Source organism: Lacticaseibacillus zeae DSM 20178 = KCTC 3804, assembly GCF_000260435.1.
Taxonomy (GTDB): Bacteria; Bacillota; Bacilli; order Lactobacillales; family Lactobacillaceae; genus Lacticaseibacillus; species Lacticaseibacillus zeae.
The window spans coordinates 288,358-331,713 of record NZ_BACQ01000031.1 but is presented as its reverse complement, the minus strand read 5'-3'; the positions used below and the strand labels follow the sequence as shown (position 1 = coordinate 331,713).

42 protein-coding genes and 1 pseudogene (1 of these 43 only partly in view) are annotated in these 43,356 nt (G+C 47.9%); 16 read left to right on the top strand and 27 right to left on the bottom strand.

Annotated elements, in window-relative coordinates; all coding sequences use genetic code 11:
* The first annotated feature begins 897 nt into the window (after positions 1-897).
* Positions 898-1,668, top strand: coding sequence for a DeoR/GlpR family DNA-binding transcription regulator (locus GSO_RS07275; protein ID WP_010490613.1), 771 nt, complete (start codon positions 898-900; stop codon positions 1,666-1,668).
* Between the two features lie 137 nt (positions 1,669-1,805).
* On the opposite strand, the pseudogene GSO_RS07270 reads toward GSO_RS07275, so the two are convergent.
* The 11 genes and pseudogenes from GSO_RS07270 to GSO_RS07215 form a co-directional block, all read right to left on the bottom strand.
* A pseudogene (locus GSO_RS07270) lies at positions 1,806-2,165 on the bottom strand (MFS transporter); the annotation flags it as partial.
* A 477-nt stretch (positions 2,166-2,642) separates the two neighbouring features.
* Positions 2,643-3,428, bottom strand: coding sequence for a serine hydrolase (locus tag GSO_RS07260; protein WP_010490607.1), 786 nt, complete (start codon positions 3,426-3,428; stop codon positions 2,643-2,645).
* A gap of 135 nt (positions 3,429-3,563) precedes the next feature.
* Positions 3,564-4,583, bottom strand: a complete 1,020-nt coding sequence (locus tag GSO_RS07255; RefSeq protein ID WP_010490606.1) for a serine hydrolase domain-containing protein — start codon at positions 4,581-4,583, stop codon at positions 3,564-3,566.
* On the bottom strand, positions 4,567-5,487 hold the full coding sequence (gene murQ / locus GSO_RS07250; RefSeq protein WP_075761279.1) for an N-acetylmuramic acid 6-phosphate etherase: 921 nt from the start codon (positions 5,485-5,487) through the stop codon (positions 4,567-4,569). The genes GSO_RS07255 and murQ overlap by 17 nt, the downstream gene beginning before the upstream one ends.
* Positions 5,414-6,346, bottom strand: coding sequence for a MurR/RpiR family transcriptional regulator (locus GSO_RS07245; protein ID WP_029345550.1), 933 nt, complete (start codon positions 6,344-6,346; stop codon positions 5,414-5,416). Before GSO_RS07245 ends, murQ begins: the two co-directional genes overlap by 74 nt.
* A complete protein-coding gene (locus GSO_RS07240) occupies positions 6,343-6,828 on the bottom strand; it encodes a PTS sugar transporter subunit IIB (protein ID WP_010490599.1) in 486 nt (161 codons plus the stop codon). The genes GSO_RS07245 and GSO_RS07240 overlap by 4 nt, the downstream gene beginning before the upstream one ends.
* Before the next feature lie 28 nt (positions 6,829-6,856).
* On the bottom strand, positions 6,857-7,693 hold the full coding sequence (locus tag GSO_RS07235; protein WP_010490597.1) for a PTS system mannose/fructose/sorbose family transporter subunit IID: 837 nt from the start codon (positions 7,691-7,693) through the stop codon (positions 6,857-6,859).
* On the bottom strand, positions 7,686-8,522 hold the full coding sequence (locus GSO_RS07230; RefSeq protein WP_010490594.1) for a PTS mannose/fructose/sorbose/N-acetylgalactosamine transporter subunit IIC: 837 nt from the start codon (positions 8,520-8,522) through the stop codon (positions 7,686-7,688). The genes GSO_RS07235 and GSO_RS07230 overlap by 8 nt, the downstream gene beginning before the upstream one ends.
* Before the next feature lie 344 nt (positions 8,523-8,866).
* Positions 8,867-9,133, bottom strand: coding sequence for a hypothetical protein (locus tag GSO_RS07225; RefSeq protein WP_010490593.1), 267 nt, complete (start codon positions 9,131-9,133; stop codon positions 8,867-8,869).
* Positions 9,134-9,165: 32 nt separating this feature from the next.
* The gene (locus GSO_RS07220; protein ID WP_010490591.1) at positions 9,166-9,831 is read right to left on the bottom strand and encodes a hypothetical protein; all 666 of its coding nucleotides are present in this window, start codon (positions 9,829-9,831) and stop codon (positions 9,166-9,168) included.
* 460 nt (positions 9,832-10,291) lie between these two features.
* Complete coding sequence (locus GSO_RS07215) at positions 10,292-11,359, bottom strand: endonuclease/exonuclease/phosphatase family protein (protein ID WP_010490589.1); 1,068 nt, start codon at positions 11,357-11,359, stop codon at positions 10,292-10,294.
* A gap of 147 nt (positions 11,360-11,506) precedes the next feature.
* Here GSO_RS07215 and GSO_RS07210 point away from each other — a divergent pair, with 147 nt between their 5' ends.
* Positions 11,507-12,439, top strand: a complete 933-nt coding sequence (locus GSO_RS07210) for a DHH family phosphoesterase (protein ID WP_010490587.1) — start codon at positions 11,507-11,509, stop codon at positions 12,437-12,439.
* A gap of 195 nt (positions 12,440-12,634) precedes the next feature.
* Here GSO_RS07210 and GSO_RS07205 read toward each other — a convergent pair whose 3' ends face one another.
* The 8 genes from GSO_RS07205 to GSO_RS07160 form a co-directional block, all read right to left on the bottom strand.
* Positions 12,635-13,591 (bottom strand): ADP-ribosylglycohydrolase family protein, encoded by a 957-nt coding sequence (locus GSO_RS07205; protein ID WP_010490585.1) that lies wholly within the window; start codon positions 13,589-13,591, stop codon positions 12,635-12,637.
* A gap of 57 nt (positions 13,592-13,648) precedes the next feature.
* On the bottom strand, positions 13,649-13,969 hold the full coding sequence (locus GSO_RS07200; protein ID WP_010490584.1) for a DMT family transporter: 321 nt from the start codon (positions 13,967-13,969) through the stop codon (positions 13,649-13,651).
* A gap of 691 nt (positions 13,970-14,660) precedes the next feature.
* Positions 14,661-15,413, bottom strand: a complete 753-nt coding sequence (locus GSO_RS07190; protein WP_010490580.1) for a hypothetical protein — start codon at positions 15,411-15,413, stop codon at positions 14,661-14,663.
* Positions 15,414-15,745: 332 nt separating this feature from the next.
* Positions 15,746-16,474, bottom strand: a complete 729-nt coding sequence (locus GSO_RS07180; RefSeq protein WP_010490575.1) for a GNAT family N-acetyltransferase — start codon at positions 16,472-16,474, stop codon at positions 15,746-15,748.
* A gap of 12 nt (positions 16,475-16,486) precedes the next feature.
* Positions 16,487-16,984: a GNAT family N-acetyltransferase gene (locus GSO_RS07175; RefSeq protein ID WP_010490573.1), complete on the bottom strand. Its 498-nt coding sequence runs from the start codon at positions 16,982-16,984 to the stop codon at positions 16,487-16,489.
* Positions 16,985-17,007: 23 nt separating this feature from the next.
* On the bottom strand, positions 17,008-17,517 hold the full coding sequence (locus tag GSO_RS07170) for an HAD-IIIA family hydrolase (protein ID WP_010490571.1): 510 nt from the start codon (positions 17,515-17,517) through the stop codon (positions 17,008-17,010).
* Between the two features lie 56 nt (positions 17,518-17,573).
* A complete protein-coding gene (locus tag GSO_RS07165; RefSeq protein ID WP_029345549.1) occupies positions 17,574-18,323 on the bottom strand; it encodes a tyrosine-protein phosphatase in 750 nt (249 codons plus the stop codon).
* Positions 18,324-18,415: 92 nt separating this feature from the next.
* A complete protein-coding gene (locus GSO_RS07160) occupies positions 18,416-19,087 on the bottom strand; it encodes a hypothetical protein (protein ID WP_010490567.1) in 672 nt (223 codons plus the stop codon).
* Positions 19,088-19,283: 196 nt separating this feature from the next.
* On the opposite strand from GSO_RS07160, the gene GSO_RS07155 reads away from it, so the two are divergent.
* The 3 genes from GSO_RS07155 to GSO_RS07140 all read left to right on the top strand — a co-directional run bounded on the left by GSO_RS07155 (position 19,284) and on the right by GSO_RS07140 (position 21,529).
* A complete protein-coding gene (locus GSO_RS07155) occupies positions 19,284-20,111 on the top strand; it encodes a hypothetical protein (protein WP_010490565.1) in 828 nt (275 codons plus the stop codon).
* A 123-nt stretch (positions 20,112-20,234) separates the two neighbouring features.
* Positions 20,235-20,462, top strand: coding sequence for a DUF6290 family protein (locus GSO_RS07150; protein ID WP_010490563.1), 228 nt, complete (start codon positions 20,235-20,237; stop codon positions 20,460-20,462).
* A gap of 257 nt (positions 20,463-20,719) precedes the next feature.
* Positions 20,720-21,529 (top strand): sialate O-acetylesterase, encoded by an 810-nt coding sequence (locus GSO_RS07140; RefSeq protein WP_010490560.1) that lies wholly within the window; start codon positions 20,720-20,722, stop codon positions 21,527-21,529.
* Between the two features lie 82 nt (positions 21,530-21,611).
* On the opposite strand, the gene GSO_RS07135 is transcribed toward GSO_RS07140, so the two are convergent.
* The 3 genes from GSO_RS07135 to rlmH all read right to left on the bottom strand — a co-directional run bounded on the left by GSO_RS07135 (position 21,612) and on the right by rlmH (position 24,234).
* On the bottom strand, positions 21,612-22,058 hold the full coding sequence (locus tag GSO_RS07135) for an ASCH domain-containing protein (protein WP_010490558.1): 447 nt from the start codon (positions 22,056-22,058) through the stop codon (positions 21,612-21,614).
* A 255-nt stretch (positions 22,059-22,313) separates the two neighbouring features.
* Positions 22,314-23,591: a Fic family protein gene (locus tag GSO_RS07130; protein WP_010490556.1), complete on the bottom strand. Its 1,278-nt coding sequence runs from the start codon at positions 23,589-23,591 to the stop codon at positions 22,314-22,316.
* 163 nt (positions 23,592-23,754) lie between these two features.
* A complete protein-coding gene (gene rlmH / locus GSO_RS07125) occupies positions 23,755-24,234 on the bottom strand; it encodes a 23S rRNA (pseudouridine(1915)-N(3))-methyltransferase RlmH (protein WP_010490555.1) in 480 nt (159 codons plus the stop codon).
* 146 nt (positions 24,235-24,380) lie between these two features.
* Here rlmH and GSO_RS07120 point away from each other — a divergent pair, with 146 nt between their 5' ends.
* The 9 genes from GSO_RS07120 (at position 24,381) to GSO_RS07080 (ending at position 32,732) form a co-directional block, all read left to right on the top strand.
* Positions 24,381-25,481 carry an SLC13 family permease gene (locus GSO_RS07120; RefSeq protein WP_010490554.1) on the top strand — a complete coding sequence of 367 codons (1,101 nt, stop codon included), beginning with the start codon at positions 24,381-24,383 and terminating at the stop codon, positions 25,479-25,481.
* A gap of 35 nt (positions 25,482-25,516) precedes the next feature.
* Entirely contained in the window at positions 25,517-26,500 is a 984-nt protein-coding gene (locus tag GSO_RS07115; protein WP_010490553.1) for a LacI family DNA-binding transcriptional regulator, read from the top strand.
* A 445-nt stretch (positions 26,501-26,945) separates the two neighbouring features.
* A complete protein-coding gene (locus GSO_RS07110) occupies positions 26,946-27,707 on the top strand; it encodes a sugar phosphate isomerase/epimerase family protein (RefSeq protein WP_010490552.1) in 762 nt (253 codons plus the stop codon).
* The gene (locus GSO_RS07105; RefSeq protein WP_010490551.1) at positions 27,704-27,955 is read left to right on the top strand and encodes a hypothetical protein; all 252 of its coding nucleotides are present in this window, start codon (positions 27,704-27,706) and stop codon (positions 27,953-27,955) included. Before GSO_RS07110 ends, GSO_RS07105 begins: the two co-directional genes overlap by 4 nt.
* Before the next feature lie 13 nt (positions 27,956-27,968).
* The gene (locus GSO_RS07100; protein WP_010490550.1) at positions 27,969-29,246 is read left to right on the top strand and encodes a hypothetical protein; all 1,278 of its coding nucleotides are present in this window, start codon (positions 27,969-27,971) and stop codon (positions 29,244-29,246) included.
* 150 nt (positions 29,247-29,396) lie between these two features.
* Positions 29,397-30,374 carry a sugar kinase gene (locus GSO_RS07095; RefSeq protein ID WP_010490549.1) on the top strand — a complete coding sequence of 326 codons (978 nt, stop codon included), beginning with the start codon at positions 29,397-29,399 and terminating at the stop codon, positions 30,372-30,374.
* On the top strand, positions 30,371-30,997 hold the full coding sequence (locus GSO_RS07090; RefSeq protein ID WP_010490548.1) for an orotidine 5'-phosphate decarboxylase / HUMPS family protein: 627 nt from the start codon (positions 30,371-30,373) through the stop codon (positions 30,995-30,997). Before GSO_RS07095 ends, GSO_RS07090 begins: the two co-directional genes overlap by 4 nt.
* Positions 30,994-31,536 (top strand): 6-phospho-3-hexuloisomerase, encoded by a 543-nt coding sequence (gene hxlB, locus GSO_RS07085; protein ID WP_010490547.1) that lies wholly within the window; start codon positions 30,994-30,996, stop codon positions 31,534-31,536. The genes GSO_RS07090 and hxlB overlap by 4 nt, the downstream gene beginning before the upstream one ends.
* Positions 31,537-31,892: 356 nt before the next feature.
* Entirely contained in the window at positions 31,893-32,732 is an 840-nt protein-coding gene (locus GSO_RS07080; RefSeq protein ID WP_010490545.1) for a hypothetical protein, read from the top strand.
* 178 nt (positions 32,733-32,910) lie between these two features.
* Here GSO_RS07080 and GSO_RS07070 read toward each other — a convergent pair whose 3' ends face one another.
* Together GSO_RS07070 and GSO_RS07065 are read right to left on the bottom strand one after the other, a co-directional pair.
* On the bottom strand, positions 32,911-34,245 hold the full coding sequence (locus tag GSO_RS07070) for a M20 family metallopeptidase (protein WP_010490543.1): 1,335 nt from the start codon (positions 34,243-34,245) through the stop codon (positions 32,911-32,913).
* A gap of 24 nt (positions 34,246-34,269) precedes the next feature.
* Positions 34,270-35,880, bottom strand: a complete 1,611-nt coding sequence (locus GSO_RS07065) for a peptide ABC transporter substrate-binding protein (protein ID WP_010490541.1) — start codon at positions 35,878-35,880, stop codon at positions 34,270-34,272.
* A 919-nt stretch (positions 35,881-36,799) separates the two neighbouring features.
* On the opposite strand from GSO_RS07065, the gene GSO_RS07050 reads away from it, so the two are divergent.
* Positions 36,800-37,957: a hypothetical protein gene (locus tag GSO_RS07050; RefSeq protein ID WP_010490539.1), complete on the top strand. Its 1,158-nt coding sequence runs from the start codon at positions 36,800-36,802 to the stop codon at positions 37,955-37,957.
* A gap of 198 nt (positions 37,958-38,155) precedes the next feature.
* The gene (locus tag GSO_RS07045) at positions 38,156-40,228 is read left to right on the top strand and encodes a helix-turn-helix domain-containing protein (RefSeq protein ID WP_010490537.1); all 2,073 of its coding nucleotides are present in this window, start codon (positions 38,156-38,158) and stop codon (positions 40,226-40,228) included.
* 87 nt (positions 40,229-40,315) lie between these two features.
* On the opposite strand, the gene GSO_RS07040 is transcribed toward GSO_RS07045, so the two are convergent.
* The 3 genes from GSO_RS07040 to GSO_RS07025 form a co-directional block, all read right to left on the bottom strand.
* Positions 40,316-41,005, bottom strand: a complete 690-nt coding sequence (locus GSO_RS07040) for an SGNH/GDSL hydrolase family protein (protein ID WP_010490536.1) — start codon at positions 41,003-41,005, stop codon at positions 40,316-40,318.
* Between the two features lie 348 nt (positions 41,006-41,353).
* Entirely contained in the window at positions 41,354-42,967 is a 1,614-nt protein-coding gene (locus GSO_RS07030) for an MFS transporter (RefSeq protein ID WP_010490534.1), read from the bottom strand.
* A 30-nt stretch (positions 42,968-42,997) separates the two neighbouring features.
* Positions 42,998-43,356 carry the 3' end of a glycosyl hydrolase 115 family protein gene (locus tag GSO_RS07025; protein WP_010490532.1) on the bottom strand. Its footprint extends 1,687 nt past the window's final position, so 359 of the gene's 2,046 nt are visible here — the last part of the coding sequence; its start codon lies beyond the right edge, outside the window — the gene reads right to left on this strand; it ends in the stop codon at positions 42,998-43,000.

The following is a 43,356-nucleotide window of genomic DNA, read 5'->3' as shown; positions in this document are numbered from 1 at the left end:
GAGCCATTTTTGGCAACTTCTGCCACCTTTTCAAAAAGCTCATCGGTACTTTTAAATGTTTGATTCAAGAAAATTAGTTTGTCATTTAAAAAGTCCGACACTTTAACCGTCTTCTCAGTCAAGATATCAACCTTCCATTCTGTCTCAAAGTTTAAAAACGGTACACAGGTCTTGTAAACGTTTTCAACAGATCCATTCTATCACAAATATTTAGCTTTGCAAGACATTTTCGTTTTATGTTTTTGACAAACATAACATTGCAAATATTTATATTTACGAACAAACGCCAAGTTCTCCCCTCGATACGTTCCGATCTGTATCTCGAAATTTTGGCGAACCCTTAGCCTGTTCCCTATTGACAATTTAAAATGCATCGTTTTTTACGAACTAAATTCATATGTATATTGCTGTAATTCGTTTATACTTCATAACACGACGTTGTATCCGAACTAACTTGGCTAGAAGTCCTCTATCTCATCATAGGTTGCCATGTTTGCAATATAAATATCCAGTTTTCTATTTTCCCGAGTTTTGCAAAGGTCATGGCTTAAAGAACCTTTTATTTGTACGAGTCAAAATATCAATTCGAGTTCCATCACTCATCTTCTTGAACTTTTGTGTTTCCCAGACTGTTTCCGGTCTCTATTTGTTATTTTATTTACCTTTTGCCTTGCTTTTTCTTTCTTGTTAGTTTGCTTATCTGCACTAATGGATATTCGGAATCAGCCCAAAAACGAACCTTCAGAAAAACGGGAGACGTGCGTTCTTTGCAAATATTGCCAAAAAAACTTTTTGCAAATTAAATCCATCTCTATTACAATTACGTAATATATCTCGTCTCGTCTGGCTTTACACCTGCGTTGTTTTCTTGAATTTAGGAAGGTTAGGGTATTCCAAATGGACATAACGGAACGTCAGAAGTGGATCGTTGACAAGCTGAACCGCAATGGAAATGTTAGAATTTCCAAAATAAGCGAAGAACTCGGCATATCGAGAGAAACTATTCGGAAAGACATCTACTCATTGAATCAACGGGGCCTGGTTAATGCTGTTCGTGGCGGAGCAGTCTTGCCCACCAGCGTTAAAGAAACTAAATATGACAAGCGCAAAAAAATGAACGTAGCGGAAAAAAAGGAAATCGCGAATATGGCGTTACACTTCATTCAAGACGGGTTTTCTATTTTTTTAGACTACGGAACAACGAACTACGAAGTCGCTGAGGCCATTAAGAAAGCAAATTTTAAAGACCTCACAGTAGTGACTAATTCGACAAATGTCTTAAAATCTCTTGAATATCAGAAAGGCATTCAGATCATTTTTCTTGGCGGAAACCTACGTCAAAGCGAGGGCGCCGTTTCTGGTCCTTTAACAATCAACAATATTTCTAACATTTATTGTGACATTGGATTTTTTGGCGTTGGCGGAATCACCTTAAAGACCGGAATCACTAACCATTACATCGCCCAGGTTGATGTTTCCAAGAAAATGATGGACCACTGTCGCATAAAGATTGTTCTTGCCGACCACACCAAGTTTGAACTTACTGCTCTTTATAAAACCACAGATGTTCAGAACGTCGATATTGTCATTACAGACCATTTGATCAATGAGGAAGTCGCCCAACAAATGCGTTTGGCTGATATATCTTTTATTGACAATGCTGAATAATCCACGTGAAGTGCATACTTATTTCAAACTTCAATGAGATTTAGGACCCACCTTTAATTTAAAAATCACTTGATTCAGAATCGGCGGAATCAAGTGATTTTTTTGTCCCCCGACCGTTGTTACGTGAAGACTCTTCGAAATAACACAACGGGTATAAGCTTTTGCACTCCGGAAAAGTTAGGCAAGGCCCATGCGAACACCGCCAATCCGACCAACCTAACAAGATTGCTGACGATTAAAATCGACCGGTGCGGGTAGCGATCGACAATGCTTCCCATCGGTACAAACAACAGTAGACTGACAAGCGGTCCGACAATCGTCGAGAGGCCAAAGCTAATGGCCAAATGCGTCTGATTCAGCAACATCAGCCCCATGCCGAACGAAAACATCCCGCCGCTCAATGAGCCGATCAGGTTGCTGGTAAAGTCCTTGGTAATTTGGCGATTCGATTCCCGGTCCGTAATCATGACAGGGTGCGTGGCGTGTGCTGCTTGCATGAACGATCATCGTCTCTTTTCTTGGCTCATCTTTTTCTAACAATATTAACCACTTTATAATATTTGCAATTTTTTTGAAATGGTCAATTTATCATGTGCAGTAAGAGGTGCTCGAAACAAGCGTCAAAATACACAAAGAAAAAGACCGCCATCACGGTCTTCATTATAATTTTTTTGAATTAAATTCTAATATCGTGTGATATGCTAGTTGAAAAATCAGCAGTCAATAATCTGGGAGACAAGACATGAAGCATTTTCGAAAAGCACTTTCAAATAGCTGGGTAACGACCGCTATATTAGTTCTCATATTATGGCCGTTAGCATTAATTCTCGCGAGTAAGTTTGAGCACAATGTAGGATTCAAAATCATACTGGTTATAGGCTTGATTCCAGCACCACTGGGTAATTGGATTTCCAAAAAATTTAGAGTTGAAGATATGTCCATTAAAAAAACGCGAAACTGACTATCATGCCTGCTCACAACAGCCGATCCCGCCGCTGCTGAAAATCGTCCAAGATTAACTGACCTACCTGCTGATTAAAGCACATAGCGTCTTCTCGCCGGTGGTTGTACGTAGTGAGCACCACGGCATACAGCTGCTCGCCTTCTGCCGCAAAACATGCCGCGTCGTGTTCGCAGTTTGACAATTCACCGCTTTTACCGGCCGTCCAGCCTACAAAAGCCCGCATCGTTGGAGCCAGCAACAGTTTCGTACGATTTTGCTGGTGCCGTAATGCCTGCGCGCACCAATCCCCGTCAGCTGACTGGTGGGTCGGCGTTAACAAGTCGTGCAACAGCCGCCAAGCTGCTTCCGCCGTAATCCAGTTATCTGTGTCCGCATGTGACTGCATTAACGCTCGGTTCAATCGAGTGCCGGGAAAATGTTCGGCCAGCCATCGTGAAATGGTCGGCAACCCATATAGTTTCAGCAGCGCATTCGTCGCCAAATTATCAGACACCATTAGCATCAGCGTTACCAAATCCCGCACACACCATGACGGCGACGTCATAAAGCGCAATATCCCGGCACCACCGACAGTTGCTGGTAATTCAACCATTCGATTCCATTGAAAAGGATCCGCTTCAGCACGTTTTTTCACGTAAGCAGCAATGCCGAGTTTAATCAAGCTCGCCGCGGGAAATAACGTGTCGGTCTTTGCGCCATAAAGCAGGTGGTGGTTATCAGCCAGCAAGAGCGCATGCGGCTCGGCAAAGTGGCGGTGCAGTTGGTTAAGTTGTTCAACTAAATGGGCATGCTTCATCTAGACCTATCTCCGATCGCGAACCAAGCGCCAGACAAGCATTAGTTAGACACTCAGCTCAAGTTACTTTCGATCATACACCCATTCGCCGTGCCAATGACCGACGCTAGGAAAAGATAACACAACCACCGCTTGTCACGCATCAGGCCATGAAGTGGCGACTCCGAAAAATCGGGTGAGTAATTGCAGGCGAATCCTCACCCACGCGCGGTTAGTCCGACTGGGATAGATCCGATTCGTCAGGCAAACAAATCCGCGCTGGGTATCGCGATCAAAAGCAATCGAGGTGCCGGTAAAGCCGGTATGCCAATACTGGCGGCGATTGGCCGACCAGCAACGCCATCCCAACGTGCGCCCGCCGACACAAAAGCGATCCAGCAAGGAAAAGGCAGCAGGTGGCAACACCGTTTCGCCATTTGGCACAGGCAACCCTGCCAACAGCCGCGTGAACGTCGTCAAGTCACCCAAGGTCGCAAACAACCCGGCGTGCCCGCTAACGCCATCCAGTAAAAAGGCCTTGTGGTCGTGAACCGTCCCCCGCAATACGCTACCGCGCTCAGGCACCTTTTCCGTTGGGACAAAATCGCGTGCCGCGACGCCATGGGGTTGATAACCCGTAGCCGTCATCCCCAACGACGCAAAAATGTGCTTCTGCAGACTGGCCGCTAACGAACCGTCGATTTTGGCCACCGCCCAGCCCAACAAGATATAATTCAAATCCGAATAAATCGTGGTCGTGTCCGGGGGCGCAACTGCCGTCATTGTTTTTACAGCATTAATCAAGCCGTCGCGATCAAGGTCATGTGCGTTTACCACATCTGCCGGCAGCCCGCTGCGGTGTAACATGAGCTGCTCAATCGTTAGTTGCGGATACCGCAAGCCGCTCACCAGCGAACCGATCGGCTGATCCAGCTGGATTGTTCCTGCCGCCAGCAGCTGCAATAACCGCGTCGTCGTCCCCACCACTTTAGTCAGTGAAGCCAAGTCATAGCGGTCCTGTGGCATTAACGGTAAATGATCGTCGCCGGCACCTTGATAACCCAGAAAATATAACGCATTTTCATCCGGCGCAACCAAACTAAACGAAGCACCAAAGACGGCACCCTCGTGAATGGCTTGGGTGATCGGCGCCACTAAGTCAGGATTGTTGGCCATGTTCAGCCTCCCATGCCGTTAAAACCGCACTCACGACGCCATCATGCGCAGCCAACACTTGGGTTGCGGATGCGGTATCCATGCCGGTTTTAGCCATGACGATTGCTACCGGCACCTTATGCGCTGCTGCCTTCAATAAGGAAGCGGCGTGGGACTTGGTAACGCCAGTAGTTTCAACGATAATCCGCTCGGCCCGATCGACCAGTTTGGCATTGGTGGGCAACACATCGATCATCAAGTTACCAAACACTTTTCCGGCGCGAATCATCACACCCGTCGACAACATGTTCAACACCATTTTCTGGGCGGTGCCGGCCTTCATACGGGTTGAGCCGGTAATCACTTCCGGACCAACCACTGGCGCAATCGCAATGTCGGCGTGGGTGGCCAGCTCACTATCGGCCACACAGGTCACGGAGACGGCCAGTGCATGTGTCTGCTGCGCGTACGTCAACGCGCCAATCGCATAAGGCGTGCGGCCAGACGCAGCGATGCCGATCACCGTGTCATTGGCATTCAGATTTAACTGCTTCAGGTCGTGTTCGGCCAATTCAGCCGAGTCCTCGGCTCCTTCCACAGATTTGAACATGGCCGACATACCACCCGCGATCAAGCCCACGGCCCGCTCTGGCGGAATGCCATAAGTCGGCACCAGCTCGGCCGCATCCAAAACACCCAGGCGCCCGGATGTGCCTGCTCCGGCGTAAATCAGCCGCCCGCCGCGATTGTAACGCTGACTGGCTTCATCAATAGCCGCGGCAATATGGGCCTCTTCCTTGGCGATCTCCGGTGCAATTTTGGCATCTTCATGATTGATCAAAGCCACAATCTCAGGCGTCGTCATCGTGTCGATGTGTATGCTGGCCGGATTTCTTTGTTCGGTTGTTAGATCTGCGATTGCCATTTTCCTCACCTCGAATTTTCAATTCCCCGGTTAATTGTGATGTCGCGCGATAATGCTGCTCGGTGCGCTTAATCTCGCCATGAACCACACCTAAAAATAAAATATTGGCGACATAGGTTTCCGTGAACATTGACGTCACAGCACCGATGCGCAAGAGCGGTTCCGTCGGCGGCAAAGCAATCACGCAACTTGCCACATTCCGCAACGGACTTGGCTCATGACGGGTCACGGCGATCACCGGGGTGTGATTGTGCCGTGCCTGTTGTGCTGCTAAAACGACCTCTTTGGTGATGCCACTGTAGGAAAAGGCAACTACCGCATCAGCCGAAGTCGTATAATACATCCGCTCCAACGCCGTATGCGCATCATGATCAAAAATCGCCAGATAGCCCGCCCGGATCAATTTTAAATACAAGTCCTGCGCCACAAGTGCCGATGCGCTGATACCAACCAGATAAATATGCCGGGCGTGCCGCAGCGTGGTAATCGCCGATTGAACCGCATCTTGATCCAACGCTTCCGGCAAATCCCGCACCGCCGCAATCGCCGTCTGACTGAGTTTGCGCATCATCGTCGGCAAATCATCATCGTCCTGTACCAGCGGATCAAGCGGTTGTGGATCGTCTGCCGTCTTGGCTTCGCGCACCAAAGCCAGCTTAAACGATTGTAAGTCATCAAAATCAAACAGGCGCACAAACCGAATCACCGATGCTGCCGAAACGCCGCTAGCTTGGGCAATCTGCGCCGTTGTCTCGGCGACAAACGCCTCTGGATCGGTGAGTACATGGCGAGCCAAGGCGCGGTTAACCGGGCTCAACTGCGCAAGCCGCGCCTCCACTCTTGTTAAAAGCGGCGTCATTCGGCCTTATCAATAAACGTGGCGATCGACGTTTTGCTTTCATTAGGAACCATTTGCGCAGTAATGGTCACCCCTTGTTTGAGCAAACGCCGAATAATCGCAATATCATCAGGCGACAACGCCACGGATGGCTTGATTTTCTTGGTGCCGGGTTTTTCAGACAAGTTGCCGACATTAAACGACTTAATCGGCACGCCGCCGTCAATCAACTTCGCCATGTCCGGAACATTGCGGGTGATCACAAACACTTGATCCGCGGCAAATTTGCCATTTTGCAAATTTTCGATGGCTTTGGCCACTGAGCTGATGGCCAATTTTTTTCCGGCTGGCCGGGCAATTTTCAGCCCCTGAATCGCCATGTCATCGTGTACAACTTCATCGTTGACAACCATCAGCCGATTAGCGCCGACTGTGTTCGTCCACACCATCGCCACTTGGCCGTGAATCATCCGTTCGTCAACCCGTGCTGCCACAATTGTCACTGGAATCACTCCTTCATAAAAATGCTTTTTATACCAAGCTACCAATCCAACCAAAAATCGCACCGAGATTGCCTAACACCATGCCGATCAAAATCAAGACGAAAATCAGCCGCGTGGAATTCATATGCTTCCGTCCCAGAATCCAGTACGAGAACAAGGCAATCGCCAGCGGAATCAACGCCGGCATAATTTTATCGAGCATGGTTTGAACATTCATCGTGACCTTACCGACTTTATAGGTCAAATCAAGTTTGTAATTAATGACGGCAGGAATCATCGCGCCGACAACCGTTAAGCCAAGAATCGAAGCGCCTTCCGTGAAAATCGCCATGCTGTCAGCGAAGGTCGTTGCCAGCCGCGTGCCTTGCGCCAGCCCGATTTGGAACAACTTCCAACGCACCCATAAAATGGCCAAGCAACCAACCACCGGAATCAATAAGCCGATCGGCTGATTCGATAATGCCATGTAGGCCGTGATGGAGTAAATAATCGCATTATAAATCGCAACGAAAATGGTATCGCCGACGCCGGCAAAAGGCCCCATTAACCCGGTTTTCAATCCGGCAATAGCTTTTTCATTTTCATCGTTCATCCCCAGTTGATCCTGCAAGGCAACATCCGCGCCGACAATCAAATGTGACATTTGCGGGGTGGTATTGAAGAAGCCCATCTCCATGTTCAGCGCTTGTTTCATTTTGGCAGGATCATCTTTATACAGGCGTTTCAACGCAGGCATCACCGAATAAGCATAGCCCAAGCCTTGCATCTTTTCGTAGTTCCAACCCAACTGCAATCCCAAGACGTTTTGAATGAAGATGTGCTTGAGATCTTTTTTGGTTATTTTGTTTAATTTCAAGTCAGACATCGATCTCGACCTCCTCGTCGTCGTTACTGCCGCTGTCGTTACTGCCATTGTCAGGCTTGCTTGGGCCATTGCCGTTGCCGCCATTGTGCTTGCGTTCGTTGGCCTCCATTACGTGAATCGCCGCAAAGACGAAGCCGACCAGCGCCGTGCCCAGCAGGGAGAAGGACTTCGTGAAGTAAGCCATGAGGACAAATCCGAGAATGAAATAAGGGTAATATCGCTTGATCGGCAGGTACCGCATCAGGATCGCAATCCCCATCGCAGGTAAAATAATCCCAGCCGTCTTCAAGCCAACCATCAACCACCCCGGAATCCAGGCATTGATGGCTTTAACAACCGCCGAGCCGAAGAACAAACCCACAAAAACCGGCAACATTCGTGAAACCGTCCACGGAATGATCCCGTAAAGGTTATTCCGTTCGACGCCTTTATAATCACCCTTGAGTGCCAATCGATCAGCATGATGCTGAAAAATCGTGTTCGTCATCCGCGCCAGAATATCCATTTGTGTCAGTAACAAGCCAATCGGAATCGCCAACCCGATCCCATAAGCAGCCCCGCGTCCGGACATAATCGCAAACGCGCTGCCCATAATCGAGCCGGAAAGAAAGTCCGGCACCGTTGCGCCGCCATAAGTCGCGACCCCCAACGTTGCCAACTGCAAAGTCGCACCGACAATTAAGCCGGTTTTGAGATCACCCATGACTAGACCAGTTGCCGCACCACCAAACACCGGTGAAAATAATCCGATCTTCAGTGAGAGTGCATCAAGTTGTGCCAAGCCCACATAGATCGTCAGAAAAATAAGTGCAAAAGCAGATATCGACATGATGTTTCCCCTCCCTAATAAGATTTCATCGATCAACTTGATTATGGCGCCTTATGAAACTGTATTTCAAGTATTTGCGTTATAAAAGTTAACATTGAAATACAGTTTCCTTTAGGACAGGTATCTAACATGTGTACCAATATTAAACGTTGAGGCTAATTTGTGGAGGAAACAGCATCGAAAATCTGTACTTCATTTGCCCTAATTCTTTACCTCATTTACGTCAGAGCCAACAAATATCAAGCGTGTGGAAAAACGCCATAAAAAAAGCAGCCTCTGACGTCAAAGGCCACTCTTTTAACAAAAACTGATCTAGCTCTTTTATTTCTGTGCCATGAGAACTGCTAGTGGCTTCCCTTGGCTCGATTGATCTTTACAATTATGCCGCATATAGCAGCAATAGCCACAGGTATCAACGCAATCCACAAGAGCATTGGGCTCGGTGAGTTTTGATACAAGGTTAAGAAAAGCACAAGCATTAAATACAGAGCTCCGGCAGCATATAACCAGACGCGATATGGTCTAAGCAACTTGGCATTTGGTTTCCAAACCAGACGATTTAATAGCAGCCCAGCCATGACAACAACAAAAGTTAACAGCATCGCATTCATTATCTCACCTTCTCGCAAGGCTGACTAAATTATCAGTCATGCCACACATCACACGTATAGAAAAAGTCTTTGTTGACATCTAGATAGATTTTCTCAGTCGAGTGTAATGACTGAACGGTATTAACATCGGAAGCGACCTTCTCTAAATATGCTGCCGTTATCCCACCAGCAATCTCCATTCCCGGTAATAACGCTACAACACCCGCAGCAATACCAGATGTTTCCAATGTATTAATATACGAATATATTGCTTCATTGGATCTAAAGATATGGCGAACGCCCCACCAATAGTCCCTTATTTCATGCTCGTATATACTGCCATCTGCATACTCAAAGTCATCATCTTGTACGGCATATTGCGGCTGGGTATTAATTTGTTTAGTTGCTGTGTTAATGACGTAGCCTTTGTTCCTGACTAAACTATTGGTTTCAGCTAACTTTTGATTCACAGCCGCTGCAGTTACAGGGTCAATATGACTTGAATCTAAAACAAACTGATTGTTTACAATGGAAACATATTTATCAACTTCATTAATCTGATTTTGATCCAGGGACTTCGATTGGTTTTTCGAAGTTTCCGGAGTCGATGTCGCTGCAGCTTGTACCGTTTGACTGGGCTTAGTGAAGAGAGATGTGGGGAAAGAGAACGATAAAGCCGTTAGTGCCAATAGAGTGGTGAACTTCGCTGCTTTTTTCATTGAAAACACACCTTTTCAAATTTTTTGGTTCACAATTCTGTGAACCTTGGTTTGTACTTTATTTGAAAAGAATAATTATGTCAACGTAATATTTTACTTATAACAAATTTCCTAGCTGTAAAAGAACTTTACCTTTGTTTACAAAACTCTTTTTAAGTAAACTATTGTTTTACAATTGGTTATTCCAAGTCAATTTAGATATGTTTATTGTCATTGCGTATTCTCACGTTTAAACGAACTATAAACGCAGGCCTCGACTCAAAATTTTGAGTATTTGCCATGAGAGCTGATAATCTTTCAATTTGAAGATACGTGCTGTTTTTTAAACTTATATCGACTTTTACTTATTCTTTACAACGTCTCCTATTTTTTATATTTTTATAACATTTGTTTAACTTCGAATCCTTGTTATTGTGTACTCTTCAAAGGAGCCTTTTATGCTTATGCAACAAGGATTCTTTTACTGCAACTGGAACTTCAGCACGACCGGGTTGTGATCGGAATACTGAAAGCCGGTCGACACCACATGCACGCTTTCCGCTTTGATGTTGGGGGACAGAATATAGCCGTCAATTAACGTCACAAAACTTTTTCCGGGTTGATACGGCTGATCAAGGGCGCGGACGGAAGGCACTTTAGCTTCAGCCAAGCCCATGGTCGGGATGTGAAACCCGGCAGGTAATTTCGCCTTAGGGAACAGATGTGTCCAAGTTTCTTCGAGATTCTTGGTGTGGAAAATTTCGGCAGTATTTTTCAATAGCCGGTGGTTATAATCGCCAGCGACCATGACGTAATTGCCTTGCTTGTAGGCATGATCAATATACTTAAACAATTTGGCAAATTGCGCCTGCTGCACCTTCACATTCGGGGTAAAGGCGGACATATGGATGTTGACCATGATGAACTGTTTGCCGTTCGCGACCGTCGTTTTCGTAGCCGTAAAGGCGCGATCCAAGTCAATAATCTTGTTGAAGTCGGTATCAACTGGCAGACTGTAACGGCGGGAATTGTCGACTTTAGCCTTGCTCAGGGTTAAAATCCCCGATTTCGCCTTCCCAATCGGCCGGGTAAATGGATAGAACAAATAGGCGGAATCGTAATTTTGACCGTAAACATTGGCATATTGCTTTTGCGCCTGCGTCACCATGTTCACTTCATTCACGTGGCGGGAACGATCGCCATCCGGATCAATTTCCTGATAAAAGGCAATGTCCGGATTTTGCGCCTGCGTGGTCTTAATGACACCATTGATACTTTTACGCACCGCTTGTTGGCTATAAGCCCGCGAATATTTGCCGCCGTCCATGAAAAAACTATAACTCGGCGGATAAGAGCCATACCCGATGTTATAGGTCATAGCCGTATACGTCTGGCCTGGCTTGAACTGGGCATCTTGCTGATTTTTGACTTTCAACGCCTGATTATCCGGTAATCGATAATAAGTCGTGAAAAGATAAATCAGGTAACCACCTGCGACCAGCAGGACGGCGCCAACAATAATGGCAATCCATTTCAATAAGCGTTTCACCAATATTCCCCCATTAAGTTTGGTTTCAATCATTATAACAGTTGTCTTTTCACCTGAGACCGGTACGATTAAGTATGTGTACACGCCTGCCATTTTCGCAAGCAGGATGCACAACTTTACATAGCTTAGTACTGAAAGGAACCTATTATGTCAGCCGAAATCGAGCGCATTTTAGCCGCTTTTGATCAATTCGATACCATTATTATCCATCGTCATATCAACCCCGATCCAGACGCCATCGGTTCGCAAACCGGGCTGGCGCTGCTGTTGCGGGCAGCTTATCCGCAAAAGACAGTCTACACTGCCGGACCGGCCGCGCCAGACTTGGCTTGGATCGGGCCGCAGCAAGATGTGCCAGCAGCTGCTTATAAGGACGCACTGGTAGTGGTGATCGATACCGCCAATCGCTCGCGCATCGCCGGGACGCATTTTGACCAAGGCGCTATGCTCATTAAAATCGATCACCATCTGAATGAAGATCAACTCGGCGCCATCAGTTGGGTCGACACCAACGCGTCAAGTGCTTCGGAAATGGTTTGGGAGCTGGTCCAGCACAGCAAGCGCCTGATACTCAATCAACCGGCCGCGGCGGCGCTTTACGCGGGGATGATCGGTGACACCGGCCGCTTCCTCTACGACTTAACCACAGCCCGCACGCATCTGGCAGCTGCCGACCTGCTTGCGACCGGCATTGACGCACCGGCGATCGGCCGCCGCGAAGACCAGTTCCCGGAAAACGTCGGTCGGCTCATCGGCTGGGCGTTGGAACATGTTAAAATTACGGCAAACGGTGCCGGATCACTGCTCATCACGCAAAAAGTGTTGCAGCAATTTGGCTTAGCTTACGGCGAAGAGCAGCGCGCAGTCGGCAATATCGGCAAACTCGCCAGCATCGACCGCTGGGTAGTGTTCACGGAACGGCAGGATGGCAAATATCGCGTCGAGCTGCGGGGCAAAACCAAGGAAATCAACACCTTAGCCGTGCGCCATGGCGGTGGGGGCCATCCCTTAGCAAGCGGTGCTGTGGCAGATGACCTTGCTGAAGTGCAGGCAATTACGCAAGAGTTAGCGCAACAATAATTTTCATGGGAGACGAGAAAACTGTAAAAGTACTCGTTAACAAAAAGAATAAGGTGTTTCTCGTCGAGTTGATGAAGCAACCAGTTGTTGAAGCAAATGTTTTAAAAATGTTCCAGCTCGTGTTTGAGGCTAACCCACTTAATAAGAAAAAGAAGGCTTTAAAATCCGAAATTAGATCGGATTTTAAAGCCTTCTTTATTTATTGCCTTCAATTGGCTCAGCCATATTACCAAACTTTTCCGCAAAAGGCGTTATACATGACTCCGCAAGTTCATGATTAACAATAGCTTGCCACCAATCCGGCGGTATCACATCGCGTCCGCTGGCAACCATTAATGAAGCCGCGATGGTCGCAATTGTATCCGTATCCTGGCCTAAGGCAGCAGCGCTCATGATCCCACTTTTCAAATCACGAGCATTGGCCGCCACCCAGACTGCTGCCTCCAGTGTATCAACGACATAACCGCTTGATTTAATCGCTGACACAGGCAGCTTTTTAAAGTTGGTCGCGAACAACCGGTGATAGACCGGTATTTCTGCTTGTTCCGCTGCCGGCAACGCTTCAAACGACAGGTTCACTGCCGCTAGCGCTTGCGATAATGTTTTGCCATGCAGTAACTGCCACAACGTTTCCAGATAAATGATACTGCCAAGCACGGCTCGTGGATGGCGATGCGTCAGTTGGGTGTATGCGCAATACTTTTTAGCCCGCCGATTGAACGCCGGCTCATCATATAACGCAATCGCCAAGGGAGCCAATCGCATCAAGGCACCATTGCCGTTTGCAAATTCAGAGGGATCGCCACACGTTGTCGGTTCAGCCTGCTCAATGACATAAGTGCGAATCGCTTTGGCACAGGTATTGCCAATATCAAACAGCTGCCCGGTTGGCGTATAAGCGCCGCGCTCCATGTACGCCACAAACTTATCCATAAGATCCGCGTAACTGCCGTCTTGAGTCAGATTGTCAATGAGTGCAAGCGTAAAAGCCGTATCATCCGACCACGTACCAGCCGCTTGCTCCCAGAATCCGCCACCGATCATCTCAGCTTCTACGGTATAAGACTCACGCTCCTTAAATTCATATGGCACGCCAAAAGCATCGCCAACAACAGCTGCCTGAAGCACTCGCATGATGCGATCCGGTAACATTCGCACACCTCCTCATTAGTGACTTAAGTTTATCATTTCATAAGATTAATTTGGTGATTAATCGCCACTAGTAACTTTAATGCCGACGATCCCGATCACTAACAATGCGATGAAAAGCCAAGTTGCTGGCTGCAGCTGATCCTTAAACAAAACCACACCAACAATGATCGAGCCAACCGCACCGATCCCGGTCCAGACCGGATATGCCAGACTTAACGGCAGATGCTTGACCGCCAGCGCAAGAAAGCCAAAGCTTAAAATCATCCCTGCCAATGTAGCTAAAGTGAAACCTAATCGGGAAAAACCGTGCGACAACTTCATAAATGTTGCCCATACGACTTCAAAACCGCCTGCTAAAACTAAATAAAACCACTGCATGTTTGTTTCCTCCTGTGATTAAACGCCAGTCGTTAACTACCACAGTTGCCATAACGCGTTCGCCAGCCCAGAAACCTGCGTGTAAGGACCTCGGGCGCAATGGCCAAAGCTCGGCCATCACGCCCGAGACCACTTACACTCCGGTTTCTAACCGGGCTGGCTCACGCTCACAAAAAAGGTGACAGTATCCGCAACCGCTGCATTGACCTAATGCGGTTGCGATACTGTCACCCGGTAGTGACTGGTTATTTAAATTGCTGTTGTTAGGTATCTTTTCACATATTTACGGTGATGTCAAATTAGACGTGCTATCATTCATAGTTTCACGTTCTAAAACATCATCCCTAACTTTTCCATTGTAAATTAGTTATGGTTAAATTATATTTGAATGAACGAAAGCAAAACCTTTTTCTATTAAGCATTTGGAGGAAGACCATGGCTCGGCATCTTCGAATAAATTTAAAATACTGGCTAACAGTTTTGTTGGTTATCATCATCTGTAGTCCAATCGCCTATGTTGTAAGTAGCTGGTTTGGTCAGCTAACTCCTTATTTTCGATTTGGCAGTATCATTTTTATTGCATGGTTAGCTGCGAAAATCGGAGGCAAAGCTTCCCCCCTAAACCAATGAGTACCAGAACAAGTGCAAAACGGGCGCATTTCCATGTAGTGGGGATGCGCCGTTCGTTTACTTAGCGCTTCTTCCGACGTTTCTTATTTTTTCGCTTGCTCCGTTTATAGTCAGACAATGAAATCGTTCTGCCTGTCGTTTTACCTGACTTATACAATATTTCCGCACCCCGCGCAAACATTGCCAGTAACTCATCCCCGTGCTCTCTCTCGATCTTTTTATTGAAAATTAAATACATAAGCAGATGCATCCAACTAGCAATGAGCGCCTGTGATTTGACCAAAGGCTGCGTCTCGATAGTGTCGGTGATGTAACTCAAGAAGTGCTCAGGTTCCCATGTTTGGATCGTTTCCAAGTGTTGAGCATAGAGCGCATCACCCATCGTCAGCACCGCATCAATAACCGCTGATTGAGGATAAGCACCACGCAAGTCTTGACTCTCTTCGTCTGCCCACACCAATCGTATGTACTTCAGCAATTGATTATGAACTTCCTCTGCCGTTACCAATTGCCACTGTTGATCACCGATTTTGTCCACATGTGCCTGGTTGAGATAAGATTCATCAGGCTGATAAATTTCGTCTTGCGACTGATCGGCTATATCGTCTTCTATGAACGCAGCATCTGCATCCTGTTCATCGTCTGATACATTAGGTTCGTCAATTCCAAGGGCAGCATCAGCACGATCAGTAAGACCAGTCTTGATAGGATTCACCACTTGCCAAATGTCAAATTCCCGTAAGTGAAGTGCATTAATTGCCGACAGCCAATCCAAAAAAGTTTCGATAACCCGCAAAGTATTTAGTAGCGTCATTATCTCGTCAAAGTCATCTGTTTTCTCGTTAGCAAAACGCTCAGGGATCGACGAATGTCTCCGATGGTCCACTCAGCCGGTTTTAAGCCAGAAATTTCAGCCATATCACTAAGGTATACCTGGATGACACTTGGTGCATTATCATCGAACCCCAGTGCTGAATCTGAATCCCGATACAACTTGCTGTTTTCGAATCTCGGCCAGTACTGTTTAAACTTGGCCATAACTTGAGGTGAAATCGGCTGATCAGACATGTCATTTTTCCCTTTCAATGACACTACATAAACTCTGGCATTCCCGGCGCTTGCGCATCATATAGTTCCAACACCAGATCAACATTTCCCGATCATTAATTCTGTCCATCCAAGTACAAATCCTGCTCGAATCGCGACATTCATCGACTGAACATGTGAAAACTGTGTGCCATAGACGGGCAAAATATCCGGCCGCCGCCTCTGAATAGTAGCGGTCAGCTGTTTAACCAATTGGACGGCAATGCCGCGATGTCGATATTGCGGATCAAGAATTTCGACGCTGATCTCCCAGCAGGCATCCCCGTTCTGGCTTACTCCGGCTATAGCTTTTAATTCGCTATCAACATGATAAGCAACACCCAATCGATCCGGGCAAAGGCGATCATAGCCGAACGCCATTGTGATTGCCTTATTTGCTCGATAAGTGGGAATTTCATCAGCTTCAATCAGAAGCATCTCCGGGATGAGATTTGGCACAAACCGCTGACTTGGCACGAAAAACGGAGCCATGTTGCTCACCTTTAGCCCAAAACCGCCTAAAATTGTTGTCAATTTAGTTAAATTAGCCATCGACAAAAACCACGCGCCATCCTCTTCACCAAACGCCTGCTTCAAAGCTGTTAAGGCTTCTGGATCTGTCACGCGCACAAACAAGCGATTATCCCGAATCACAATGTCGCCTTCATCGCGTGCCCAAAACCGTGCCGCGGGCTGGGGCGGTTTTGCCATAAAAAGGTTCCGTGAACTTTCCAGTTCTGCCGCCGACAATTGAAAATCAAGTCCTAACTGGGTGGTGATTAATGACATGTTATGACCTCACTAATGATTCTGTTCTTCCCGAATCATCACCAATTCACGAATAGTGCCAAACCTCGTCACATCTTCCAGCACCGTGTTGGTCTTCATAAAACCAAACTTCAGGTAAAACTTTTGAGCCGCAAGATTGTTGTTCAGCACCCGCACATAATTGTTTTCATATGTTTGGCTAAGTCGTTTTAACGCCTGGTCCATCAGCTGACTGCCGACGTGCTGCCGCTGGAATTGCGGTAAAACATACAACGAATATAATTCACCCCAGCCTGCATAATCTGCCGTTCGCGCACGACCAAAGCTGCAAACACCGACAATTTCCTCGGATCCAGCAATTGCCAAAAACGTGTTTTGCCACCGTTTTTCAGGATGCCACGATGTTGGCGTGAGCTGTTTTAAAAAACCCGCTGGAATCAGATGGCGATAAGCCGACTGCCAAGTGTCGTAATAAACCCGGCTGACGGCAGTAAAATCGGTCTTGGGCGTTGCTTTAACAATGCTCACCATGCCTAGTCACCTTCTTTTTCCAGTTAATTATGTCGTAAGATCCAATCTGCCGCAGCGGCTAAATCTGCACATTCAACCCATGTACCGCTAACATCAGCTCGGGCCGCAGCTCCGCGACCGGTTGCAACATGGATACCCAAAATGCCGGCGCGATTGGCACATTGCATATCAGCCCGATAACTGTCACCGATAATTACGGCTTCCTGATTAGAAAAATGATACTTTAAGTGTGCCTGAGTCACGAGTCCGGTTTTCGGTTTGCGGCAATCACAGTTAGCATTTTCAGCGTGCGGGCAGATAAAAGCGTCTGAACAGCCCAGTTCAAGGAGCGAGCGCCGCAATTCAGCCTCGTCCAGCTCACCGGTTGCGATCCGTGTTTGATTGGTCAAGGCAAAAAACCGAAGTCCCGCTGCACGCAACGCATGAATGCCTTCCACACTGCCGGCATACGGCAAAAATTCGGCTATAGGCGTGAAGTGTCCATCCCCGCCAATCGTTCCATCACGATCAACGAAAACAATTTTTATCGGCATTAAGTAGCGCCCCTTCACAAATAGAAACACCGAATAAGAAGCGAAAGATTGGCCTGTTAACCCTGCAAATACAACCCCTGGAACGTATCCACATCCGCATCTGTCAATTGCAACCCCTGCCGCAAATACTGATCAAAGCTGCCAAATTTTGTATCAATCACCTGAAAATAATGCTCCAGATACGCAGCATCCACCTTCAGCGCCACCGCAATGGTTTGCAGTTGCGAGGCCGGAACGCCTTGCTTTTTCAAATCGGCCAGAATCATCTGATTCACGGTCTTGCGCTCTTGATTGGTCAACAAATAATCCGCCATGATCGTTTCATCGGGAACCGCCAACAACTTCAGGATGATCGCGGCGCCGACGCCGGTGCGATCTTTTCCTGCAAAACAGTGAAAAACAGTGGGCTCCGGTGCCGCCAGCAAGTCGCGGATAAACGCGTGGTAGCCCGCCTGCGCTGAGTCGCTCATCGCCAGCTGTTCATAAGTCGCCAGCATATTTTCGCGCACATCACCTTGTTCGGTTATCATGTGACCCAAGCTGGCATCGTTGGTGGTGGCGTCTTTCAAAATATCCAACACCGTGTACGCAGCACCTGGCAGGGTTGTGTCGGGGAACTGTGCGCGTTCGTCTGCGCTCCGCATGTCAATGATGCGCTGGATGCCTACCGTCGCGGTTAGATAACGTTTCTGAGCATCATCCAATTCAAAAAGCTGTCCGGAACGATACAATAACCCTTTTTTGACCATCTGCTTGTTCTTGTTGCGATAACCGCCAAGTTCGCGGAAATTTGTGATTTTTTCCAAGTCAACATCCCCTTGTGCCAAAAACGTCGCTGCCTTGACTCAGACTTTCTTGCTGCATTGCGATCGCCTTTTTCAAAATAAGATGACCGGCATCACGCCTGATCCTGTTGCTGTTCAGTCGATGACCCAACCGCTGGCAAATTCAAATTGCGCCAATTTACTTGCTCATAATCTTCCATAAATTGTGCTATATACTGACCGGCATGTAAGTCCAAAAGCCGCCGACCGCCTTCAGAAAGATAAACTAGCAGCGATTGCTGATTAGAAAAGCTGCCAATCAAATCCGACGCATAAAGCTTGGCAAGCGCATGATTCAGATCCTCCGGCAAGGCATTCATCATCACCTGCTGCCGCCTGCCCAAATGGATAAGCTGGTAAAAAATCATAGCCTGCGATTCTTCGGAAAAGGTCGCATAACTATCATCAATTTGAAACGTTGTCCCATGATGGTGCCCGTATTTAATCAGTGACAGCACAAAGAAATCCTGATAATCAAACGTTAGCCAATTCGCCGTTTTTAAAAATTCAGTCAGTTCTTCTGTCAGCTGTTCCTGTGAACGCAAGAAAAATGTCGGCACTTTTTGAAACCCGCTGAAAGCCCGGTGGTTACTGATTCGGATGGCCAGATATTGGCTCATAGGACGACCAAGAATCACATAGATTGACTGACTTTTCCGCGCACAATAGAAGCTGATGATACAGTCTTCGGCGTCTAAAGCGCCAGCAATGGCCGCTTTGACTTGCAATTCGCGTTTTTCATTCATCCGATTCACCTCGATCCGCCTTCAATATCAGGGTTTGCTACTAATTTAACACAATGAAGCGCGTGTTATACCGCATTTTACTTGCTACCACCAAAAAAATTGGTGTCTATTGGCACAAGATTAGCACTCGTCCACAGACACCGAAAATGGCGATTCAAAATTTTTGTGTTAAAGTCCTATCAAGGAGAGAAAATCGATGAATAACGAAATCTTTAAGCGCGTCACCGCAGCAGAATCAGTCTTTTTGGATCTTCCATACATCTTTGAAATAAATGGTCAGCCATTTTCAAAACAGGATCTTCAAAATTGGCAACTCAAAGAATATAAAAAAACCGCTAAGCTACTAGGTAAACTTTTTGCAAGCAAGCTCAAAATCACTAATGACATGCCGTTTGTCGAGATTAAGGCAGCCGTTGTTGCCGAAAAAATCAGATTGGGCCAGGACACACTAAAGGATGCGCTTCACCGCCAAACAAGATTGGCTAATGCGGGTTCTAAGTTTGGTGTGCGGGCTTCATTCGGGAGAAGAAAAGTATCTGTGGCTGATATTTATATCGACCACAGTGCTGTTCATGCAAAAGAAGCGATGGCCACTTTTTCTAAAATGATGACCATCAACTCACCGGAAAATCAGTTCTATAATTTCAAGGCCAATCCTAATCACTTTTATAGTTCTGGTTCAGACACTGACCAGACCGTGGTTGAAATGACCGGTGGCACACGAATCGCCAATAAATTCACACTATTATATGGTAATGAAGAAGGGTTAGTGACGAAGTATGACCCGAACTTCAAATACCAAACGGCGGGTTCCGGTCAATTGGACGATGGTTTTGTAATCGGAGGCGTTCGTCATCAGATGACAGATGAAGGTGACCGACTTCATGCCAGACTCCAAGTTGAGTTCCCGGCAATCCTTCCCAATGCGATTATTCATGCACACGCGGTTCATTTGTTGGTTGAGTTCAGCAATTGGCTGACCGACATTACTATGCTACTTGACGAAGCGCATAGCAGTAAATGATTCGCTCTGCTGTCGCTTCTTTGTTTTAATATCGTGACGCCATGCACCGAAGATCGGTCTGTGCCACACTTTAATGAATGCCTACAGGTATAATGTTTTTATAAATAAGGAAAGGTGATCAGAATGACCGACACAACCGTAATCTCCTTGCAATTTAAAGACGATCAGTACAAAAAAGTCAAAGAATTGGCTGATTCCCATGGCGTCTCGGTCACTCAGTATATGCGAGATGCTGTTCTTAAACGCGTGGCAGACGAAGAGGATTACGCTGCCGCAATGGCTAACCTAAATGCGAGTCACGGTAAGACTGTTTACCGTACCGAAATCCGTAAGCGTCTCGGGTTAAGTTAAGGACATCGGCGCTGAATACAACCCATCGGTTTAGTTGTGCGCCACTGTTCCCTTGTGGATGCTCAACGATTTGCTATACAGTTCCTTTTGTTGTACTTTAATCGCGGGAGTACTTGCATGGATTTTGTTCGCTCTAAAACCGAATCCATACAAGTGCTCTTTGTTGTCTCGGGCCAAAACAACGCGGCGGCAGTAAAAACTGCTGTATGTATGCAACGACTCGACCACATTCAACTTTTAAGAATGGAGCGATTATTTTGGAAAAAGATCTAGCGCCGATCACCCTTATCTCTGCTGGCCAGTCCAACATGGATGGACGGGTGCCCGTGGCGGAACTGCCTGCCGACATTCAGCTGCCGCTGGCGGATTGCCACTATTGCAGCAACTACACCCCTGATCACGATAAAGGCGTCTTTCAGCCCAGTTTGAAAACCAGCGAACTATCTCAGGAGCGCTGGGGCTTCGACTTAGTGACCTACCACAACATTTTGCAACGGACGCCTTATCAAGGTCTGTACGTCATCAAATGTTCCGAAGGCGGGACATCGATCGACCCAACCGGTGACGGTGATCGCCACTGGACCACGCATTTTGACGAACTCGCTTCGCCTGATGACTCCTTGCTGCTGGCCTTCACCCACCTCATCAAGCAGTGTCTTGCGGCGAGTCGGCAACACCTCGACATCAAAGCCATGCTGTGGCATCAAGGCGAAGCCGACCGCGGATCCTATTCACAAGCTGCCGCCGATCATTACTACGACAATCTCAAGGCCGTCTTCACCTACTGCCGCCAGTTAGTCGACAACGCTACCTTACCGATCATCTGCGGCACCGTCAGCCATCACTCCGAGCAGTACGACCCGCAAGTCGAGAAGAGCATGATTCAACTGGCTTCGGAAGACCCCAACATCCACATGATCGACATGCAAAATGGCACCTTGCTGGACGCTTATCATTTTGACGCCAAAAGCGCCGAGTTCTTTGGTAACCAAGTCTTCAACTGCTTGATTGATCAGAAGATTATCGAAGGCAAAAAGTTAGATCTGCCCGCGGTTAAGATTTATTGACTTACGAATATTTACTTACAGAAAAAGCCTCCCATACCGGAGACTTTTTTGATGATGTCAAAATGTTGTTGCGTACCAATCGTCAAACCGGATACACAACATGAAACGATTCGAGAACGATCCGCGCTGTCGCTGGGTCAAAGGGTTTACCTGCTTCCGCATACTCGGCTTTAAAAAATGCTTCGTGAACCTGTCGCCAATAGGCTAAACTGCGATCTCCCTCACCTTCACGAAACGCATGGTCGGCCGTCACCGCTAAAAATGGCTGGACTTCAACAGCATCCGTGTAGGTCACGCAAACAGGTTCGTTGGATGCATTTAAGATCACATCATACGCGCCCGCTTGTGGCAACGGTTCATCGACAGCATATAGATCTCGTGCACTTGCTGTTGCCGTCTTTTTGCCAGCAAGCACAAGTGCTGCCAATGTATCTGCCTCAGCGCCAAATTGATAGGCACTTTGTAAAGGTGTGGATCCCGGCAGACCCAATGCCTGCTTTGCCTGGGTGAAATAGGTTTCTGGTGTCATTATTTTGCTCCTTGTTTAGATGGTTCAATCGGACGAATACCTGCCGATTTTGGCCAATATATCTCGAAGATTTGAAGAAACAGCCGCCTTAAAAAATATTTCTCTTAGAAATGGCCAAAATTAAGAGAAATATTTTCAAGTAACCTAAAAATTGTGAAGTGATGATCAATCATCTTAAATTCTTTAATCCAAAACATTTATCCACGCAATACCAAAATCAAACTAGCTGTGCGCATTCAATCGCATATAAAGTTGTTACTGCAACTTATGGTTCTCGGTCATATATGCAATAAAACGTTGACTCACCGCATGAATCTTTGGACGATGTTTGACCAGTTCGATCCAGCCGTCTTTCTCAAGCTGGTCAATGCTTTTCTTAATGCTGACTTGACTATAGGTGCGACCGTTAAACCCTTGCCTTGAAAGAAGCTCTTTCAGGGCATTATCGTCCATCGTTGAATTCTCCCTTGATCCAAATAAGTATGGTTGAATCAAGTAAGCCAAAATTGCTTTTTGATGGTTCGTAAAATCCGCTGCCAAAATTCGCTTAAACCAGTCCTCAAGTTTAATTTGGCTTTGTTTAAGCGCCGCGATGATGTCTTTTTGGCCTGTTTCAATGATATGCATAAGCGCTTCGACAAAGAAAGTGACATCGCCAAAATTCTTAGGATGCTCGACTTCCGCAAATGCCTTATAGTATTTCTTCTTTGCTTTGCTGATACTGTTTGAAAAACTAATGCCGGTCAGATAATCAAGCTTCTTCCCGAGGTACGCACACGCCAGGTAACGACCGGTTCGTCCATTGCCATCGTAAAAAGGATGAACGTATTCAAAGAAAAAATGTGAAATCAGTGCTTTCAAGATAAAAGGTGTTTCGTTATCGTTCATGAATTGAATGAGTGCTTCCATGTCTTGTCTAACTTGTTCTTCGTCAGGCGATGACCAGTGAATTGCTTGACCAGAAGCAGCGTCATTGATATAAACTTCTTTCGAACGAAAAACTTTGCCATCAGGTAGATCGGACTTTTTGATCTCTCCCGCCGTGACGTATTCCCAGGCCGTCCTAATTTGAGTAACGTCATTAATCTTGATGGAACGGTTTCGCCGAATACCGAGATAAATATTGGCAAGCGAACGGAAGCGCATTGGCGTTTTCTCTTTTTTCAGCGCACTCATAACCGCACTATAAAGTTCTTTGCGTGTGCTTCTAACGCCTTCGATTTCATTTGTACTCATCAGTTCGTTGACCAACGTCTCTAAAAAGAACTGATCACTGGCGACGTCAGAAAGCTCGCTAATCCGGCGTTTAATGGTTTCTGAACGTTGCATCATTGAGATCGTCATTTTATATATATCCGGCGTCAAGACGCAAAAAATCTGATGCGATGCGATTGACTTATGATCACGTTCATTGGGGCTCATCCATAAATTAGTTTTAACGGCACTTTCTCCATTAAAACGCCGTTCATATTCTTCTGATATATTCGGTATACTTTGGCTATAGCTTAGAACGCGCAAAGTTTTGTATGCCATTGTTAATCCTCCGAGAAGATGGCTTCAAAGCAAATATTTCTGCTAGAAATGGCCAAAATTTGAAGAAATATTTTCAAGATTGAGCATACCTGATTAATTGCTGTTTTGCCAACTTGAAGATTTCGCTTATCGGCAACCACGCATGCTTGCCTTTAGCACTACCTCACTTATGATACGGACTACCAATATTTATCATAAATGCGCGGTAAATCTGCTCCATCAACACCAAGCGCATCAACTGGTGCGGCATAGTCAATTTACCGAAGCTCAAGGTGTCGTTGGCGCGCTTCATGACGGCCGGCGACAAGCCAAGCGAGCCGCCGATCACAAAGGTAATATCCGAGTGGCCATATGTACCAAGATCGGCAATTTCTTTGGCAAAAGCTTCGGAAGGCCGCTGTTTACCTTCAATTGCTAAGGCAATCACCCATTCCTTGTCCTTGATTTTGGCCAAAATGCGTTTGCCTTCTTTGTCCTTGACCTCCGCCATTTCGGCTTCCGAAAGATTCTCCGGTGCTTTTTCATCCGCCACTTCGACAATCTTGACTTTGGCGAACTTGTCCATCCGTTTTAAGTACTCCGCGATGCCTTCACGAAAGTACTTTTCTTTCAACTTACCGACACCAATGATTTTAATATTCACGCTGCTTGCTACTCCCGTCATCATGCTTTTGCCACAATCTTAGTTTAATTCAAGTATACCAGACGTTCTGTTGGGTTTAGCTATTGTCATCGTTCGGTTTTTAGCGCAAAATGTACAGGTTGAGTTTTTTCAAATGAGGTAAATTGATGATTGTTATTCGGCGTCTGATCAGAGATCGGGTCCTGCAGATCACCGGCTTGTTGGTCGTCATAAGTCTATTCATAGGCCGGCCTAAAATAAGCGACATAAGTTTTGCCACATTATGGTCCATTCTTGCCATGATGACGGTGATTCAAATCTTCGAACACCTACATATTCTTGATTACTGGGCATATCGGTTAACGTCCCGGGCGAACAACACGCGCCAGTTAACGTGGTGGTTTATTTTTCTTGCCATTTTTGCCAGTATGTTTCTTTCCAACGATGTTACGGTTTTAACGCTAGTACCGTTATATCTGCGCGTGGCCAAGAAATATCAGCTGCCGGAAATTCTCCCAGTAACCTTGATCGGGATGGCTGCCAACTTTGGTAGCGCCTTCACCCCGTTCGGTAACACCCACAACATTTTCCTGATGCATCAATTCCAGATTAATCTAAAAGAATTTTTCAGCTGGTCAATTCCGTTGCTGGCTTGCAGTTTCCTAGTGTTGGTGCTGCTAAGTTTATTTTTGCGCAACGTCCCGGTACCCAACGTGCCCACCGAACATATTCACATCCAAATACGGCCGACGATTTTTGCCGTCATCGTTGCGTGCGTCGTTTTCGCCGGAGTCATTGGCATTGTGCCTGCTTGGGTCGGCGCGGTATTAGCGATTCTGCTGTCAGTAGCGCTCGATCCAAAAGACATGAAAGATGTGGACTATGCGGTTGTTTTGACTTTCGCCGGTTTTTTTGTGATTGTCAGCGTCGTCGGGCAAATTCCGTGGGTCACCCACTTTATTGCCAGCCTTGAAAATTCAGAAGATTCGGTTTACTTAAGCGGGGTCCTGACCAGTCAGGTTATTTCCAACGTTCCGTCCACCGTTCTGTTGGCTCGATTTACCGGATATGTTGAAGCCCTGTTTTACGGTTCCAACATTGGCGGCGTGGGCACTTTGGTCGGGTCGATGGCTAACTTGCTGGTCTTCAAACAGTATCTGATTTACGGCAGTCGGCCCCATGCCCGGTTTTTTGTCGGGTTTACCATTTTCAATCTCGTCGCACTGGTTATTCTGGGGTGCGCCGGTTATTGGTTAACCGTCCGCTAGTCGCCAGACAATCAAAACTAAACGGAGGTAGCCCCTTGAAACTCACCATCAAAGACGTGGCTGAAAAGGCCGGCGTGTCCAAAGCTACGATTTCCCGCTATTTGAATGGGCGTTTTGAACATATGTCGGACGCCACCAAGGCACACATTGCTGCGGTGATTGCGGAGCTCAACTATACCCCCAGCCGCCAAGCCAGTTCGCTAAAAACCCACCGCAGCCACTTGATCGGTGTGGTGGTGGCCGATATCTCCAACATTTATTCGACTTTACTCATCAGCGGCATCAACAAGGTTACGCAGCAGTCGATGGATCAGATTCTGATCAACGACGCGGCCAATGACTTGAAGCGCGAGGAAAAAGCTTTGGAAATGCTGCTGAGTATGAATGTTGACGGTATTATCATGCAGCCGCTGAGTGCCGTGGCCCATCATTATGATCTGATTCGTGACAGTCAGACGCCCATGGTTCTGGTTGACCGATTAACTCGGCCGCTCGCTTGGCCAACTGTCACCGCCGACGACTACCGCTCGACCACTAAACTGGCACAAGCCATCCACAAAAGTCATTACCGGGATATCCTGATCCTTATCAATCCGATCGCCCAGATTTCCACACGCCAGTCCCGTTACCAAGCCTTTTTGGACACGTTTAAAAATACGGCGACCACGGTGACATTATTGGAAACCGAAAACGATAGTGTCGCACCTCTGGCCACTTGGCTCGAAGCGCATCCCCAAACACATCCACTGGTTTTTGCCGCGAACGGCCGGTTGTTAATGGCAACGCTGCGCTGGCTGCATGCAAAAGGCCTGCGCATCCCTCAAGATATTGCCATCAGCGGCTATGACGACTGGGATTGGGCCGAGTTGGTCACGCCGGGCATCTCCGCAGTTTCACAACATCCCGATGTCATCGGCACAACGGCAGCTCAACTACTGGCACAACAAATCGCCGGCGAACCGGTTGCGGTTCAACGTCTGGAGATTCCCGCCGAAGTGCGCATTCGCTCATCATTTTGATTCTGAAAATTGACACCAAAGTAAATCGCTTCTAGAGATGAATGAAATCTCTAGGGGCGATTTTTGCGTTCCTAGGCTGTGCTACCTCGACCGCACATTTTAATCAAAACAAAACGGGCGTTTTACTTGACCACGATTGTAAGCGCTTGTATAGTGACGATGTACTCTTTAAGGAAACCGGTTTCCAAAATACATCGTTGTCACTCATTAGCGCGTTTGCAGGCGCAGAAGTCTCCGTGTAAGGACCTTGGACGCAATGGTCACTTACACTCCCACTTCTAAGCGCGCTGGTTCACGCTCACCATAACGCGTTCGCCGGCGCAGAAGCCTGCGTGTAAGGACCTTGTTCGCAATGGCCTAAGCCCGGGCCATCACACCCAAGGCCGCTTACACTCCGACTTCTATGCGCGCCGGTTCACGCTCACACAATAGGGAGGGATTTAACATGCCAGCACCAATCGTTGCCAATCTTTTATTGCTCGCTTCTGAATGGCAGGCCGGCCAATCACAGGCTGATCTTGTGTCAGAGTTGGTCAACTTGGGCTTTTCGACCATTGAAGTCAGGCGGGAATATTTTCGCGATATTTCCCGGGAACTGCCACAAGTGACCGAACTTGCCAAGAATCACTCGCTGACGCTTTTCTACAGTGTTCCAGACGAAATTTTCGTTGCTGAGGGTCAGGTTAATCCAAAGCTTCAAGGTTACTTGGATGAAGCAAAAGCCATGGGCATGACCAAGATCAAGTGGAATATCGGCGATTTTGCCGAGTTCTCCGGTGATCTGGCCAGCGCCTTGCTTCCGCTCACGCAGCAAGGCATCGAAATCAATATCGAAAATGATCAAACCACCACAAGCGGTCGCCTGCAGCCGGTTTTGACATTTCTTCAGGCCGTCACGGCGGCGAATATTCCGATCGGCTATGTTTACGATTTAGGCAACTGGCCGTTCGTTGGCGAAGATCCGCTGAAAGCTGCGACTGCTTTGCGTCAGTATACGCGGTACATCCACGTGAAAGACGACCTGACCGGTGGCGAAAAGCCAGTCACCGTTCCGTTAGATCAAGGCGATCTGCCGTGGCGTGATATTTTGGCGATCTTGCCAGATACAGTGCCTATCGCCTTGGAATATCCGACCGCACATCATGATGTCATTTTGGCAGGCAAAAAACTTTTACAAGATGAGCAAGTTAGGGGGTCGCGCACATGAATAATCAACGTTTGCAAATTGATCCGGAACAATTCGCCTTGAATTTCATCAAGTCATTAAATATCCAGGTATCACCGGAAAAAGTGGATATTGAAGCAGCCAGTAAAGAAGCTTTAGCTGCGTATTTGTCGGCATTTTATCTCGCTGAGCGGTTTAACTCGACTGAGAATAAGTTCTTTGAGGATCCTGATCAAAGCGGCATCCGTTCTAGTTACCAACGCATTTTAAGCGAGTTGAACAAGTATTGAGGGGGCGCATCACATGGGGAGTCTAATAACCGGTATTTTACTTGTTTTGACTTTCGTTTTATTCATTACGTTTGCGATGCGCGGTGGCAACTTAACGGTCGGGTTCTTCGTCATGGCGATTGTGTGGACCATCATCGGACTGATACCGCTCAACGTCGCGATTAAAGAAATTTTCACCGATCCCGTGCTGAATTACGGCAAAACCGCTTTGTATATCATTCTCGGTTCCTGGTTTGGCCGCGTGCTGGTGGACACCGGTATTGCCGGGTCGATCAGCCGCCGCACCCAAAGCGTCGGCAGCAAGGCACCCGTGATTGCCACCATTTTAATTGCCATTATCACCGCCTTGATTTTCTCAAGTGCTTATGGCGTGGGTTCGGCGATTGCGGTCGGGGTCATTCTTTTCCCGATTATGTTTTCAATGGGTGTCCCAAAAAATATTGCAGTCTCGATTTTCACGTTGTCGATCGGCGCCGCCATGTATATTAATCCGGTTTTGTTTAACCAATTCACCGTTTTCTTCAAAGGCGTTGCCTGGGGTGATCATTATCTGCGGTTCGGCTTTGTCGCCATGGCTATTCAGATGCTGGTCGTCATCGCTATGATCCTTTTCTATGCCCGGAAAATCAGGAACGGCAAGCCTTTCGTCGTTGAGTCAGAGACGCCGGAAACAAGCGTGCCGCCTGACGTGAATCCAATCACGTATCTGTTGCCGGTGTTGCCCGTGGCCATGAGCATTTTCTTCAAATGGGATGCGATTCCGGCGTTGTTGCTGGCAACGATCCTGGCGTTTGCGATGACCGGCAATATGAAGTCTTACGTGCATTTTGTCCAGATGATGAACACGACGACCAAAACGGCTATTGGTGATATCGCTGGTTTGCTGATCATGTTACTGGTCTTGACCATGTTTCAAAGCGCGGCTGTCCACACCATGGGCCAGTTCACCACGATTTTCAAACACATCATCCCTGACAGCCGCTTGTTGATGGTGTTCATCATGATGGTCATCGCACCACTGTCCTACTTCCGCGGTCCGTTGATGCTTTACGGAGCAGGCGCGGCAACTGCAGCGATTTTTACCGCCACCGGCTTATTCCCGCCTTACTTCTTATACGGGCTGCTCGTTGTCCCGACCATGATGGCGGTATCAGCCGACATCACCCAGTCCTGGAATCTCTGGTCGGTTGAATATGCCAAGCTTGATACCAAAACGTTTCTGTTAACCGGACTGCCTTGGGCTTGGATCGCTACAATTTTGAATTTGTTGGCGGCTTATGTGTTGTTGTAATGGCTCGATAACGCGCTCGCCAGCGCAGAAGCCTGCGTGTAAGGACCCTTGGTCGCAATGGCCTAAGCCCGGGCCATCACGCCCAAGGCCGCTTACACTCCGGCTTCTAACCGCGCTGGCTCACGCTCACTTAAAGAGGGGGAACATACCATGTCAGAATTTCTTACCATCGGAGAACCAATTGCGCTTTTTGCTTCACAGGATACGGATCAAACACTCAAGGATGCTTTGAACTTCCGGAAGTATCTGGCCGGAGCCGAGGTCAATGTGGCTGTCGGAGTTTCGCGTTTAGGTCACTCGGCGCAATATATCACGCGGCTAGGCGAAGACCCATTTGGCGATTTCATCAAGGACCAGTTGCGTGAAAATCATGTCCAAACCGATTATATTGATAGTACGCCTGATTATTGGACCGCGTTCCAGCTTAAAAATAAGGTTTCAACCGGCGATCCGGATATTTTCTATTTCCGGCGGGGTTCTGCCGCTGCCCACTTCGATGCCAAAACGCTCGATCGCATTGACTTTTCGGAGGTGAAATTTGCCCATCTTTCCGGCATTTTCCCGGCGATTTCGGAACAGGCACTGGCTGCTTTTCGTCACTTAATTGACCTGCTGCATGAACACAATATCCGGACGACCTTCGACCCGAACTTGCGCCCGCAGTTGTGGTCCAGCCCGCAAAAAATGGCGGCAACACTCAATGAGCTGGCAAAAGAAGCCGAGATTATTTTGCCTGGCGACAACGAAGGGGAACTTTTGGTGGGCTCGCGCGATCCGGAAACGATTGCCGATTTTTACCTCAATCAAAGCGAACGCACGCAAACGGTGGTCGTCAAAGTCGGTCCTAAAGGTGCATATGTTAAAAATAAAGGTGAAGCCGGTTATTGGGTGAAAGGCTTTAAAGTGGCGCAGGTCGTTGATACGGTTGGCGCCGGTGATGGTTTTGCCTTGGGATTGATTACCGCCTTGATGGAAGGCAAGTCCCAACGTGACGCGGTCGTCCGCGCAAACGCAATTGGCGCTTTTGCGGTTCAGGCGCCTGGCGATAATGACGGTTATCCGACGCCAGACCAACTGCAAGCCTTTTTGGACAAAAATCTGGCTGTGATGGGAGACGATTTTGAATGAAATTACAGGTGGCAATTGATCGGGTACCATTAGCCGATGCGGTTGCATTAGCGCAACAATTAGATGGCAAAGTAGCGATTATCGAAATGGGTACCAGCTTGGTGAAGGATGAGGGCTTGGCCGGTTTTCGCGCAATGCGGGCGGCGATTCGCACATCGCAGTTACTCATCGACCTGAAGACCATTGACGAAGGTGGCTATGAATTCAAACAAGGCTTTGCGGCGGGGGCCGACATTTTAACCGTGATGGGTGCGGCGTCACTGGCAACTCTGAAAACAACGGCAGCGGCGACGGATGCGGCGAAAAAGGAAATGATGATCGACTTGATGGAGGTTGATGCGGCCAAGCAGCAAGTCATCAGTATTTTCCCAAATGCGATTTATGCGCTGCACCATAGCACTGACCGCCAAGATCACCTGGACCCGACCGCAACGGTGGCCGATTTTCACGCCGCCTTTCCGCAACTCAAGCGACTGGCGATTGCCGGCGGGATTGATTTAGCCGGGGCAACAGCGTTGGCTGCACAAGGATTAACCGAAATCGTCATCATCGGCAGCGCCATCACCAAGGCAGCCGATCCAGTCGCAACGGCACAACAATTTATGGAGGCAATAAACGCATGAAAGTCATTCCGGATATTATGGCAGAAATAAGCCAAGTCATGGCACTTGTCGATGAAAGTCAATTAGACGCAGCCATGCCATACCTGGCCAAGGACAAACGCATTTTCGTCATCGGTGCCGGCCGCAGCGGTTTTCAGGCAAAAGGCTTCGCTATGCGCCTCATGCACATTGGCTACACCGACTATGTGATGGGCGAAACCATTACCCCATCCATTCAAAAAGGCGATACCTGGGTGGCAGTTTCCGGCTCAGGCACCACAAAAAGCATCATCGCCGATACAGAGGCAGCCAAGAAACTCGGCCTCAACATCGTGGCCTTCACCAGTGCCGTTGACTCGCCACTGGCCAAACTCGCCGATGCGGTCGTGATCGTTCCCGGTGCAACCAAAACCGGCGCCGGCGTTAAATCAATCCAGCTCTTATCGACTTTGTTCGACCAGACCGTCCACATCACCTTGGATGCCCTGACGTTGAAATTAGCTAAACGTGATGACACCAGTAACGCTGATGCTTTGCATGAACACGTCAATGTCGAATAAATCATGATCGTTCTGAAATGAAGCTTTGTTTTTCCTAGATTTCGAAAAGTGCCCTTAAATTGCGCGATTTATTTGGCAATTTGAGGGCTCTTTTGGGTGTGCGAATCCCGCCGCTACAATTATGTATCCGTTTTCATTGCTTTTCTTCCGGAACGTGCTAGAATTAAGCTTTGCTAAAGAGATTACGTATTTTTAAACAAAACTTTTGTAACTGGACAGCTGTTGTTCAATGATACTTGGGTTTCATGGTCATGTGTCTTGGACGCAGCGATTTTCAGTTGAACTTTTTTTATTATCACGCACATTAACGCGATCCCCGGCACAGAAGTCGGCTCACGTTCAGGAGGAATTTATTTATGAAGCGCAGGACGTTGTTTTCGATCATCGTCGTCACGCTAGTCGCAGGTTGTTTCACGCTTTTTTATGGCGCGCACAGCACCTGGACCGACACCCAATCAGCACACGCCGTTCAAGCGGCTACCAATCAAGTTGATACCTTGTTCAAGGATTCGTCGCATCAACTGCCGGCCACGCAACTTAGTCAGGAAAAAATTGCTGCCGCCGAAGCCAGTTTACAAGCAGCACGGCGCAAACTCACCGAGCCAGAGCAGGCTAACCAGCTCGCCAGCGCCCAGGCAGACTTAGACGCCGCTAAGCAAATGCTAACTGTCAAAAACGCGGTGGCACAAAAACCAACCAAATTGACTGAGTTGAAGACGTTAACAAGCGAATCGCAGCAAGCATTAGCCAAACTGGCCAAACAAAAGCCGACGTTCGTTCAGACTTATCAAAAACAGGTTGCGCGGCTATCCGATCAAGAGGCGGCCGTGGCTAAAGTTGCCAGCTTATTTACTGACGCTGATTTTAAAGAACCCAAATCCGGCCTGAGTACCAGTGAGATTCAAGCCGCCTTGGCAGCGCTCAAACATATTGATAACCAACAACTGGCCGACCAAATGCTGCCGGCAATCGCCACCGCGCAGCAAGCGGCTTCGGATGACACTTCCAGCGCTGAAGCAAGTGTATCGTCCTCGACGGTACCAAGTTCCTCAGTAAGTGGCTCCGAGTCATCTGCCACGAACAGTCAGTCGACATCTTCCGGTTCAAGTACCAGCAATGAATCTGATCAAAGCCAGCAGGAGTCCAGCAACTCATCGTCGGCAAGTTCTGCTAGTTCTTCGAGTTCGCAAGGTTAAGCTGTTCCAAAACAAAGAGGCTGCACGCCAATCATGCGCAGCCTCTTTGTTTTGCCTTTTGCGACATCATTTCACATCATCTTCGTCATACGTTGCCAGAAGCTTCGCTTCGATATCGACGTTCTGGCCTGAATTTGTTTCAATGTTTGCCTGCAAAACTTCTCAAGCTGTTCATCTTTCATGCTCTTACCGCCAACTCACCCACCAGTTGCGTCAGATAATCAATAAAACTCAAGTAATCCGCAATCGCCACATTCTCATTGGGCCCGTGCGCTGCTGAGTTGGCATTGCCGATGCCACAGGAGATGATCGGGGCGTGATTGATGTCATAAAAATACTTCATGGGGCCGCTGCCTGGCGAGTTCAATTCGACTTGAACCGCGTCATCCCCATAAGTCGCCTTGGCCAGTGCCACCGCCTCCTGCACGCGCGGGTCGTCCGGATCGGTTCGGAAAGGCGGCTCGCCGAGAAAGTCTGACACAATGACGTCATCATAACCGCCGGCTGTTAATGCCGCTTTGATTAGGCGCACAGTCTCGGCTGGCGTTTGGTCCGGAACCAACCGTAGATCGATCTTGGCCAGAGCGGTATGCGGCAGAATCGTTTTGCCGATCCCCGGGCCTTCATACCCGCTTGAAAAACCGTTGATCGTCATACTCGGTCGGTTATACAGCGCTTCTTTAATCTCGTCTGCAGGCACCGTCGCCGAACGCGTGATGCCATAGTTCTTCGCAAAAGCCGCGTAATCAAAAACCGCACTGTCGATGAGTTGCTTTTGGGTGGTGGTCAGAGGCTTCACAGCATCGAGAAAATGCGGAATCGTGATCTCGTCTTTGGCATTCTTCAAGGTCGCCAGCGCCTGCACTAAGCGCCATGCCGGATTCTCGGTGATCGCGCCTAAGCTGGAGTGAAGATCAAAATCGGCCGTCTTGACACTGAGCTGAAACGCCACGCCACCTTTGACGCCGAGCGAAATCTGAAACTTGCCTTGCTCATTGCGCCCGCCGGATTCCCACAAACAAAAGTCCGCCGCCAACAAATCCGCATATTGCTTCAACAAGTCTTCCAAGTGCGGACTGCCTTGTTCTTCCCCACCTTCAACAAGAAACTTAATCGTACACGGCAAGCCACCTTGCGCCTGTAACCGTTGAATCGCAGCCAGCCGTGCAGCTAACTCGCCTTTGTCATCATTAATCCCGCGAGCATACAGGTGAGTGTCCGTCATTTTTAATTTGAATGGATCACTTTTCCATAAATCCAAGGGTTCAGCCGGCTGAACGTCATAGTGATTATAGAAAAGTAACGTCGGTGCATCCGCGGATTGAGCTGGGAAAACCGCGTACACCGCTGGATTCGCCGCGTCGGTGGTTAAAATCCGACTGGTGGTCGCGCCAAGTTTAGTAAATTGTTCCTTTAAAAAGGCCGCTGTTTCGGCAATTTGGTTGTCGGCCGCTAACGAAACCGAACGTAACTGCAAATATTGAGATAAAAATGCTTGCATGGGAAGATTCATTTTCAAGCCTGCTTTCTTATTACCTTATTTAAAATACGCATAGCGATATTCGGCCGGTTGCAACATGCTGTAATGTAAACCGCCGACTTTGGTGTTGATCAGGCGACTATTGGCACTTTGGAAGACCGGAATGTAGCCAGCTACGTCAATCACGCGGGCATTAGCGGCTAGTTCTTGCTGATAGCGGGCGGTGGCACTTTGACCCGTGGTGGTGTTGACCTTTTTCATCAACGCGGTGAATTGCTCATCGCTAAACTTCGAAAAGTTCGAAATGTTATCCGCCGTCGCCGTGTTCAGATAATCTGACGGATCCTGAATCGTTGAGTTCCAGCCCATCAAGACCGCGTCAAACTTGCCATCAAGCGATCGCTGAATGCGCGTCATTTTTGGCAGGCTGCTGACCGTGACCTTCAGCTGTGGCAATACCTTGGTTAGCTGGCTCTGAATGTATTCACCGACCTGCTTATCTGTATCGACATCAGAAGTGAGAATCGAGAAACTGATACTATCAGTGTTCAGCTCCTTCAATGCCGTCTTGAGATACGCTTTGGCCTTGGTTGGCGAATATGTCAGCGGCGTCTTGGCATCTTCGGTAAAGTCTTTGCCGGTGGTTGGATTGGTTTTGAGACCCTTGGGTACAAATGCTTTGGCCGGTTGGGAGCCATCCTGCAGAACTTTACTCGTGAGCGCCTGCCGATCGAGTGCGGCTGAAATGGCACGGCGCAAGTTGACGTTATTAAGCTGCGGATTCTTGGTATTGAGTTGCAGATAGTTCATATTAGCGGCCGGTGTCTTCGTCAAGGCTGGGTTTTGCGCTTCTTTTTGAATCAAGTTGCCAGATAGCGGCGCATCGTCTAACTTGCCAGTCGCAAAAAGGTTGTCGACTGTACTGGAATCTTTCAAAACATTGACGTGAACGTGATTGATCTTGACGGTTTTAGCCGCGTAGAAGTTTGGATCTTTCACATAGTCCCAGCTATCACTAGTGGTGCTGAAGTTTTTGATTTTGTAGGCGCCGTTCGTCACAATTTTGTCGGCGCTTGAACCGAATTTCTTGCCATAGCGTTTAACCGCTGCTTCATTGGTCGGGTAATAACCGGTCATCTGACTGGAAAAATAGGGGGTCGGCTGACTGAGTTGGATTTTCAGGACATATTTGCTTGGAGCGGAAACGCCAAGGGTATCGGGCGACTTTTTACCGTCGACGATGTCCTGATAATTGGCAATGGCATCATATTGGTAGGCGAATTCGGTTTTGGTTTTTGGGTCCACAATCCGCTTGAGTGAATAGACAAAATCCTTGGCCGTTACCGGGGTGCCATCACTCCATTTGACATCTTTGCGCAACGTGAGGGTGTAAGTTTTACCATTGTTAGTTGGCTTCACGACCTTAGTGGCCATGGCCGGAATGATTTTGCCGGATTTGTCATGGTCATACAATGGCGTCATGATTTGCTGCAGAATGGCGCCGCTGGTTGCATCGACTGCATGGGCCGGATCAAGGGAGCTGGCCTCGGTGCTGACGGCAACGTTTAGGGTACGTTGGTTGGTCGCCGCTTTGGTTGATTGGCCGCATGCGGCTAGAAGTAGGGTTAGGGTGATGCAGGTTAGTCCCAGGGAGTTATACTTTTTCATTTTGTGCCACCTCGTGAGAGTATTTTTGGTTGGAGGGCTTGGCGTTGGAGTTGGAGAAAGGGAAATTTGGCCGATGCTGTTGCACTCCATAACGCGTTCACTGGCGCAGGAGCCTGCGTGTAAGGACCTTGGTCGCAATGGCCTAAGCCCGGGCCATTGCGACCAAGGCTACTTACACTCCGGCTCCTAAGCGCGCCAGTTCACGCTCAGCGTTCCATAACGCGCTCGCCAGCCCAGAAACCTGCGTGTAAGAACCTTGGTCGCAATGGCCAAGCCCGGGCCATCACGCCCAAGGCCACTTACACTCCGGTTTCTAACCGGGCTGGCTCGCGCTCACAACAAAAAAACCGTCCATAACAAACATTCTTGTTAAGGACGGTTTCCCGCGGTGCCACCTTAGTTTGATCATGAGACTGCGCCTAGGGTTTTTGCCCTTGGCAGTTGATGATCACGCTTAGCCCGGGGCCAACACCCCGGCGACAACTGACGTATGCCAACACGTTTCCCCGTACTCGATGATCTTTCGGGGGAACCCTCAGTGGTCCATTTACTGACTTGCGTTCGGCCGGACTCTCAGCATCGCCGGCTCTCTGTGCGTGCACCATCAGCTTGATCTCCACTTCAAAGGTTTGCATGAACGGTTTATTTGATTGACACCAACGTTAACCGACTGCTCGGTTATTTGTCAAGCATCTCGTCTTTAAATAACCAAACAGGCAAAAATAATCTTAATCGGCGCTCATTGTTGCTGTTATCGTCACCGCGGCGTCTTTTCGGTTTGGCAGGGGTTGCATTCATTTAGTAAACCCCTTATATTACGAATATATTAATGTGTAACAAAAAAGATTCAATTCGTGACCTGTTTGCAATGGTCCTGTTAAGTCCAGCCCGTACCATTAGGTTATTGGAGGTGGCATCAATGAAACAGAAACATATTTTCCAAATCCTGGTCGGCACCTTGATCGCTGGGTACCTGACCGTTTTCTACGGGATGCGGAGCACGATCGATACCTCATTTGCGCAACACGCGGTTCAAGCGGCAACGCAACAAACCAATCAACTATACACATCCGCAAAGCGAACTTTTCCAGCTAAACATTTGTCTAGGGCCGCGGTAACTTCAACTCAAGAAAAGTTGAAGCAACTGGCCAACAATGTTGATGATCGCAAGCAAAAGAAAACGATTCTGAAAGATAAACAAGACGCTGATGCAGCCAGTTACATGCTGACGATTGAAGAAACCACGAAGGCTCAGAGCAGCAATCTGGCGCAAATTGCCCAAGATGGTTCGCAGGCCAATGAGGCTTACAAGGCCATTGCGTCGACTAAGCCTGAATTTGCTGCTGATTACCAGCAATCAGTCAGTCAACTTTACAGAAAGTCGCTCGCAATTTCCCAGATTCAGAAACTCTACAAGGATCAAAACCTGCAGCACCCCAAGTCTGATCTCAGCAGCAGCAGTGTCGACTTAGCCGTTAACGCTGTTGAAAATGTCGAGAACCAGGACTTTGCCAAGAATGTTTTGCCATTAGTTCAAGTTGCCCGTAAGTCACAGGAAAGCAGCGACTCAAATGTTGCGATGGGTAACACGACATCAAGTGGTCAAAGCACGCAAAAACAAGACGCAACTACCACCAGTTCGGAACCGGCCAGTGGCGTCGGCAAGAAGGATAACTCATCTAGTCAGGCACCGACCAGCAGCGCCAGTCAGTCAAACCAGACCGATCAGTCCTCCTCCGCGGCGACAAGTAGCAGTTCCTCAAGCAAGTCAGACAATCAGCCGCAACCATCATCTGCTCCGACTGCTTCTAGTAGCTTGGAACCGATGACAACGGTTCTCAGTGGTGGCCTGTATAAGACTTATGATGACGCTGTCGCAGCCATCAAAGTTCAAGGTAAGTCTGTTGATGATATGACGGTAAAATCCGTAACGATGAGTGATGGTTCTTATCAGTGGACATGGGGCCCAAATGGTGACAGTGGCAGCAGCAGTAAGACAAGTTCTTCCTCAAGCACCAGCAGCTCTGCACCAACCACAAGTTCTGATAATGCCCAATCATCTAGCCAAAACAATTAATCTTAATATCTTTTGAGCGAACTGGAGTCCCAAAACGCGGACTTCAGTTTTTTTGTGCGCATCATCCACTGCCAACATCTTCGCTGACAAACCGCCATGTTCTTCCGCGAGTTTTCCCATAAGCGACGTAGCATATCATTCATGACGTCTGTTATGATTGGTGCAGTGGGGATTCGTCAAGACAAGGAGGTTGCGTCCATGCCAACCATTTTCAATGGGGTTCCTTGGTATGATCAACACCAGCAAGTCGTTAATGCTGTTGGCGGTTGTTTGATTCAGGAAAGTGGCAAGTTTTATTTATTCGGTGAATATCGGCAAGCGGAATCGACGGAATTCGCCGGATTCTCGCGCTATGTTTCAACCGATCTAGAAAACTGGACCTTCACGGGACTTGCTTTGCCGGTTCAGCCGTCTGGTCTATTAGGGCCACATCGAGTCGGCGATCGGGTGAAGGTTGTCCGCGCCCAAACCGGTCAGTACATCATGCTCATGCACACCGATGATGAACGTACTTTCGATCCGGTTGTCGCGTATGCCACGGCTGATCAGCTAACCGACACGTTCACTTTTAAGGGTCCACTGCTTCTCAACAACCAATCCATTCGTATGTGGCATATTGGCAGTTTCACCGACGATGATGGTACGAATTATTTGCTAACACATGAAGGCGATATCTATCGGTTAGCAGCTGACGGTACAATCGCGGAGGCCAAAATCATCAGCAACATCGCACCCGGTACCGAAGCACCGGCGATGTTTCGCTTTCATGATCATTATTTCTTGCTGGCATCCCAAAAGACCAGCTGGGAGCACAACGACAACGTTTATTTTTCTGCCGACCAATTAACCGGCCCATGGACAGCACATGGCCCATTTTGTCCGCCGGGAACGCTGACGTATAACTCCCAAACTGCCGATGTCGCGCTTCTGCCCACTGCCAAGGGTACCGTTCCTTTGTACTTAGGTGATCGCCATACTTACCCGCAACTGGAAAATAGCACTCACGTCTGGTTACCTTTGAGTGTTCATGAAACCACATTGTCCGTTCCCCATTACTGGCCTGCGTGGGACTGGTACCAGCAACGCGAACAGCCGCTGACGTTGACCCCACTGGCTTGGACCGGACAGACCAATGACGCTAGGATGACGCTCAAATTCCATGGCACGGGCATTACGATGACCGGACAAACTGGTACGCACGGCGGTTTTGCCAAAATAACGTTACGTGATGAAGCTGGCCAAGTCAAAACTCAAGTGTACACGGATTTTTACAGCCTCCTGCATGAGGATGCACCGTGCTACCGGTCACCAACAGAACCACTTGGTCACTATGAATTAACCATCGAAGCGCTCGGTGCACACGGCGATTGGTATGATAAAGCGCGCCGCCGTTATGGCAGCAATGGTAATCGTGTGACCATCACTGGCTATCATATTGACCATCCCACAAACAAGCACCCCAAAGCCGTCATTACATATCATGCTAGCAAGCAACCATTTACGCTTAATAAAATCGGATTTAACTGGGCTCAGTCAGCGATAGCCCGACCTGAGGGCAGCGGCGATTACCAATGGTTACAAAGTGATATTGGTGAAGGCGAACTGACCATCGGCGATCAGCAAATTAATTTGCGCCCGGGGCAAGGCATTTTGATTAATCTGAATACGAGTTACGCTTATCATCCAGTAACGTCGCTTTGGCAGACGAGCTATCTTAGTTTCAGCGGAACGATTCTCGATGATCTCATCCCTGGCCTGCAAACCGCCAACTCGCTTTTCTTTCCGGTACTAGGAACAGAAGTACTAGGCTTCATTCATGAACATACGCGTTATCAACAGACACATCGCTATCAAGACGATCAGAATGCCGCGATTGTCCAAAACTTTTTAACCAAATTAAAACCTTACACCGCGCGTTTAAAAGCAGATGCGAACAAGCAAGCGCTGGCTGAACAAACACTGAACCTGTTGCAACAACATTTTCAAGAAGATCTAACAAACGAGCATCTAGCCGAAATGACCAACTACAGTGTGCAATATATGCTCCAAACTTTTCATGATTTGTACCAAACCACGCCCCGTCGGCTTTTGACAATCTATCGGGTCATTCAGGCCAAACAGCTACTCATTGAACAGCCTGATCTACCACTTTCCCAAATTGCCCGCCAATCAGGGTTTCATTCCGAAACCTACATGATTCGGGCGTTTAAACGGCAGGAACACTTGACGCCGGGTGAGTTTCGGACGATTGCGCACCAGTTGCGGTCTTAAATTCAAGCCCATTATTGAACAACGCAAAAAAGCCCCGCTACGGGCTTTTTTGCGTGAAAATAGTTTTGAAACTTAAGTGCTGCTTACCTAACACATTGTCTCAAGTGCCGCAGTAATCCGCGGCTCGTAAAACAATCGATACCCGTCCGCATTAGGATGCGTTCCCGTTCCACCAACGGCATTGTGATTATGCCCGTCAGCGTCAACTTTGTCATAGGAATAATCATGTTGATAAGCCGGAATAAAGGCGTTAAACCCGCTTTGTGTGTAGAGGTCCACGACAGGAATGCTCCATTTGCGGCAAATTGCAATTGAGACATCATGTAGTTTTTCTTGAGTCGCTAAGGTCCGCGCTGGCGTTTTATGGGTAGTGATGTAAAGTGGGTGCGCACCTTGATACTTGGTTAACAACGTGCGGCAGACTGTCTCGAACGCACCGCAATAAGTAGCCGTGTCCAGCTCATCGGCAAATCCGGTACTGATGCTGCCAAGAACTTTCGGATCATCAGTCACACTGGCATAGGCGTCATTAGCGATACCGTCAAACACGATCAAGTCCGGTACTATTTTGGGTGCCTGCTCGACTTGATGAACAATGTTGATGACTGGATCCTCATTGGGCACCTCGCGCATCGTGGCACCATTAATGGCGTACTTGTGATAGATCATGTGGTGGGCTCTGGCGATGTCATCGACAAAACTTTCGTGGGCAGCATGGCCTTCGACGATACTGGTTCCAAAAGCGTATAACATTTTTTTATTAAGGGGATCTTGCATGTTGGGTTTCCTTTCTGTTTGGTTGTTGTGTGGCGTTGATGAGTGGGGTTGTGCTATTTTGGGTAAATTGGACTTCGACTGTCGCGTTCTATAACGCGCTCCCCGGCGCAAAAGCCTGCGTATAAGGACCTTGGTCGCAATGGCCTAAGCCCGGGCCATTGCGACCAAGGCCACTTATACTCCGGCTTCTAAGCGCGCCGGCTCGCGCTCACTCACAAAAAATGCCCAACAACCATGGGAGTGAAAGTTGTTCGGCATCGATAACGATTTAAGCGAATTCAATGAGCTCGAAAAATGGCTTCTGCTGGAAAACACCACCTCCTTAAAGGATGCCAACTTCAAATCCTATTAAGCTTTAGTTGATGAATCATTCGGTGTTGTTGGCTGTTGATCATTGCGGCGCCAGAATTCAATGGAATCATATGGCACACCGGTCAACTGTTCGCAAATCCGTTTGGTGTCGGGTTTGACATCTTTCATACTGCCACCTTTTTGCAAACGGGTTAATTCAGCAGCCAAAACATTGAATGTCTTCTTGCTGAGGTGGAACCGACTTGCAAATAACATTGCAATGATGATCATAATACCAACGCCGCCAGAAACAATGAATAAGATCATGTTGGTGGCACTTGCCGGCTGTGAAACCGCACCGCTTGTGGATTGACGGAAGCCGGAAAAATCAAGCATATAACCCACAATCACTGAAGCTAAACCTTGGCTGATTTGGTTGATGAAGACCATGACCGAGGCAAATAGTCCGGCACGGTTCTTTCCTGTAACCAAAGTATCAACATCAGGAATGAATGGAAAGACATTCCACGGAACAAAGTAGAGAATATACAAACCAATTTCATAAAGCAGGGTACCAACAATCAACCAGATCATGACCCCTGCTGGTTTGGCTAAGCCGATGAACGCCCAGTCAATAGCACTGATCAAAATCAGCGAATAACCGAACAGGTATAGAGCTCGCGGTGAAATCTTTGTAACAATATAACCCGCTAAAATCGTAACTGGCACCGAGACGATACTCAACGATTGCAACATCCCGGAAACACTTGTTGTTTTGCCAACCACAAAGACGATGTAATAAACAAACGTAGTGGACCACACAATAGCAGCAAAGTAAGAACTCAGATAAATGCCCATGTGCGTCCGGAAACTTTTAATTCTAAATGTGGAGAAGTAGTTACGAAGTTCCGACTTGAGCGAACTCTTCTTGCCGCCATTATCTTCAAGTGCTTGAGCTTGTAGTTTCTTGGCTTCCTTTTTAGTGACAAAGTGTTCCCAAGTAGTTTTATAAGTAATGACGATCAAGAAGAAGGTTACAACCGAGAACATCACCTGCATAATCAGATATGGTACCGGTGAGGTTTTTGGATAGAACCGGAACAACTGAGCAGGAACGAATTGGGCTAACATGTTGCCCAAACCGGCAATGACCATCCGGACAGTTGACATCGTTGTCCGCTCGTTATAATCCTTGGTCATTTCGTTTGGCAGTGTTTCCCAAGGAATCTGGAGCACTGACATTAAAATCGTAGTAATCACATAAGTAATCAGATAGTACCAGTAACTCATTCCGGCAACCCAAAGCGTAATCGCGAATAATACGGATGGGGCTACAGCCAGAATGAAGATATGACGCCGACCAAACCGGCGGCCAATCTTGTACTTGTAAATGTTATCGGAAATATTACCCATAACCAGAGAAGCAATCGCATCAGCAACACGGCCAATCAGGAAAATGGTCGCACCTTGGCCTGCTGACAAACCGCAAAACGTGGTATAGAAGAACAGTAGCCATGCACCAACCAGTCCCTGCATGGAAATACTGAACATCGAAAAAACACCGAATCCTAGTGACCGGCCGATACCGATCTTTTTGCCACGCGAATGGTAAATTTTCTTCGAGGCGAATTCGTCCCAACCATCGTGGACAACGGCTTTTTTATTTTCCATTGTTTTTTCCTCTTTCACACTTTCAATTTATTATTTTTCATCAATCAATTGTTCGCGCAATTTCTTAGCAATTTGATCATCCGAAAGCGCCAGATGGGTATTCGACAACAGCATAACCCGCGCATCTGCCGGTTCCATCAAGTACTTGCGTTCCCACTGATCTTCATCCGGACCGTCACCCAAGACGCGTAGATACGAACGTAGGCGGCGTAACTTGACGGCGTTTAACTCGATATTGGAGTATGCGTCATTGTGGAAGAAATCAACCCACTTAGGAGACGGATTGTCACGCCGCAACCGCATGATTTCATCGTTGGCCCGAACCGCTTCATCAGCACCCAAGAACGCATGAACAATCTCAGCCTTCTGGTAGTGACGATAAGCTTCAA

What these genes read in the sequence shown, in the direction of transcription:
- GSO_RS07275 (WP_010490613.1), top strand. Translation starts at nt 898, where the DNA reads ATGGACATAACGGAACGTCAGAAGTGGATCGTTGACAAGCTGAACCGC.
- GSO_RS07260 (WP_010490607.1), bottom strand. Translation starts at nt 3,428, where the DNA reads ATGAAGCATGCCCATTTAGTTGAACAACTTAACCAACTGCACCGCCAC.
- GSO_RS07255 (WP_010490606.1), bottom strand. Translation starts at nt 4,583, where the DNA reads ATGGCCAACAATCCTGACTTAGTGGCGCCGATCACCCAAGCCATTCAC.
- murQ (WP_075761279.1), bottom strand. Translation starts at nt 5,487, where the DNA reads ATGGCAATCGCAGATCTAACAACCGAACAAAGAAATCCGGCCAGCATA.
- GSO_RS07245 (WP_029345550.1), bottom strand. Translation starts at nt 6,346, where the DNA reads ATGACGCCGCTTTTAACAAGAGTGGAGGCGCGGCTTGCGCAGTTGAGC.
- GSO_RS07235 (WP_010490597.1), bottom strand. Translation starts at nt 7,693, where the DNA reads ATGTCTGACTTGAAATTAAACAAAATAACCAAAAAAGATCTCAAGCAC.
- GSO_RS07230 (WP_010490594.1), bottom strand. Translation starts at nt 8,522, where the DNA reads ATGTCGATATCTGCTTTTGCACTTATTTTTCTGACGATCTATGTGGGC.
- GSO_RS07225 (WP_010490593.1), bottom strand. Translation starts at nt 9,133, where the DNA reads ATGAATGCGATGCTGTTAACTTTTGTTGTTGTCATGGCTGGGCTGCTA.
- GSO_RS07220 (WP_010490591.1), bottom strand. Translation starts at nt 9,831, where the DNA reads ATGAAAAAAGCAGCGAAGTTCACCACTCTATTGGCACTAACGGCTTTA.
- GSO_RS07210 (WP_010490587.1), top strand. Translation starts at nt 11,507, where the DNA reads ATGTCAGCCGAAATCGAGCGCATTTTAGCCGCTTTTGATCAATTCGAT.
- GSO_RS07205 (WP_010490585.1), bottom strand. Translation starts at nt 13,591, where the DNA reads ATGTTACCGGATCGCATCATGCGAGTGCTTCAGGCAGCTGTTGTTGGC.
- GSO_RS07200 (WP_010490584.1), bottom strand. Translation starts at nt 13,969, where the DNA reads ATGCAGTGGTTTTATTTAGTTTTAGCAGGCGGTTTTGAAGTCGTATGG.
- GSO_RS07190 (WP_010490580.1), bottom strand. Translation starts at nt 15,413, where the DNA reads ATGACGCTACTAAATACTTTGCGGGTTATCGAAACTTTTTTGGATTGG.
- GSO_RS07180 (WP_010490575.1), bottom strand. Translation starts at nt 16,474, where the DNA reads ATGTCATTAATCACCACCCAGTTAGGACTTGATTTTCAATTGTCGGCG.
- GSO_RS07175 (WP_010490573.1), bottom strand. Translation starts at nt 16,984, where the DNA reads ATGGTGAGCATTGTTAAAGCAACGCCCAAGACCGATTTTACTGCCGTC.
- GSO_RS07170 (WP_010490571.1), bottom strand. Translation starts at nt 17,517, where the DNA reads ATGCCGATAAAAATTGTTTTCGTTGATCGTGATGGAACGATTGGCGGG.
- GSO_RS07160 (WP_010490567.1), bottom strand. Translation starts at nt 19,087, where the DNA reads ATGAATGAAAAACGCGAATTGCAAGTCAAAGCGGCCATTGCTGGCGCT.
- GSO_RS07155 (WP_010490565.1), top strand. Translation starts at nt 19,284, where the DNA reads ATGAATAACGAAATCTTTAAGCGCGTCACCGCAGCAGAATCAGTCTTT.
- GSO_RS07150 (WP_010490563.1), top strand. Translation starts at nt 20,235, where the DNA reads ATGACCGACACAACCGTAATCTCCTTGCAATTTAAAGACGATCAGTAC.
- GSO_RS07135 (WP_010490558.1), bottom strand. Translation starts at nt 22,058, where the DNA reads ATGACACCAGAAACCTATTTCACCCAGGCAAAGCAGGCATTGGGTCTG.
- GSO_RS07130 (WP_010490556.1), bottom strand. Translation starts at nt 23,591, where the DNA reads ATGGCATACAAAACTTTGCGCGTTCTAAGCTATAGCCAAAGTATACCG.
- GSO_RS07120 (WP_010490554.1), top strand. Translation starts at nt 24,381, where the DNA reads ATGATTGTTATTCGGCGTCTGATCAGAGATCGGGTCCTGCAGATCACC.
- GSO_RS07110 (WP_010490552.1), top strand. Translation starts at nt 26,946, where the DNA reads ATGCCAGCACCAATCGTTGCCAATCTTTTATTGCTCGCTTCTGAATGG.
- GSO_RS07105 (WP_010490551.1), top strand. Translation starts at nt 27,704, where the DNA reads ATGAATAATCAACGTTTGCAAATTGATCCGGAACAATTCGCCTTGAAT.
- GSO_RS07100 (WP_010490550.1), top strand. Translation starts at nt 27,969, where the DNA reads ATGGGGAGTCTAATAACCGGTATTTTACTTGTTTTGACTTTCGTTTTA.
- GSO_RS07095 (WP_010490549.1), top strand. Translation starts at nt 29,397, where the DNA reads ATGTCAGAATTTCTTACCATCGGAGAACCAATTGCGCTTTTTGCTTCA.
- GSO_RS07090 (WP_010490548.1), top strand. Translation starts at nt 30,371, where the DNA reads ATGAAATTACAGGTGGCAATTGATCGGGTACCATTAGCCGATGCGGTT.
- hxlB (WP_010490547.1), top strand. Translation starts at nt 30,994, where the DNA reads ATGAAAGTCATTCCGGATATTATGGCAGAAATAAGCCAAGTCATGGCA.
- GSO_RS07080 (WP_010490545.1), top strand. Translation starts at nt 31,893, where the DNA reads ATGAAGCGCAGGACGTTGTTTTCGATCATCGTCGTCACGCTAGTCGCA.
- GSO_RS07070 (WP_010490543.1), bottom strand. Translation starts at nt 34,245, where the DNA reads ATGAATCTTCCCATGCAAGCATTTTTATCTCAATATTTGCAGTTACGT.
- GSO_RS07065 (WP_010490541.1), bottom strand. Translation starts at nt 35,880, where the DNA reads ATGAAAAAGTATAACTCCCTGGGACTAACCTGCATCACCCTAACCCTA.
- GSO_RS07050 (WP_010490539.1), top strand. Translation starts at nt 36,800, where the DNA reads ATGAAACAGAAACATATTTTCCAAATCCTGGTCGGCACCTTGATCGCT.
- GSO_RS07045 (WP_010490537.1), top strand. Translation starts at nt 38,156, where the DNA reads ATGCCAACCATTTTCAATGGGGTTCCTTGGTATGATCAACACCAGCAA.
- GSO_RS07040 (WP_010490536.1), bottom strand. Translation starts at nt 41,005, where the DNA reads ATGCAAGATCCCCTTAATAAAAAAATGTTATACGCTTTTGGAACCAGT.
- GSO_RS07030 (WP_010490534.1), bottom strand. Translation starts at nt 42,967, where the DNA reads ATGGAAAATAAAAAAGCCGTTGTCCACGATGGTTGGGACGAATTCGCC.